Here is a 56,582-nt window from a genome sequence, read left to right as displayed (position 1 = left end):
CCTGGTGGCGGCCAACCGGCTGGCCAACGCGCTGGGCGACGCGGCGCCGACGTCGCGTTACGCGCCGGCTGGGTGGCAGCCTCACGTCGCCCTTGCCTCGCACCTGGGCCCGGCCACGTTGAGCGCCGCGTTCACCTGGCTGACGGCGCGGTTCACGCCGCTGACGCTGGTCGAACCACGGCTGGTGCTGATCGCTTGTGACCCGTACCAAGAGCTTGCCCGCTGGGCGATTCGCTAGGAGAGACGCACGAAAGCGCCGCGCAAATTGTTTGCGCGGCGCTTTTGTGGCGTTACTTGTCTTCGATCTTGCCGTCGTGGGTCCGGGCCACCTTCATCGCGGTGACGCGGATGTAGCCCATCTTCTTCACCAGGGTGTCTTGCACCTTGGCCGACTGAATGTAGTTGATGAACTTGGCGGTTGCGGCGTTCGGGGAGCCCTTGGTGTACATGTGCTCGTAGGCCCAGATCACCCACTTGTTGGTGGTCACGTTGGCGTCGGTTGGCTTGACGTTGTCCAGGGCAACCGGGGTGACGCCGTCTTGAATCGCGGAGAAGGCGAGGTAGGAGATCGCGCCTGGGGTCTGCTTGACCATCTTCATGACGGTGCCGCTGGAGTCTTGTTCCTGCGTGGTGACGACCTTGGTGGTCTTCAGGCCGAGGTTTTCGAAGGTCGCGCGGGTGCCGGAGCCTTGGGCGCGGTTGATCACCACAATTTTTTGGTCCTTGCCGCCAACTTGCTTCCAGTTGGTTGCCTTGCCGGTGAAAATGTCCAGCAGCTGCTGGTGGGTGAGGTTGGTCACGCCGGTACCGGGGTGAACCACCGGGGCGATGCCGACCACGGCGACCTGGTGATCGACCAGGGCGTTGGCGTTGACGCCGTCCTTTTCCTGGGCGAAAATGTCGGAGTTCCCGATGGTGACGGTGCCGCTGGCCACCTGGCTGAGGCCGGCGCCGGAGCCGCCACCTTGCACGGTGATGTCGGCGCCAGGCGTCGCCTGCTGGTAATTTTGGGCCGCGGCCTCGACCAGCGGCTGCAGGGCGGTGGAACCGACGGCGACGATCTTGGTCGCGGTGTTGGCGCTGCTCGAGGTCGACTTCTTGGCCTCGCCTTGCGCGTTTTGGCTGCCGCAGCCGGCCAGGACGAACAGTAGTGCTAAGGTAGTGAACAAACCAGTTTTCTTCATTATCTTTCCCCCATCAATTAGGATAGGCTCATTGTAGCGGCGGCGCGTAAAGATTGAGGCAACATCCTGTATCGATTGCGTATCGATTCGGTAAAGTGTGTAAAGAATGGCCGAATGCTCACTTGGCTTTTCAGAAAACATCGGCGTATACTAATCAGTAATCAATCTTGCGGGAGGCAATCATGCAAAGCTACGTCAACGACCCGGTCGTCCAGAAGAACCGCTGGTGGATCATCACCGCGGTGGGGATGTTCACCATCATGTCCACGCTGGACGGCTCCATTGTCAATATTGCGCTGCCGGTGATGGCCAAGGACCTCGGGGTGCCGATGAACCAAGCCGAGTGGGTGGTGTCCATTTACCTGATTGTGATCTGCGCCTTGCTGCTTTTGATGGGCAAGCTGGGGGACACGCTGGGCAAAATTCGCATCTTTCGGCTCGGGACGGTGCTGTTCACCATCGGCTCGCTTCTGGCCGGCTTCAACCACAGCTTCGGGCTGCTCTTAGCCGCCCGGGTGGTGCAGGCGCTAGGGGCGTCGATGACCATGGCCAACAACAACGGCATCATCACCGAGGTCTTCCCGATGAAGGAACGCGGCAATGCGTTGGGTCTGATCGGTTCGTTCGTCTCGGTCGGCTCGATCGCCGGGCCCGGCATCGGCGGCCTGATCCTGGGCCAGCTGCCCTGGGGCTACATTTTCTGGATCAACATTCCCATCGGGTTGCTCACCATGGCGGTCGGCCACTGGGTGCTGCCAAAAGACCTCGCGCCGTCTCACGCGCCGATCGACTGGGCCGGCTTTGCCAGCTTCGTGGCGGTGATCGTGCCGTTCTTCGTCGCCGTCAACTTGGGGCAGGTGGTCGGCTTCGGCGACTGGCGGGTGCTTGCGCTGTTCGTTGTCGCGCTGCTTGCGCTTGGGCTATTCATCCGCATCGAGCGGCGGCACAAGGCGCCGTTGGTGTCGTTCAAGCTGTTTCAAAACGCCGAGTTCACCATCAGCCTGCTGGCCGGGTTTTTGATTTTCGTCACCAACTTCTTCTTCAATGTCATCTCGCCGTTTTACCTTGAAAACGCGCGGGGGTTGTCGGCGACGACGGCCGGCTACATTCTGATGATTTTCCCGATCGTTCAGGTCATCGTCGCGCCGTTGGCCGGCAGTCTGTCGGATAAAATCGGGCCGTACAAAATCACGCTGGTCGGCCTCTTGGTCATCTTGGTCAGCCAGCTGGGCTACGCGTTCTTGAACCTGGTGACGCCGCTGGGCCTGGTCATCTTACTGATTGGGGTGATGGGCTTTGGCAACGGCAGCTTCCAGTCGCCGAACAACACGGTGGTGATGAGCGCCGTGGCGCCGCAGGACTTGGGCATCGCCGGCGGGTTGAACGCGCTGGCTCGCAACCTCGGCATGGTGGTCGGGATTTCGGCGGCCACCACCGTGTTGTTCGGGGCGATGAGCCACACCGCCGGCGGGAAGGTGACGACCTACCTGCCGCAGCACCCCGGCTACTTCATTCAGGGGATGCACGTGGCCTTCGCCGTTGCCGCAGCAATCTGCCTGGTGGCGGTGGCGCTGACGGCCTACCGGATGCGCCAGCAGACCAGAAACTAGGGCGGTCTTTGACTAAGCTCGCAAAGCGACTGTGCGGCTCCGGTGCCGCCGGGCCACGCAAAAAGGCGCATGTCCGCTCGCCGTTATCGGCAAGGGGGACATGCGCCTTTTGTGGTTGGTGCGGTCAGGCCTGCGGGGTGCCGCCGCCCATGCGCCCGGAGGTGTAATCGAGCAGGTGGTTCTTCAGGTCGTTTTCCATGTTGGAGAGCTCCGCTTCTGCGGCCTTGCGCTTGGCGCGGCCGTCCTGTTGAATCTGCAGGGTCTGCTTGAGCGTTTCGACCAAGTCGTTTTGGGTCTGGGTCAAGGTCTCGATGTCGACCACGCCGCGCTCGTTCTCCTTGGCGGTTTCGATGGCCGAAATCTTGAGCATCGACGCGTTCTTCTTCAGCAGGTCGTTGGTGGTTTCAGAGACCTGGCGCTGGGCGGTGACCGCGTCCTTTTGCCGCAGCAGGGTCAAAGCGATGGCCACCTGGTTCTTCCACAGCGGAATCGCGGTGTTAATGCTGGCCTGAATCTTTTCGGCCAGGGCCTGGTTGGTGTTTTGAATCAGGCGAATCTGCGGGGCCTGCTGCAGGGTGATCTGCCGGGCCAGCTGCAGGTCGTAGGCGCGTTTTTCAAGCCGGGCTTGGAACTGCTTGAGGTCGTTGACCTCCTGGACCTTCATCTGGTCACCAGAGTCCTGGGCCTCCTTGAGCGCCACCGGAATCGTGGTGGTCTCAAGCTCCTGTAGCTTCATCTTGGCCGCGGCGATGTAGATGTTCAAGGCGTCAAAGTACGCCTTGTTTTGGCCGTAGAGCTCCTCGAGCATCTTGTTGTCGGTCAAAAGGCCCTGCTGTTCTTTCTCCAGGCGGCTGGCAATCGCGTCGATTTGGGCGCCGATCTTTTGGTACTTGGCCGTGATTTCGAAAATTGAGCGTCGCACCTTGCCGAACATCTTCTTGAAAATGTTGCTGTTTTCGGCTCGCAGCTCGTCTGGGTTGGCCTCGTTGAGCCGGGCCATCAGGCTGGACAAGGCATCCCCGACGGCGCCGGTGTCTTGGCTTTGCACCTGATCCAGCATGGTTTGCGAGAAGTTACCCAGCTGTTTTTGGGCGGCGGCGCCGTAGCTCAGCACCGCGTCTTGGCTCTTGACGTCCAGCTGCTTGGCCAGCTCCTTGGCCTGGGCCTCCTGCTCGGGGGTCAAGGTCGGGGTCTCGGCCTGCGCCTCTTTTTTGGCCACCGGGTTGGCGGTGGCGGAAAATGGCTGGCTCAACAGGTCATTGACCAGGTTTTGCGTATCGGTTTGCGGCTGTTCTTCACTCATGCGATTTCTCCATTTCTTCTTTAGCCAGGTTGCCAGCGACTTGGTGCCCCGGTAGGACGGTTGATTCGTTCAGCCGCGGCTGCATCTGCCGCTTGGCCAGGGCCACCGAGGCCTCCAAGTCGTCCAGGTCGTTTTCGACGAAGGCGGCGTAGTCGGCCTTGACCGCCTCGGCCAGGTCGCCCAAGGCGTTGGCCGCGGTGGTCAACACGTCGTAGGTGTCTTGGGTCTTGACCTCGTGGTGGCTGATTTCCTCGTACTTCTGGGCGATGCTGACCAGGTTCGGCAGCTGCTCGTAGACGAAGTGGCCGGCGCTTGCCAGCTGCTTGGGCGTCTTGACCACGGCCTTGAAGTAGGCGTGCATCACGTTGTCCAGGTCGTGGTTGAGTGCGACGCTCTTGATTTTCGGGACGCGGTTTTCGATGGTTTCGAATTGGCGAATCTGTGCGGCCACCTGATCCATGGTCTCGCGAAACAGGTCGATTTCACTTTCACTGAGGCCGGAGTCGGCGTAATGCGCCGCCATCTTGTCGGTCATCGGCGGGGCCGCCACCGGGGCGGTCGGGCGCGGTCGGCTCAGCTCGCCGAGGATTCGGGCGAAGCCGAAGACCACGGCGACGAAAACGGCCAGCCACAGGCGGGTGCTGACGGCGCCGAGGACGAAGCCGCCGAGGGTCCACAGCCCCACGCGCAGCCAGCGAATCTGTTTGTCATTTTTTTTCACGGGCTCACTTCCTGAATTGTTATCGTGCCTTTAGTTTACCATACAACCGGAGGGGGAATATCGGCCCTAGGATTGACTTTCGTTTAGTTTTGGTTAAGGCGTTGGCGTTTGGCCCAGAGATTGGTAAGATACAGAAAAGGAGTCGACTCATGGAACAATTAATGCACACCACGCGCCTTACACCGGGCGCATTCTCAACTTGGACCGGCTGACCGTTCAACTGCCCGATGGCACCGCCGCCTCGCGCGAGGTGGTTCGCACCACCGGCGCTGCCGGGGTCTTGGCGCAATCCGGCGAGCGCGTCTTGTTCGTGCGGCAGTGGCGAACCCCGCTTGGGCAAGAGACGCTTGAGCTGCCGGCCGGGCGCATCGAACCCGGCGAGGCACCGCTGGCCACCGCCAAGCGCGAGCTCAACGAAGAGGCGCAGCTGGCCGCGACCAACTGGCAGTACCTCGCGCGGGTCGCCCAAAGCGCCGGCTTCTCGGATGCCACCATCACCTTGTATTCGGCGACGGGGTTGCACCGGCCGGCCAACCAGCGGCCGCAAGACGTCGGCGAGGCGGTGGCCGGTGAGTGGCTGACCTTGGCCGAGGCGCTTGCGGCCCAGGCCCAAGGCGTCATCTGCGACGCCAAAACGGTGATTGGCTTGCTGCACTGGCAGCTCAAGGAGGCGCAACATGTCTGACATTCCCACCAGAAAGGCCTACCGCGAGGCCCAGGCCAAGGCCGAAAGCGCGGCTTCGGAACGCGACGTCAAGCGCCGCGAAACCGAACGTGACTACGCGGCGGCCCAACGGGCGGCCAAAAAGCGCCAGGCCGAGCCGAACACGCGCTTTGACGCGGTGACCTACACCAAGGTCAACAGCCTCAAAAAGAAGCTGAACTGGGCCATCGGCATTGTGGTCGTGCTTTTGATCATCGTCGCCGTGGTCTTGTTCAAGCTCTAGCGGTTTGCGGCCGCCCGGCGGTTAAGGTAGAATAGTTCCTTGTAAATATGCGGGCCACCGGCCGGCGAGAATGGAGTAGTGAAGATGAAATTAGGCGTTATCTGTGCGATGGAAGAGGAAATCCGGACGCTTCGGGCCCAGCTGAACAACGAACAGGCTCAGCAGTTTGCCAGCCAGCAGTACTACCAAGGTACGATCGAAGGCATTGAGGTGGTGATGGTCGAATGCGGCATCGGCAAGGTGCAATCCGCGATGACCACGGCCGTTTTGATCAACCAGTACCACCCGGATGTGGTGATCAACACCGGCTCCGCCGGCGGCATCGGCGCCGGCCTGCACATCGGCGACGTCGTGATCGCCAACGCCGTGGCCTACCACGACGTCGACTCGACGGCCTTTGGCTACCTGCCGGGGCAGCTGCCGAACCAGCCGCAGAAGTTCGCCACCGACGCAAATCTGGTGGCAGCCATTGCCAAGGCGGCCGAAACCGTCGCTTTGACCACGCACGTCGGGCTGATCGTCTCCGGCGACCAGTTCATCAACAGCACCGCTTCGATCAAGCGCATCCACGGCATTTACCCGGATGCCTTGGCCTCCGAAATGGAAGGCGCCGCAATCGGGCAGGTGGCCACGCAGTTCCACGTGCCGTTCGTCGTGATTCGCGCGATGAGCGACGGCGGCAACGAAGAGGCCAGCGTCAACTTCGATGACTTCATCATCGAGGCCGGTAAGCAAAGCGCGGCGATGCTTCTGGCCTACATTCACCAGCTGGCCGCGTAAGATTTTTCTAGAAGAAGGCAGAACATGGCTCACATTTACCTCGATAATGCCGCCACGACGCCGATGGCTAAGCAGGTCATCGCGACGATGACGGCCCAAATGCAAGACGATTTCGGCAACGCCAGCTCCACCCACTGGTTCGGGCGCCAGGCCCACACCGTGCTGGACCAGGCGCGGCAGACCATGGCGGCCAGCATCCACGCCTTGCCCGACAACATTCAGTTCACCAGCGGTGCGACCGAGGCCAACAACACCGCGATCGTGCAGGTGGCCCACGCCAGGCAGGCGTTGGGCAACCACATCATCACGACCGCCATCGAGCACCCCAGCGTCTTGAAGCCGCTGGCGCAGCTTGAAAAGGAAGGTTTTGAGGTGACCTACCTGCCGGTTGACGACCACGGCCAGATCAGCCTGGCGGATTTTGACGCCGCGCTTGACGACCGCACCATCTTGGTGTCTGTGATGATGGGCAACAACGAGGTCGGCAGTCACCTGCCGATTGCCGCCATCGGGGCCCGGTTGGCCGCGCATCAGGCCTGGTTTCACACCGATGCGACCCAGGCCTACGGGTTGCTCGACATCGACGTCGATGCGCTGGGGGTCGACCTGCTGAGCGTGTCCGCCCACAAGATTAACGGGCCCAAGGGCATCGGCTTCTTGTACCGCCGCGCCGGCCTGAACTTCCCGTCCTTCATCAAGGGCGGCGAGCAGGAGGGCAAGCGCCGCGCCGGCACCGAAAACATCCCGGCCATCGCCGGGTTCGCGGCGGCGGTCAGCCTGATCACACCGCAGGAGAAGGCGGATCGCCAGGCCAAGTACCTCGGCTTCAAGCACCAGATTCAGGATTCGCTGCGCGGCGCCGACGTCGCGTTCGAAGTTAATGGCACCGTGCAGGCCGACGCCTTGAACCACGTGTTCAACCTCTGGTTCCCCGGGGTGTCGACCTACGCGCTGCAGACCAACCTCGACCTGGCCGGCTTTGCGGTGTCGGGCGGGTCGGCTTGCACCGCCGGCAGCCTCGAGCCGTCCCACGTCCTGACCGCGATGTACGGCGCCGACAGTCCCCGCATCGGTGAATCGATTCGCATCTCGTTTGGCAAGGCGACGACGACCCTTGACATCGCCCAGTTCATCACGGCGCTGATCAAAATCGTCACCCGCCTGCGGGCCAAGGCCGCCAAGTAAGCGCTTTGCGCCGCCGCGCGACCATGGTAGAATGAAGAAGACAGTGAGGGGGAGAGACAATGGCATTAGCAAGCACGGGATCGGCTCAAGGTGATCCCAAAACCTACAAAATCGGCGCCAACATCAAGCGCTACACGCTGATGGATCTGGGCTTCGTCCAGACCAAAAACGGCAACTTCCAGCTGGAACGCAGCCTGGATCCGAACTCGCCGTTCACCGCGGCCAACAAGCTGAAGGTGACGGTGGCCAAGGACCTGTCCGGCTTTCAGATGGGCGTGACCACCGGCAACGGGTTGAAGGCCTTGAACATTTTCAAGGACACCAAGACCGCAGACAACGTGGAGCAGTACCAGTACCTGATTGAGAACCTGATTGAGCGCGACGTCCTCGAAGAGGCCTGAGCGTCGGCCAGCCGCATGCGGCTGGTTTTTTTGTGGTTGTGGGCTTAAAACTTGACGGCTGAGATGGCAGGGCTTACATTATGATCAGATGATTGTCAACGGGCAGGGAAAACGCCGCGGCCGCAGCGCTTGCAACTCTTCTGCTTAGGGGGAAGGTCCGGGACATAAGCATTCCCAGTACCCCCACCCATGCCATGCCGAACCAGGCAACAACGTCGACGTTTTCGCGCAACGGCCTCCTCCGATTGGGGCCGACCACCAGGGTGTGGACCACCATCCACCTGCCGCACAGCCCGGCGCCTACTCGCCACGCGAGGTAGCTGCGGCACCGACTGACAGGTGGCTTGTCCCGACGTGCCGCGTAGCGATGCGATGACCGCGGGACGACAGCACAAGCACGCAACCAATCAGCAAGAAGACCGAGGCCGCCACGGGGTTAGACCCTGCGGTGGCTTCGGCCTGCCCGGCGCGGCCGTTACCCGCACCGGGCTTTTTGATGCGGTTGCTAACTTTTGGTTAGGATTGAAATCCTGGGTCGGACTGGTATAATTGTGACTACTGGAATTGTCGACCTTCAAATCGGAGAACTCCAGAATCTGATCGAAATGATGGTGATTTTTTTGGACAATAGCAACACGCGTGTCGTGGTGGGGATGTCCGGCGGGGTGGATTCGTCCGTCACCGCGCTTTTGCTCAAGCAGCAGGGTTACGACGTGGTCGGTGTCTTCATGAAAAACTGGGACGACACCGATGAAAACGGCGTCTGCACCGCCACGACCGACTACGAGGACGTCGCGAAGGTGGCCGCAGAAATTGGCATTCCGTACTACGCGATCAACTTCGAAAAGGAGTACTGGGACCGGGTGTTCCAGTACTTCTTGGACGAGTACAAGGCCGGCCGGACGCCGAACCCGGACGTGATGTGCAACAAGGAAATCAAGTTCAAGGCCTTCCTGGACTACGCCGAGGAACTCGATGCCGATTACATCGCGATGGGGCACTACGCCCAGACCACGACCGATGAGAACGGCGTGGTTCACATGCTCCGCGGCGCCGACGGCAACAAGGATCAGACCTACTTTCTCAGTCAGCTGTCGCAGGCGCAGCTGAAGAAGTCGCTGTTTCCCATCGGCCACTTACAAAAGCCCGAGGTGCGGGCAATCGCCAAGGAGTTCGGCCTGGCCACCGCGGCCAAGAAGGACAGCACCGGCATCTGCTTCATCGGCGAGCGCAACTTCAAGCAGTTTTTGAGCACCTACCTGCCGGCCCAGCCCGGCAAGATGATGACGGTGGACGGCGTTGAGATGGGGACCCACGACGGGCTGATGTACTACACAATCGGCCAGCGGTCCGGGCTTGGCATCGGGGGCAACAGCCAGAACTCCGAGCCGTGGTTCGTGGTTGGCAAGGACCTGGCGACCAACACGCTGTACGTCGGCCAGGGCTTCAACCACCCGGCCCTGATGGCCACCAGCCTGGATGCCAGCCAGATGAGCTTTTTCACCGGCCAGGCGCCGGCGACCAGCTTCCACTGCACCGCCAAGTTCCGCTACCGCCAAAAGGACACCGGCGTGACCGTCACGCTGGATGGGGACCGCGCCAAGATCGTCTTCGACGAGCCGGTTCGTGCCATCACCCCGGGCCAGGCCGTGGTGTTGTACGACGGCGCAGAGTGCCTGGGCGGTGGGACCATCGATTTGGCCTACAACGACGCCAAGGTTTTGCAGTACATCTAAGTTGTCGGACCGCCTCATGTCGAGGCGGTTTTTTTGTTGGCGGCGGGTGGTATAATGGATGCAAACATACGTACGGAGGCAGATTATGAATCGCATCGATTATCAGACACCACTTGGGCCGATGACGCTTGCGGCCGACGACCAGGGGCTGTGCGGCGCCTGGTTCAAAGATCAGGCGCATTACGGCCAAGGCGTGGCGCTGGCCCAGGCCACAGTCGCAACCACGCCGCTTTTGAACCGGGCCACGCGCTGGCTCGACCGCTACTTCGCCGGCGCCAGGCCGACCGTTGACGTGCCGCTGCACCCAAGCGGCACCGCCTTTCGTGAAGCGGTTTGGACGGCGCTGCAACAGGTCCCATACGGCACCACCGTCACCTACCGCGACTTGGGGCAGGCGCTGGGGGCATCGACTAGCCCCCGTGCCGTGGGCAACGCGGTGGAGCACAACCCGCTGTCGCTGTTCGTGCCGTGCCACCGCGTGGTTGCCGTCAGCGGCGACCTGACGGGCTACGCCGGGGGACTGACGCGCAAGGTTGCGCTTTTGACGCTTGAAGGCGTGGCGGTGAGCGGCCACGCGCTGGCCAAGGGGTGAGCCAAGACGCTTTCCGCGCTTGCAGGCCGGCGCCCCCCTTGAAATCCCGCGGTGAAATCGCGATAATTAAGGTTATCACTAAGGGGGTCACGGTTTGACGCGGTTATACTTTGTGCGACACGGAAAGACGGAATGGAACCTGGCGGGGCGCTACCAGGGGGCCAAGGGGGACTCACCCCTGCTGCCCGAAAGTTACGAGCAGATTCATCAGCTTGCCGGGGCCTTACAGGGCGTGGCTTTCGCCCACGCCTACGTGAGTCCCTTGCCTCGCGCCCAGGAAACCGCGCGGGTGCTGTTGGCCGATCTGGGCCAGACGATTCCGGTCACCACCACGGTGGGGATGCGCGAGTTCGACTTGGGAAAGATGGAGGGCATGACCTTCGCGGCGGTGAAGGCGCAGTACCCCAAGGAGCTTCAGGCCTTTCGCCACGCCCCGGCCGACTACGACCCGACGAGCATCGGCGGCGAGAGCTTTCCCGCCTTGATCAAGCGGATGCAGCCGGTGGTGTTTGATGCGGTGGCGGCCGATGCCACCGGCTCGGCCAACCTGCTGTTCGTCAGCCACGGGGCGGCCCTGGTGGCGCTGATTCAAAGCCTGCTGGGCACCCCGATTGCAGACATGCGTAAGGACGGCGGCCTGACCAATTCCAGCGTGACCATTCTGGAGGCGAAGCCCCGGCTGCCTTACCGGTTGATTCGCTGGAACGACACGGATTTTTTGACCAAGCGGCTTGACCCGACCGACACGATCTAGGAGGAATCATGGCAGACAAAATGATCGCACAGTTCAACCGCGGCGAGCACGACGCGGCGATTCAAGAGGCGGTGCGGCGCATCGATGAGAAGCCGACCGACCCCAAGCGCTACGCGACCTTGGCGACGATGCTGATCGGCATCAAGGCCTTCGATCAGGCCAGCCAGCTTTTGGTGAAGGCCCTGGGGCTGTTTCCAGGCGACGCCGATTTGACCTACGACGCGGGGCTGTTGGCGTATGCTCAGGAGAACGATCCGTTGGCGGTGCGCTACTTCCAGCAGCTGAACCAAGGGTCGTTGCAGGCCGACGCCCAGTACATGCTGGGGCTGGCCTACCAGCGCATGGGCCAGACGCAACGCGCGTTGGCCTTTGCGCTGACGGCACACGAGGCCGACTTGACGCGGGTGGATGCGGCGCTGCTTTGCGCCGAGCTGCTGCTGGGGCTGGGCGTTTTCGACCAGGCGGCGGCGCTGCTGCGCCCGTTCACCAAGGGTCAAGACGCCAAGGTCTTGTTCACCTACGGCATGGCCGAAACCGGTGCCGGTCGGGACGGCAGCGCCTGGCTGACGCAGGCCAAGGCACTCGATCCCAAGGGCTACCAGGAGCAGGCCGGGCGGGTGCGTGACATCGCCGGCTTCTTGAAGGTTCAAGACCATGACTGAGTGTCACCTGACCGGGCGGGTGAAGGCGATTTTCTTTGAAAACGCCAGCAACTTCTTCAAGATTCTGCTGGTCGGCATCACCCAAAAAGACTTCGACTGGCCGGAAAAAGAAATTGTGGTCACCGGCAGCTTCGGCGACATCAAGGAAGAAGAGAGCTACGGCTTCGTCGGCAGCCTGGTCAACCACCCCAAGTACGGTGGCCAGTTCGCCGCCACCAACTACTCGGTGGCCAAGCCGACCTCCAAGCAGGGGCTGATCAACTACCTGAGCTCCGATAAGTTCCCGGGTATCGGGGCCAAAACCGCCGAACGCATCGTTGATGCCCTGGGCATGGGCGCAATCGACAAGATTCTCAAGGACGCGAAGGTGCTGGCGCCGCTTGGGCTCAACGCCCAAAAGCAGGCGGTTTTGGTCGACAACCTGACCGCCAACCTCGGCATGGAGCAGGTGATCATCGGCCTCAACGACCTGGGCTTCACCAGCAACATGTCCGCCCGGATCTACCAGCTTTACGGCACCGACGCGATGCACGTGATTGAAGAGAACCCCTACCAGCTGATCGCCGACGTCGAAGGCATCGGCTTCAAACGCGCCGACGCGATTGCCGCCCATCTGAACGTGGCGGCCGACGCCCCGATGCGCTTGGCCGGGGCGGTCTTGGATGTGCTGGCCAGCCTGACGGAAGGCACCGGCGACACCTACGCGCTGTTGCCGACCTTGCTGAAAGACACCGTCACGATGCTTGAAGGCGCCAGAAACGTCGCCATCAACCCGGATCAGGTCGCAGACGCGATGCTGGCGCTGACGCAAAAAGGCGAGCTGTTCGTCGAGGACCAGCACGTGTTCCCCAAGCGCCTGTACGACGCCGAGCGGGTGATCGCCGACCGGCTGAAGCTACTGCTTCGCGCGAGCGACGACGATGCCCCCAAGCCCAAGGCGATCCAAAAGGCGATCAAGGCCGTGGCCAAGGCGGAAGGTATCCACTACGACGAGACGCAGACGCAGGCGATCCAAACGGCGATGCAAGACCAGCTTTTTCTTTTGACCGGCGGCCCAGGTACGGGCAAAACCACGGTGGTCAACGGCATCGTTCGCGTCTTTGCGGCGCTGCACGACCTGTCGCTTGACCCCAATTCGTACAAGGACGAGCCGTTCCCGTTCATGCTGGCCGCCCCGACCGGCCGCGCCGCCAAGCGGATGATGGAAACCACGGGGCTGCCGGCCAGCACGATTCACCGGCTGCTGGGGCTTGCCGTCGACAGCCAGGACTTTGAGCCCAAGGACCTGCCGGACGGGCTTTTGATTGTCGACGAGATGTCGATGGTCGACACGTACCTGTTCCGGACGCTTTTGACCTCGGTTCACCCGGGCATCCACCTGATTCTGGTGGGGGATAAGGACCAGCTGCCAAGCGTTGGGCCCGGCCAGGTCTTCGCCGACCTGCTGCGCAGCCGGACCCTGCCGAGCCTCGAGCTCAGCCACATCCACCGCCAAGACGCCGCCAGCTCAATCATCCCGCTGGCCCATGCGATCAACGCCGGCAAGTTGCCGGCCGACTGGCAGCAAAACCGGCCGGACCGCTCCTTCATTCTCTGCCCGCCCAACCAGCTGGCGCCGGCAGTGGGGCAGGTGGTCCAAAAGGCCTCGCGCAAGTTCGCCAAAAGCGAGCTGCAGGTGCTGGCGCCGATGTACCGCGGGGTGGCCGGCATCGACCAGCTCAACCCGCTGATTCAAGACATCCTGAACCCCCGGCGCGACGCCCGGACCAAGGAGGTCACCGGCCCGTTCGGCGTCTACCGCATCGGCGACAAGGTGCTGCAGTTGGTCAACAATCCGGAGGCCAACGTCTACAACGGCGAGCTCGGCGAGGTGGTCGGCATTACCGAGGCCAAGCAGGCCGACAGCAAAACCGACGAGCTGACGCTGGATTTTGACGGCAACGAGCTGTCCTACCAGCGCAGCGACTGGGGCAAGCTGACCCTGGCCTACGCGACTTCGATTCACAAGGCGCAGGGCAGTGAGTTTTCGGTGGTGATCTTGCCGCTGACGCTGGGCAGCCGCCGCATGCTGCGGCGCAACCTGCTGTACACGGCGATCACCCGGGCCAAGGACTTCCTGATCCTGATGGGCGACCCGCGGGCCTTCGAACTGGCGGTGTCCGAAGTCGCCGACAACCGCCAAACCGCACTGGTGGCGCGGCTTCAGGCGGTGCTTGCGGCCAATCCCGCCGCCGCGGCCCTGGCCGATCAACCCGCCGCGGCCACCCCGCAAGGCGAAGCGGCGTCGGCAACACCAGCGCCGGCTGCCACTGTGGCGGCGCCGGACCAGCCGGCCACGGCCGCCGAACCGGTCGCCGCCCCCGCGTCCTTTCGCTTGACGCCGGCGCTGGTCGCCGCCAACACCATTGACCCGATGATCGGCATGACCGGCATCACCCCTTACGCGCAAGCAAGTAGCAAGTAGAAAGAGGTTTTTATGGCAGACATACGTTCCGAACTTGAGATTCGCCAGGTCACCCCGGCGGATCTGGAGCAGTTCAACGACTTATTGGCCTATGTGTTTCAAGTCACCGCCAAGGACATGGAGGAAGGCGGCTACGAGGAAGGCGAGCTCGAACGGGCGAAGCGGCCGGTGCTGGAGAAGTCCGACGTGTTCGGCTGGTTCCACGACGGCGAGCTGATCTCACAGCTGGCCATTTACCCATGCCGGGTGAACATTCACGGCACCATCTACGACATGGCGGGGCTGACCGGGGTCGGTACCTACCCCGAATACGCCGGCCACGGCCTGATGCACGACCTGGTGAAGCTGGGGCTTAGGCACATGCGCGACCACCGGCAGTGGATCTCCTACCTATACCCCTACAGCATTCCCTTTTACCGCAAAAAGGGCTGGGAGATCATGTCCGACCACCTGACCTTCGACGTGCGAGACACCCAGCTGCCCAAGGCCGACGCGAACATGCCGGGACACGTCGAGCGGCTGGAAATCGACGACCCGGATGTGATCGAAACCTACAACCGCTTCGCTTTGCACAACCACGGCGCGATGATTCGCAACCAGCTGAACTGGGACGAGTACTGGCGCTGGGAGAACGAAGAGGAGCGCGTCGCCGGGGTCTACTACGACGAGCAAGACATTCCCCAGGGCTACGTGTTGTACTGGATTGCCGACGAGGTGTTTCACATCAAGGAGATGGTGTACAACACCCAGGAGGGCCGCATCGGCCTGTGGAACTTCGTCGCCGCCCACTTCTCGATGGTCGAGCACGTGCGAGGCGACATCTACAAGAACGAGCCGTTGCACTTTCTGCTGGACGACGGCGACATCAAGCAGACGATTCACCCGTACTTCATGGCGCGAATCGTCGACGTCGCCGAGTTCCTCAAGGTCTACCCGTTCGTCGAGCCTGGGGCGCCTTTACACTTCGTGGTGGCCGACCCCTTGGCCGAGTGGAACAACCGCACGTTTGGCCTGTGGTGGGACGCGACCGGTCGCATCCACGTCACCGACCGGCCGGTGGGTGAGCGCGTGGTGCTTGACATTCAGACGCTGACCACCATGCTGATGAGCTACCGGCGGCCGTCTTACCTGGCCAAAATCGAGCGGCTGACCGCGTCCAAGAAGGCGGTCAAGCAGCTGGAAAGCCTAATTCCGATGGATGAGCCGTACTTCTCCGATTACTTTTGACGCCAAAAACGCCTCGCCTTGCAAGTGCTTGCAAAGGCGAGGCGTTTTGGCGTCAGTCCAGCTTGATCCAAAAGGGTTGTTGCACGACGTGAAAGTCCAGATCGAAGGGCCGGGTTCCCATCTCCTCGCCGTCCATCTGCCCGAACTCCAGTGAACTGGTTTCGACCCGCAGGTGCTTGGCCTTGAAGTGGTGAACCGCCTTGTACTTCAGGTGCCGGCCGCGGATCAGCTCCAACAGCAGGAAGAGGAAGTAGGGGATGTTCAGGTTCTCGACGACGATCAGGTCAATTTCGCCATCCGTCGGCGTGGCGGTCGGCAGAATTCGTACCCCACCGCCGAAGTACGGGTGGTTGGTGGTGGTGCAAAGAAAGGCGCGGGGGATGATCTCGTAGCGGCCGTCGACGTGAACGGTGACCGGGAAGGGCTTGCGCGAGAAGAACACGTTGACGACGCCGAACATGTAGGCGAGGCTGCCGAGGTGCAGCTTGTTCAAGATGCGCTTGTAGTTGCTGCGGTTAGTGGCCGCCACCGCCGCGGCGTCGAAGCCGACGCCGATGTTGTTGACGAAGTAGCCGGCCTCGTGGCGCGTGGCCTCGCTGTACTGCCCAATGTCGAGCACCAGCGGCTTGGTCGCGGCCAGAATCTGGTCCAGCGCCTTCAGCGGCTCCTGGGCCATGCCGATGCCGCGGGCGAAGTCGTTGCCGGAGCCGGCGGGAATGTAGGCGACCGGCAAAAGCGGCTGATCGGTCTGGCGCAGACCGGTGATGGTCTGGTTCAGGGTGCCGTCACCACCGATCACCATCACCACCGCGTTGGTGTGCTTATTGAAGCTGCCGATCTGCTTGCCCAGCTGAACCGCGTGGCCGGAGTAGCGGCTGACGCGGATCTCGTAGGGGAGCTTGCGTGCGTCCAGCACCTTGCGAACCGCCTTGAAGGTGGCCACGGAGGTGCCGGAGCCCGCGGCGGGGTTAAAAATAATGTAATAAAAACAGTCGGCCATGCGGATCCCTCTTCCTCAATTTCACTAATGTTGATTATACCGGCTGGTTTTGGATAAGACAACCAAATCCCTGCGGCCCCGTGCGATTTCGCGCGGGTGAATACTGCATAATAATCAAAAACCGAGGCGCGAGTCGCGTCTCGGTTCACAATCACAGCGTGATCAGCATCGGTAAAATAACAGGGTGGCGTTCCGTCTTGTCGAACAGGAACTCCTGCAGGTTGGCGATGATCGCGTCCTTGAGCATGCCTTCGGTGACCTTCTCGTTTTGCTTGAAGGTGGTCTTGATGGTGCGGTAGACGCGACGCTGGGCGGCGTTGATCAGCTCGCCTGACTCGCGCATGTAGATGAAGCCGCGCGACAAGAGGTCCGGGCCGGCCAGCACGGCCTGCTTTTGCATGTTGATGGTGGCGACCACCACGACCAGGCCTTCCTCGGACAAAAGGCGCCGGTCGCGAATCACCGCGTTGCCGATGTCACCGATGCCGGAGCCGTCGATGTAGACGTCGGCGGCAGGGAAGTGCCCGGCCCGGCGAGCGGAATCCTTGCCTAGGGCCAGCACATCGCCGTTGTCCATGATGAAGCAGTGGTCTTCGGGGATGTGGCACTCCTGCGCGAGCTCGGTGTGAATCTTCAGCATCCGGTACTCACCGTGAATCGGCATGAAGAACTTCGGCTTCATCAGGCGCAGCATCAGCTTTTGCTCCTCTTGGCCACCGTGGCCGGAGGTGTGGATGTTGTTGACCTTGCCGTGAATGACCGTCGCTCCGGCCTCTTCCAGCTCGTTGATCACGTGGTTCACGCTGACCGTGTTGCCCGGAATCGGGTTGGACGAGAAGATTACGGTGTCGCCGGGCTGAATCGAGATCTGGCGGTGGGTGCCGTTAGCGATGCGCGACAGCGCCGCCATTGGTTCGCCTTGCGAGCCGGTGCAAAGAATCATGACCTCACCGGCCGGAATCTTGTTGAGCTCGTGGCTGTCGATCAGCACGTCGTCTGGAATGTCCAGGTAACCGAGCTCGCGGCCGTTGACCATCGCGGTTTCCATCGAGCGGCCGAACACCGCGATCTTGCGCCCGTGGTCCATCGCCGCTTGGGCGGCTTGGGCGATGCGTGAGATGTTGGAGGCGAAGGTGGCAAAAATGATGCGGCCTTCGATGCCATCGAACAAGTGGCGAATCGAGTGGCCGACGAAGCGCTCGGACTTGGTGAAGTTCGGGATCTCCGCGTTGGTCGAGTCGGACATCAAAAGCAAGACGCCTTCCTCGCCCAGCCGGGCCATTTTTTGTAGGTTCGGTGCCGGCTGATCGCCAACCGGGGTCAGGTCGAACTTGTAGTCCCCGGTTTCGACGATCACCCCTTGGGGCGTGTGGACGGCGACGCCCAAGGTGTCCGGAATGCTATGGGTGGTGCGGAAGAAGTCGACGGTGATCTTGCGGAACTTGAGCACCGCGTCTTCCTTGAGCTCGTGCAGCTCGGTGGTCCGCAGCAACCCGTGCTCCTCCAGCTTCCCGCGAATCAAGGCCGCGGCCAGCGGTGGGGCGTAAACCGGCACGTTCGGCACCTGCTTGAGGAAGTAGGGAATGCCGCCGATGTGGTCTTCGTGCCCGTGGGTGATGACCAGCGCCTGAATCTTGTCTTGGTTTTGCACTAAGTAGGAGTAATCGGAGATCACGTAATCAATTCCAAGCAGGTCGTCTTCCGGGAACTTGATCCCGGCGTCGATGACGATGATCTCGTCTTGGAATTGAACCCCGTACATGTTCTTGCCGATTTCACCTAGGCCGCCGATTGCAAAAACGGCGGTTTCGTTGTTTTTGACGTTAAGTTTCATTGAGGCTAAAACTCCGTCAGCTCAAAGCCGGGTTCTTGCTGCTCGAAGGCCAAGAACTTGCCGGAAAGCTCCTGCACGAATTCGATGTTGTAAGGCGTGTGGGCCTCCACCAGTGCTCGTGCTGCCGCGGCCGAATCCGCTTCGAGGTAAAGCGTTTCGGTGGTTTCCCGCTTGGGGTTGCGGACCATATCCTTTTGGTACAATACTTTGTAAATCATGGTAGACTCCTTTCGTGTACGCCAAAAAACTCCGCAACGTATGCGGCGTCTCTTGCGATTTACCGGTCAAATGTTGAATGGGCATCAACAGTTACGACTATCTTATCATAATTGCGGCACCGACGCCACGCCCGAAACGCCGGTGGCTAGTGTCGGCGGCGACCACTGCGGTATACTAAAGGAAAGGGGGGCTTAACATGTGGTGGTTGATTGCGGCGGTGGGCGTCGTGCTTCTTTCGGGCTTGTTGATCTGGTACCGCGCCGCTCGCAAGCGCCGGGCCCTGCGACTGTTTTTGACGCGCAGCCAGCAGGCCTGTGACGCGGCGGTGACGGCTGCACTGGCCGCGCTGGGCTGGCCGCACGAGCCCCTGGTGGCCAGCACCCCGGTGGCCGATGTGTGGGGTCACGGCATTGCGGCCTTCGAGTACGTGATGATTGCTGCCGACCAGACCCCGACCCGCCCGGCGCTGGAACAAGCACTGGCGCAGGCGGGAACGGCGGCGGGGTTGCAGGCCGCGACCCGCGGCCCGGCGCTTGTGGTGACCGATTTTTGGTTGCGCGACGGGCTGTTGCACGTCGATGTCGCCTACCTGGTCAACCAGGCGACGGCCGAGTACGTCGAAGACGTGCTGCGGGTGTGACGACACGCAAAATGGCGAGCCGCTTGCGGCTCGCCATTTTGGTGTGGGTTAATCGATCAGGATGCCCTCGGGTTTCATGTGGAAGGGTTGCTTCTTGTCGATGTGATCGTAGAACAAGATGCCGTTGAGGTGGTCAATCTCGTGTTGGCACACGATGGCCGGGTAGTTCTTGAGCCGCACCTTCTTGGTCTCACCGGCGAGGTTTTGGTAGCGAATGGTGATGCGGTCGTGCCGCACCACGTAGCCCGGGACGTCCTTGTCGACGCTCAGGCAGCCCTCGCCTTCCGACAGCGCCGCTTCCTGGACGCTGTGGCTGATGATCACGGGGTTGATCAGCACTTCTTTAAATAGGATCTCGTCGTCGGGGCCCGGCACTAGCACCGCGGCCATCGCCTCGCCCACCCCAACCTGAGGGGCGGCCAAGCCGACGCCTGGGCGCAGCTTGTACTTTTCGTTTTCCTTCTCGTCTTGGCTGATGACCAGGTAATCCATCATGTCCTTGGCGAGCTTTTTGTCCTCATCCGAAAGCGGGAAGGCCACCGGCTGCGCGTGTTCGCGCAGCACCCGGGCCCCGTCGCGGGTGATGTCTTTCATGAGATACACGATCAAGACCTCCAATTCATTATTCTTGATTACCTTACCACACCGCGCCGCAACAAAAAAGAAATTCCGCAAGGCCTGGCCTTGACACCGTGCCGCCAGTTGCGTATGATTAGTAAGTAGTTAAATCCGGTGCTTTCCGTTAGGTGAGGCTCCTATACGAACAATGCTGCTGCTCAGAAACATCCAGAGATGCCAATGAGTCAACTGCGCTTGTCTACAAAGGCTTGCGCTAACGTAGCTGAACTTTGTTCTAGGCGTATAGTGCTAAAACTAAACGATTGGGATGCAAATCGCGCGCATACCCAATTGGTGTGCGCTTTTTACGCACAGCGGACGGTGAATGAAAGGTGGTGGGTACATGAAACAAACAGCGATCGATGGTGGTAATCCCGACAATGCAGATCCCGGAAGGTTTGACATTGTGCCGCCACATCAATTAAATAGATAAAAGCGGCATCCAAACCTCCGATCGAAGAGAGGAGATTGACGATGTTGATGCAAGTACAAAGCGGCTTGACCCGCATCGAGGTCAAGCAAAAGCAAGTGTTGCAGCACGGCAGCCGCATTCAGGCGCCGGCCTTCGCACTTCGGCCACTCGTGTTGCTCGGGATCGGGCTTGGCCTGTTGCTGGCAGCCGCGGCTCACGGCCTGGCCGGTTTGGCCGTCGCCGGTTTGATCGCCGGCTTGGCCGGGCTCGGCCACCTGGGCTTCACCCGCTGGCTGGCTGCGCTTGACGCGCCGCGTCAGGTGCTGGTGATTCGCGACGGCTTGGCACGGCCAATCGCCGTGCAGGGCCTGGTGGTCGGCGACGTGGTGCAGGTTCAGGCCGGCACCCGGCTGGCCGTCGATGTCTGCGGGCCGGTGGCCGCCCAGCCGGCGACTTGGCTGCGCCTCCTGCTGACCGTGACCGGCCAGCAGGTTGGCGTTGACGTTGCGCTGGCCGGCAGCCGCGCGGTGGCAACCGCGCAGGCCCGGGTCCTGGCGGTCGGCGACGACCGCCTGGTGGCCCGCCTGGTCCAAGGCGACGCGGCTGCCGGACAGCTCGCGGTGCTGGTGGCCTGGCTTCAGGCCACGGTTTTGACCGTAGGCGCCGCGGTTCATGCGGCACTCAGTGGCCTGGCGACCCTGCCACAGGCGCTCATCGCCCGGCAGGCGGCGCTGTTGGCCCGTCGGTCGCAACGCGCAGTGTTCACGGCGTTTGGCCGTGAGCTCACCCTGGTTGGTACAACGCGGCACGCCGCCCAAGAGGCGGCCTTCCGCTACAACCAGGATCCAGTCTCGTGGCGCTTAGCCTAATTCAATGACCCTTTGGCGTCGGCTTAGCCCGGCGCCTTTTTTGTGGCTGCGGCTGGCCATTTGCCCCAAAAAGCGGTATCCTTCGGTTATCACAGGCGGCTTTTGGTGAGCCGGTAGGGGGCAAACATGCAAAAAGTGGTGGTGTGCGGGCAAAGCACCGCGACGATTCGAGTGTGCGAGCGGCTGATTCAAAGCCCGCTGGCGTTAGAGCTGGCGCTAGAGGCGCCCGATCCTTCGGCGCTGGAGTGGCCGCGGTTGGCCGCCCTGGCCGCCATCGGGGCCAACGCCTTTGGCAAGGCGACCAGCAAGAGCCTGGCCGGGGCAGACGTGCTGATTTTCACCGATTACGCGGCCGCGGCTGAAGGCGACCTGCGGCTTGAAAACATCGCGCGGATGCGGCGCGTTTTGAACGCCGCCATGGCCGCGGGATTCGGCGGGGTGGTGCTGGTCGCCACCGGCGAGGCGGCGGTCGGGACCTATTTTGCCCAGCGCATTTCGGGTCTGCCGAAGTCGGATGTGTTGGGCATCGGCACCTTGGCGTTGACGGCCTGCTTCGAGCGCTTCTTGGCGACGCGCTTTGCCGTACCGCGTGAGGCGGTCACCGCCTATGCCGTGGGTACGCAGCAGGATTACGCGCTGCTGTGGAGCCGTGCGTTCATCGGGACCACGCCGGTTTTGAGCCTGATGAAGGACCTGGACGCCGGCGCCATCATGCGCGACGCTTTGGGCGTCTGCGACGCCTTTGCGGCGGTGGCCGACGCCTCGGTGTGGGCGGCGGCCGTCGAACGATTGCTGGCGGCATTGACCGGCCAGGCCTTGCTGGCACCGGTGACCACGTTGGTCGAGCGGCCGGAAGGGGCGCTGGCCATCGCCCAGCCGATGCTGATCGATGCCCGCGGCGTGACGCTTTTGGCCCCGGTCACCGGTGACAATGCCGAGCAAGAGGCGTTGGTCGCCATCGAGGCGGCGGTGCGAGGCAAGCTCGCAAGCATTGAATGACAAAGGAGAACATCTTGAAACCTAACTACCAATACCCGCTCGACTTGGATTGGACCACCGACGAAATGGTTCGGGTCACGACCTTCTACTCATTAGTGGAAGACGCCTACGAGAAAGGTGCCGACCGCGCCAACTTGCTCGCCGCGTACGCGGGCTTCAAGCAGGTGGTGCCAGACAAGGGCACCGAGCGGCAGCTGGGGCGCGAGTTTGAGGCCAACTCCGGCTACTCCATTTACCTGACGATGAAGGCCGCACGGGAGACGGCGGCCAAGCGCGTCAAGCTGAGGGTCGACTGATGGACGTCGCCGCGCTTCACCAGCAGGTGGTCGGCTGGCTCGACCAAAGCCGCAAGCGAATTCTCGCCGCGATGGCCGCACCGCTCACCGTGACGACCAAAACCAACCGCAACGACTTGGTGACCAACGTTGACCGGGCCAACCAGGCCTTTTTGGTGGCGCAACTGCAGGCCGCCTACCCGCAGGCGGCCATCGTCGGCGAGGAGAGCCACCTGGCGCGGCCGCAGACGCTGGCCGGGCTGGTGTTCTTCCTGGATCCCATCGACGGCACCATGAACTTCGTCAAGCAACGCGCCAACTTCGCCGTGATGCTCGGCGCTTACGTCGATGGAATCGCCGTGTACGGCGCCATTCTTGACGTGATGGCTGACCGACTGATCACCGGCGGCCCGGCTTGGCCGGTTGCGGTTAACGGGGTGCCGCTGGCGGCGCCGGCCGACCTGCCGCTTGCGGCCGGCCTGCTCGGGGTCAACTCGCGCATGGCGATTCACAACCAGTCGCACCTCGGCGAGCTGGCCTTGGCCAGCGCCGGAGCGCGGATGATCGGCAGCGCCGGCATGACCTTTGCCGCCATCGCCACGGGTCAGCAGGTCGGCTACGTCTCGTACCTGCAGCCTTGGGACGTCGCGGCCGGGGCCGCAATCGGCGCCGGGTTCGGCCTGCGGGTCACCCGGCCTGACGGGGCGGCGCTTGACCTGTTGCAACCCGGTCTGGTGGTCGCGGCGATGCCGCAGGCCCACGCGGCGATTGTTGCCGCGATGGCGCGGCCGTAGCGGTCACCAAAAAGTTTTCAGAAAACCGTCACAGGCGCTTTGACCTGTGCTATAATGTTTTATCGAAGACTGTGTCGACTCGACACGTTTTTTTATGCCGTAATCAAACAGGCACGCTGAAAGGAAGTTAATACACGTGAAGACACGCGACGACATTCGGAACATTGCGATCATTGCCCACGTCGACCATGGTAAGACCACGCTGGTCAACGAGATGCTGAAGCAATCCGACACCCTGCCAGAGCACATGACCATCGGGGACCGCGCTTTGGACTCGAACGCTATTGAAAAGGAACGCGGGATCACCATCCTGTCCAAAAACACCGCCGTCAAGTACGGCGACACCACGATCAACATCGTGGACACCCCTGGGCACGCGGACTTCGGGGGCGAAGTGGAACGGATCATGAAGATGGTCGATGGGGTGTTACTCATCGTCGACGCCTTTGAAGGCACCATGCCTCAGACGCGCTTCGTGCTGAAGAAGGCCTTGGAGCAGCACCTGACGCCGATCGTGGTGATCAACAAGATCGACCGGCCAGGCGCCCGTCCGGAAGAGGTTGTGGATGAAGTGCTGGAACTGTTCATCGACCTTGGCGCCGATGAAAGTCAGCTTGAGTTCCCGATTGTTTACGCCAGTGCCTTGAACGGGACGTCCAGCTACTCCGACGACCCGGCCGACCAGGAACACACGATGCAGCCGCTGTTCGACACCATCGTGAAGACCATTCCGGCGCCAGTCGACAACACCGACGAGCCGCTTCAGTTCCAGGTTTCCATGCTGGACTACAACGACTATGTCGGCCGTATCGGGATCGGCCGCGTGTTCCGCGGCACCATTTCCGTCGGCGACAACGTGTCTGTGCTCAAGCTCGACGGCACCAAGAAGAACTTCCGGGTCACCAAGCTGTTCGGGTTCTTCGGGCTCAAGCGCGTTGAGGTCCAAACCGCCAAGGCCGGCGACCTGATCGCCGTGTCCGGGATGGACGACATCTACGTCGGTGAAACCGTCGCGGATGCCGCCACGCCAGAGGCCCTGCCGGTGCTGCGGATCGATCCGCCGACACTGCAGATGATGTTCCTCCAAAACGACAGCCCGTTCGCCGGTCGCGAAGGCGACAAGGTCACCGCTCGCAAGCTGGAAGACTACCTGCGCTCCAAGTTGCAAACCGACGTGTCCCTGCGCGTCGACGACACCGACCAGGCCGGTGCCTGGATGGTGTCCGGCCGTGGTGAGTTGCACTTGTCGATTCTGGTCGAGGAAATGCGCCGCGCCGGCTTCGAGCTTCAGCTCGGCCGCCCGGAAGTAATTTACCGCGACATCGACGGTGTGACCTGCGAACCGTTCGAAGAGGTTCAGATCGACACGCCCGAACAGTACACCGGCACCATCATCGACGCCATGTCCAAGCGCAAAGGCGAGATGCAAAACATGGAGAACGAAGGCAACGGCCAGACCCGCATGACCTTCCTCGCGCCGTCCCGTGGCCTGATCGGTTACTCCACCGAGTTCCTGTCCAGCACCGGTGGTTACGGCATCATGAACCACACCTTCGAAAAGTACCTGCCAGTCGTTAAGAACTGGGAGCCGGGCCGCACGACCGGCGCGTTGGTTTCGATCAACGCCGGGCAGGCGACGACCTACTCGCTGCAAAGCATCGAAGACCGCGGCCAGCTCTTCATCGACGCCGGCGTCGAGGTCTACGAAGGCATGATCGTCGGTGAAAACAGCCGCGACAACGACATCGCTGTTAACGCCACCAAGGGGAAGAACCTGACCAACACCCGTGCCGCCGGTAAGGACCACGCCGCGGCCATCAAGACTCCGAAGAACCTCAGCCTCGAGGAATCCATCGAGTTCCTGAACGAAGACGAGCTGTGCGAAGTCACCCCGACCTCTGTTCGCCTGCGCAAGAAGATTCTGAACACCGGCGAGCGGCAAAAGGCCGACAAGCGCCGCAAGATGTCCAAGGACCTGTAAGCCTGTTACACGAGAAGTCTCCCACGGGAGGCTTTTTTTGCGGCCGAGGGGGACCGGTCGCTCGCCGCGGTGCCGGGCGGCGAAACTGGCAACGCTGTGAGCTTATAAGTTGACGGCGGCAAGGTCAGGGCTTACGATACACTCAGATGATTGTCTTAGGACGGGGCGGCGGCTTTGCTCACAGCCGCAGCACGACCACCGTCTATGGGGAACGGTCCGGGACATAAGCATTCCCAGTACCCCACTAATGCCATGCCGAACCAGGCAACAACGCCGACGTTTTCGTGCAACGGCCTCCTCCGATTGAGGCCGACCACCAGGGTGTGGACCACCATCCACCGATTGCTTATTGTTCCGCCTACTCGCATTGCGAGGTAGCTGCGGTGGGGCATTGACCGGTGGCTTGTTTCAACAGGGGGTTGCGACTTGACCATCGCCGCCTCGCGATCACCTGAGACTTGCAACCAATCAGCACAGGGCCAAGGCCACCGGACGTTCAGCTGCCCGGTGGCTTCGGCGCGGCCGCCGCAGCCATCAAGCTACGGCGGCTTTTTGGTGGTCGGGTCGAGGCCACCGCGGCAAGCCCGGCCGCACGGCGGTGCAATCTGTGGTAGAATTATGGTACATTTTGCCGCGAAAGGGCGAGTGCTGTGCTTAAGAAGCTTCATTACCTGGATTACTACATCTTAGTGCCATACCTGCTCTTGTGTGCGACCGGGCTGGTGATGGTTTATTCCGCCAGCGCCTACTACATCCAGACCCACTACGGCCAGGCGCAAAACGCGGTGATGATCAAGCAGCTGGTGTTTGTGCTCATCGGCCTGGTGCTGGTCGGGCTGTTCTACTACCTGAAGCTGAGTGTGCTGCGCTGGCCTTCCTTTCAGTGGTTGGCTAACGTCGCGCTGTTCGGCAGCCTGGTGTACCTGATTGTGCATGGTCTGCTGCACCCGTCATCGGCCATCAACGGGGCCAGCGCCTGGATTCCGGTGGGCGGCTTTCACATTCAGCCGACCGAGTTCGCCAAGCTGATCATGATTATCTACCTGGCCCACATGTTCACCATGCGCCAAGACCAGATGCGCCGCATCGACTTTCAGGTGCGGGAGCTGCGCAAGCCGCTGCTGTTCGTCTTCGTCTTGATTGTGTTGGTGCTGGTCGAGCCGGACACCGGCGGCGCGATGATTCTGGCGGTGATCGCCGCGGTCATGCTGTTCGCCAGCGGTATCTCGCTGCGCTACGGGGTCGGCATCGGCGCCTTGGCGGGGGCATTGGCCGGCGGCGCCTACTTTGCAGCCAGTCGCGTCACCTTTTCCGCCACGCTTTTGCGCAAGCACTACCAGCTGCGGCGCATCGTCGCGGCCCTGCACCCGTTCCAAATGGCGAAGACTGATGGCAATCAGGTGGTCAACTCGCTTTTGGCCATCGACCACGGCGGCCTGTTCGGGGTGGGGCTTGGCATGAGTAGCCAAAAACTCGGCTTCTTGCCGGAACCTTACACGGACTTCATCCTCGCGGTGGTCGCCGAGGAGCTCGGGCTGATCGGCGCCACCTTGGTGCTGCTCGGAATTTTCTTTTTGATCATGCGCTTTTACCTGGTCGGCATCCGCAGCAAGAACAACTTCCACGCGCTGATCGCGTACGGGATTGCGACCATGATGCTGATTCAGACCGTTTTCAACGTCGGGGCGGTGACTGGCCTGTTGCCGGTGACCGGCGTCACGCTGCCCTTCATTTCTTATGGGGGCTCGTCGATGCTGGTGTTGTCCGCCTCGGTCGGCATCATGTTGAACATCAGTGCCAGTGAGCACAAAGCCAAAGAGAAAGCAGGGGCCTTGCATGCATAAAGTATTGGTTGCCAACCGCGGCGAGATTGCCGTTCGCATTTTTCGCGCCGCCGAGGAGCTGGGGCTCGCCACCGTCGGCATTTTTGCCAAGGAAGACGAGCTGGCCATTCACCGCTTCAAGGCCCAAGAGAGCTACCAAGTCGGCGCTGGCAAGGCGCCGATCGCCGCTTACCTCGACGCCGACGACATCATTCGCATCGCCAGACAAAGCGGGGCGGATGCGATCCATCCCGGCTACGGCCTGCTGTCCGAGAACGCCGCGTTCGCGCGGAAGGTGATCGCCGCCGGGCTGACCTTCGTCGGGCCGCGGCCCGAGCTGCTCGATATCTTCGGTGATAAGGTTGCGGCCAAAAAGGCGGCCCAGGCCGCGGGGCTTGCCACGATTCCCGGCACCCCGGAGCCGACCGAGGACTACCAGGAAATTCTGGCCTTCACCCGCCTGCACGGTTTTCCGGTGATGCTCAAGGCGGCCAGCGGCGGCGGCGGTAAGGGCATGCGCATCGTGCATTCGGAGGAAGAGCTTGAAGCCGTGTACCAAAACGCGGTCAACGAGGCGGTGGCAAGCTTCGGTGACGACCGCATGTACGTGGAGAAGTACATCCAAAGCGCCAAGCACATCGAGGTGCAGGTGCTCGGGGACTGGCACGGTCACCTGCTGCACCTGTTCGAGCGCGATTGCTCGGTGCAGCGGCGCAACCAAAAGGTGATTGAAATCGCCCCGGCGGTCGGCCTGGCCCCGGCACTGCGCCAGCGCATCTGTGACGCCGCGGTCGCCTTGATGCGCAGCGTCGACTACGAAAACGCCGGGACCGTCGAATTCCTGGTCGAAGGCGATCAGTTCTACTTCATCGAGGTCAACCCGCGCATCCAGGTCGAACACACCATCACCGAGCTGATCACGGATGTCGACTTGGTCCAAAGCCAGCTGCGGGTGGCGGCCGGCGCCGACCTGTTTGCGGATCTCAAGCTGCCCGAGCAAGCCGACCTGTCGGCTCGCGGGGCGGCGATTCAGTGCCGCATCACCACCGAGGACCCGGCCAACCACTTCATGCCGGACACCGGCACCATCAAGACCTACCGCAGCCCGGGCGGCTACGGGGTGCGGCTGGACGTCGGCAACGCCTACGCCGGGGCGGTGGTCAGCCCTTACTACGACTCGCTGCTGGTCAAGACCTCGGTGCATTCGGCGACCTTTGCCGGCGCGGTGGCCAAGATGCAACGGGCCCTGCGCGAGTTTCGCATCAGCGGCGTCAAGACCAACCTGCCGTTTTTGGTCAATGTGCTGGCCGCCCCGGTGTTCCAGCAAGGCCTAGCCGAAACCACCTTCATCGACAACACGCCGGCGCTGTTCAAGCTCAAGCCCCAGGCTTCCAAAACCGACCAGCTGATTGCCTACGTCGGTGAAATCACGGTCAACGGCTTCCCGGGTCTGGAGCGTCACGCCCAAAAGTACTACCCGGATTGGCAGTACCACCTGCAGTTCCCAAAGACCGCGCCCAAGACCAATCTGGTGCAGATGCTGGCCGCAGGCGGCCCAAAGGCGGTCACGACCTGGCTGCGCGACCAGCCGCGGGTGCTGTTGACGGACACGACCTTCCGCGACGCCCACCAAAGCCTGTTTGCCACGCGGATGCGAACCCGCGACATGCTGCGGGTCGCCCCGGACATGCAAAACGCGCTGCCCGACCTGTTTTCCGTCGAGGCCTGGGGCGGGGCGACCTTCGATGTCGCCTACCGCTTCTTGAACGAGGACCCGTGGCGGCGGCTGCAGGCGCTGCGCCAGGCGCTGCCCAACACGCTGTTGCAGATGCTGTTTCGCGGCAGCAACGCGGTGGGGTACAAGAACTACCCGGACAACGTGATTCGGCGCTTCATCGAAGTCGCGGCCAAGAACGGGATCGATGTGTTTCGCATCTTTGATTCGCTGAACTGGGTGCCGCAGCTCACCCACTCGATCGATGCCGTCAAGACCACCGGCAAGCTGGCGGAGGCCACCATGTGCTACACCGGGGACATTTTGAGCAGCACCCACCCCAAGTACGATCTGAGCTACTATGTCAACTTGGCCCGGGAGCTGGTGGCCGCCGGCGCCGACATGCTGGCGATCAAGGACATGGCGGGGTTGCTCAAGCCCCAGGCGGCCTACGCCTTGGTGGCGGCGCTCAAAGACGCCGTCGACGTGCCGCTGCACCTGCACACCCACGACACCACCGGCAATGGCGTGGCGACCTACGTGCAGGCCGTCGCCGCCGGGGTCGACGTGGTCGACGTCGCGCAGTCGGCGCTGTCGGGCACCACCAGCCAGCCGTCGCTTCAAAGCCTGTACTACGCGCTGGCCGGCACCCCGCGCCAGCCGGCGGTGGACATCGATCGCGCCGAGCATTTGAACCAGTACTTCCAGGCGATTCGGCCTTACTACGCCGATTTTGCCAGCAACGTGACCGGGCCACTGACCGACATCTACGCCGTGCAGATGCCGGGCGGCCAGTACTCCAACCTGCAGCAGCAGGCCAAGAGCATGGGGTTGTTGGACTTTGAGGCGGTCAAGCGCATGTACCAGCAGGTTAACGACTTGTTCGGCGATATCATCAAGGTGACGCCGTCGTCCAAGGTGGTCGGCGACATGGCCCTTTACCTGCTGCAAAACGAGCTGACGCCAGAAGATGTGCTAAAGCGCGGGGAGACCCTCGATTTTCCGGAATCGGTGGTGGCCTTTTTCAAGGGCGACCTCGGCCAACCGGTCGGCGGCTTCCCCCAGGCGCTGCAGGCCAAAATCCTCAAGGGCCAGGCCCCGCTGACGGTGCGGCCGGGCAGCCTGGCTGCACCCGTCGACTTTGCCGCGGTGCGTGAGGGCCTTAAGCGAAGCGGCCTGGCGCATCCAACCGAAGAGCAGGTGCTGTCGGCGATTTTGTACCCCGACGTCTTCAAGCAGTACCTGAAGAACCAGGCGGTGTACGGTCCGGTGACCATGCTCGACAGCCCGACCTACTTTCAGGGGATGCGCATCGGCGAGCGGATTCGCGTCGCCGTGGCGCCTGGCATCATGTACATCATGCAGCTGGACGCGATCGGCGAACCCGATGCCGCCGGGTTGCGAACCCTGTACTTCACGGTCAACGGCCAAAAGCGCGAGGTGCAGGTCAAAGACGCCAGCGCCAAGCAAAGCACGGTTGGCCACCAGCTGGCCGAGCCGACGGATGCCAACCAGATTCCGGCCCCGATGGGTGGCCGCATCCTGAACGTCGCGGTGGCGGTGGGTCAGCAAGTTGAGGCCGGCGACGCCATGTTTGTCACCGAGGCGATGAAGATGGAAACCACGGTGCATGCGCCGTTTGCCGGCACCGTCACGCACCTGTACGTGGCGGCCGGCGACCTGGTTCAAAGCCAGGAGCTGCTGGCGACGCTCAAGCCGATCAGCCAGGGTTAGACCAACCGCAGTGAGAGTGAAAGGAGTGACCCGTCATGCTTGAAGTGACAGCGCGGCAGGGCCTGGTGGTTTGGGTGTACTCACTCAAGCAAATCAAGGCGCTGCGGCACTACGGCACGGTTTTGTACGTGTCCAAGCGCATGAAATACGTGTATTTGTACCTCGATGAAGACAAGGTGGCCGACACCATCGCCAAGGTAGAGAAGCTGCGCTTCGTCAAAAGCGCGGTGCCATCGCCTCAGGCCGCGCTGCGAACCGAATACGCCGGTGATTCCAGCCTCGCGGCGGTGGAAGACGACGAAGACGACGACGCACCTAAGGGGGAAGCCCATGCGCATCATTAGTGGCGAGTTTCGCGGTCGGCGGCTGAACGCCGTCCCAGGCGACAAGACCCGGCCGACCGCTGACAAGGTCAAGGAATCCATGTTCAACATGTTGGGCCAGCAGTTCTCAGGCGGCGCGGCGCTGGATCTTTACGCCGGCACCGGGGCCCTGGGCATCGAGGCGGTGTCTCGCGGCATGGCGCATGCGACGCTGGTCGACAAGCAGTTTGCGGCGATCAAGACGATCCGCGAGAACGTCGCCTTGACCCACGCGCCGGAGCGGTTCACCGTCCTCAAGGCCCCGGTCGACCGTGCGTTGGCGCAGTTCGGCGCGGCTGAGGCGCAGTTCGACCTGATCTTGGCCGATCCCCCGTATGCCCAACAGGAGGTGCTGGCCCAGCTGGCTACCATCCGGGAGCGGGGCCTGCTCGCCCCAGGCGGCCGGGTGCTGCTTGAAACCGGGCTTGACGTGACGTACCCGGCGACCATCCCAGGCTACGAGCAGCTGCGCCTGCAAAAATACGGCGTGGCGCAGGTTTTGATTCTAAAGCGAAGCGAGTGAGGCAAAATGGCAAGAATCGCATTGTTCCCGGGCAGCTTTGATCCGTTCACCAACGGCCACCTCGACACGGTGCAACGGGCGAGCCGCCTGTTCGACCGCGTGGTGATTGCGGCGATGACCAACACCAGCAAAAAGCCGCTGTTTTCGGCGGCCGAGAAGCTCGCGTTGATTCAGGCCGCGACTGCGGCGCTGCCCAACGTCCAGGTGGTGGCCCAACCGGCGATGCTGACCGTCGCCTACGCGCAGTCGATCGGCGCCACCGCGCTGATCCGCGGGGTTCGCAACACCGCCGATTACAACTACGAAAGCGGCATCGCCGACATGAACGCCAACCTGGCGCCGGACATCGAAACGGTGCTTTTGTTCGGCGACAAGCGCTACCGCTTCATCTCGTCCAGCCTGATCAAGGAGGTCGCGGCCTTTGGCGGCGACGTCTCCGCGCTGGTGCCGGCGAATGTCGACCGGGCCTTGAAGGCGAAGTTTGGAAGTGAGCCGCATGCGTAAGCGAACCCGGCGGTTTTGGGCGTTCGGCCTCGCCGCGTTGGCGGTCTTGGCCTTCCTGTTCGCGCCGACCGGCAAGTACGTCGAGGTGCCGGGCTCGGCCGAGTCGCTCAAGCCCTACGTCAAAGTGCAGGGCATCAAGGACCAAGAGGCCGGCAGCTACATGCTGACCACCGTCGGCATCATCGGCCCGGCCACCCCGGCGGTGTTGGTGTGGAGCAAGTTCCAGCCCTACTCAGAGATTTTGTCCAAAACCGAGCTGATGGGGGCGGACTCAAGCGCCGAATACGAGCTGCTGCAGCGCTACGACATCCAAAGCGCGGCCAACAACGCGATTCAAGCGGCCTTCAAGCAGGCCAAGCGCAAGGTGGTGGTCAACCACCTTGGCATCTACGTGATGTCCTTGCTCAAGGATTCGCCGTTTCGCAACCAGCTGAAGCTGGGTGACACGATTACCGCCCTTGACGGCAAGCACTACCAGACGGCCGCCGATTACGTCGCCGCTATCAAGACGCGCAAGGTCGGCACCGCGCTGACCTTGACCTACCTGCGCGACGGCAAGTCACACCAGGCGACGGCCAAGCTGATGCAGCTGCCCAACACCAAGCAGGCCGGCATCGGCATCACGCTGACCGAGCACACGACGGTCAGCACGAAGCCCAAGGTGACCATCGACGCCGGCTCGATCGGCGGCCCCAGCGCTGGGCTGATGTTCGCCCTTGAGACCTACACGCTGATCACGCACCAAAGGCTGCGTCAGGGTCAAAACGTAGCCGGCACCGGCACCATCGAGGCTGATGGTACGGTCGGGCAGATCGGCGGCATCGACAAGAAGGTCGTGATTGCCAACAAGGAAGGGGCCAAGGTCTTTTTCGTCCCGAATCAGCCGGCGACCAAGGCGATTCTCAAGGCCGACCCCAGCTACCAAAACAACTATGCGGTGGCCAAGAAGGCGGCCAAGGCGATCGGCAGCCACATGGTGGTGGTGCCGGTCAAGCACCTGCAAGACGCGGTGGACTACCTGACCACCCGCGATTAGATCGAAATCTGTGTCCGAAGCTTCCCCCCAACGGCGGAAGCTTTTTTGCTGGCGCGGGGCGGCGACCGTCTTGCGCGTAATCTCTTGAATAGGAGGTGAGCGCGATGATGCAAGTCAAGCAATGGGCCAAAGATTACTGGTACCTGCCGCTGTTGGTGCTGGCCGGCGCGGCCTTTTGGTGGTGGCAAAATCGCCAGCCGCAACCGGCCCCGGAAGCGGCGCCGGCAGCCAGCGCAAGCGTGGCGAGCAGCAGCCAGCCGGCGGCCGCGGCCGCAAGCGCCAGCAGCCAGCCCGGCCCCGGGTTCGTCTACCTCAAAGGCGCGGTGGTTCACCCCGGCCTGTACCCGATCACCGGCACCACGCGCTGGGACGCGGTGGTCAAGGCGGCCGGCGGGTTGACGGCCAAGGCCGACGTGACGCAGGTCAACCTGGCTAAGATTGCGGTAGATGAGGAGAGCCTCTACATCCCAACGGTGGGGGAGACGCCGCCGGTTGCGGCGGCACAAGGCGCCACCCCGGGCGCCACCCCGGGCGCCACCGCGGCGGCTTCAAGCAGCGGCCAGGCCCTGGTCAACCTGAACACGGCGACGGCGGCCGAGCTTGAGACGCTCAGCGGCATCGGTCCCAAGAAGGCGGCCGACATCATCGCCTACCGCGAAAGCAGCGGCGGCTTCAAGACCATCGAAGATATCAAGAACGTCAGCGGCATCGGCGATAAGACCTTCGAGGCGCTGGCGCCGTCGATCACCGTCGGCCCATGAATCGGCAGGGGGTGTTTTGGCTGGCGGCCTTTCTCGGTGGTCTGCTCGTGTTCCTGCAGCCCTGGTGGCTGGGGCTTTTGCTGATTGGCTGGGCGGGGCTTAAGGCCTGGCGCTTCGCGAAAGGCGCCTTGCTGGTGTTGGCGGGGCTAGGGATTTGGCTTGGCGCCTGGCAGCGGCAGCAGACGCTGGCCCCACCGGTGCCGGCAGGGGCGGTGCGGGTGCTGCCGACCGGCTGGACGCTTCAGGGGGACACCGCGCGGTACGTGGGTACGGCGCAAAATGGGGTGCCGATGAGCGGCCTGGTCACGGTGACGCCGGCGCAAGCAGCGGCGCTTGAAGCGCTGACCACGCCGGCGCTTGTGACTTGGACCAAGGCGCCGGTGCGGCTGAGCGGGGCGCGCAACCAATACGAATTCGACTACGCGCAATACGCCTGGCGCCAGTCGGCCTTGGCCTACCAAAGCGAGACCCAGCCGCTTGTTTGGCGGCCGCTGCCGGTGGTCACGGTGGTCGATTGGCTGGCCGGGCTGCAGGCGCAGTTCGTGCAGCGGCTCAACCGGCTGCCAGACCGCGTCGCGGCCTACGCCAAGGGGCTGCTTTTGGGCCAGCTCGACGCGGATTTTGCCGCTCAGCGGCAGACCTTCTCTGATTTGGGGATTTTCCACCTGTTTTCGGTGTCCGGGCTACACCTGTTCGTTCTGATCGGGGCCTTGTACGCGCTGAGCGACCGCCTGCGGCTCCCCAAGGAAGGCGTCGACTGGGCCCTGATCGGCCTGCTGCCAAGCCTCTTGATTCTGATTCCGCCCGGCGCCGGCATCACCCGGGCGGTCGGGCTGCGGGTGGTGGCGCTGCTCAACGCCAGGCTGCACTGGCGGCTGACGCAGTTGGACTGCTTCAGCCTGGTGCTGATGCTGAACTTGCTGTGGCGGCCCTGGGTGCTTCACACCTTCGGCGGCCAGCTGACCTACCTGCTGTGTGGGGTGCTGCTTTTGACCGCCGGCGGCCGGTTGGCGACCGCCTGGCACATGGCGCTGGCTTCAACGCCGGTGGTGATTGCGCAGACCTTTCGCTTGCACCTGTTGATGGTCGGGTTCAACTGGCTGTTGATGCCAGTGTTTGAGCTGGGGCTGATGCCGGCCCTGGTGCTGGTGGCCATCTGGCCGCAGCCGCAGCTGACCGCGGTGTTGGAGCAGGTGATTGAGGCCGGTGAGGCGGCCTTGATGCAGGTCGGCACGCTGCCGGGTCAGGTGATCTTCGGCGCCGTGCCGGCCGTGCTGACCGTGCTCGGCGTGGCGGCGGTCCTAGTCGGGCTGGGGCGAAGGCGGTGGGGGCCCTTGGTGGTGTGGGTGGTGCTGGCTTGGCTGGTCGCCAACGTCCATCCGGCCTGGCGGGTGACCGTGTTTGACGTCGGCCAGGGCGACGCGATTCTAATTGAGGCACCGTTCAAGGGCGGCACCGTCCTGATCGACACCGGGGGCCGCGGCTTTGGCACCAGCAGCAACCCGCCGGCCCAACGCGCCATCGTCAACTACCTTCACGCTCGCGGGGTGGCGCGGCTCGACGCCTTAATCTTGACCCATCCGGATGCCGATCACGTCGGGGATGCACCGCTATTGGCCAGCCTGATTCCGGTGACCACGCTTTACACCACGCCGGCGGCGACGGCCGACCCCACGATTCAGGCGGTAGCCGCTGAGGTGCGTCAGACCAAGCAGGTGCTGGCCGGGGCAACGCTTACGGTGGGGGCGATTCACCTGCGGGTGGTGTCGCCGCAGACCGCCAGCCTGACGGACAAAAACGCCGACTCGCTGGTGATCTATGGTACGATAGATAACGAGAATTGGCTGTTGACCGGCGACGCCGACGAAACCGTCGAACGCACCGTGCTGATGCCCCAAGCGCTGGCCGTCGATTTTTTGAAGGCTGGCCACCACGGCTCCAAGACCTCGACCAGCGCCGAGTTCCTGGCTCAAATTCAGCCACAGGCGGCCCTGATCTCCGCAGGGGTCGCGAACCGCTACGGCCACCCGGCGCCCGAGACCCTGGCCCGGCTGACGGCCGCTCACGTTCCCTGGCTCAGCACCGCGGAGTCGGGCATGATCTGGCGCGAGAACCACCGCTTCTACACTTTTTTGGAAGGACCAAGCCATGCAAGTCGATGAACTGATTCAACAACTCAAAACCGGGCCGCGACCGCCGCTGGTGCTGGTGCTCGGCACCGAGCAGGCGTTACTCGACCGCACCCTGCAGGCGCTGCGGCAGCTGGTGCCACCGGATCAGCAGACCATGAACTACGCGGCCTACGATATGCGCCAGACCCCGGTGGCCGTGGCGCTGGACGACGCGTCGTCGCAGCCGTTTTTCGGCGACTTTCGCGAGGTGGTCATCACCGACCCGTACTTTTTGACCGGTGAGGCGGCCAAGGGCGGACCGGTCCACGACCTCGACGGCCTGACCGCTTACTGCCAAAAGCCGGTTGCCTCCACCACCATGGTGCTGGTTGCACCTTACCCGAAGCTGGACGAGCGCAAGCGCCTGGTCAAGGCGATCAAGAAGCAGGCGCTAGTGGTCGACGTGGCACCTTTGAACCAGCGCGAGGCGCAGGCCGCGATTCAGCGCGCCTTGCGCAGCCAGCACATCACCATCACCCCGGAAGCCTCCCAGGCGCTGGTGCAGCGAGCCGGCGGGGACTACTCGGCGATGGTGCGGGAGCTGCCCAAGCTGGCGGTCTTTGCGTCCGGCGGCAAGCCGCTGGACGCGGCGGCCATCGACGCGCTGGTGCCCAAGCAGCTGACGGATCGCGTCTTTGACCTGGTGTCTGCGGTGGTGGCGCGTAACGCGACGCAGGCGATTGCGCTGTACCGCGACCTGCTGCTGCAAAAAGAGGAACCGATTCGCCTCAACAGCCTGCTGGTCGGGCAGTTTCGCCTGCTGGTGCAAGTTGCCATTCTGGCGCAAAAAGGCTACAGCCAAGGCAGCCTGGCCAGCACCCTCAAGGTTCACCCGTACCGCGTCAAGCTGGCGCTGCAGGCGGTGCAACACACCCGCCTCGCCGCGCTGCAACGCGCTTACAGCGGCCTGGTCGACACGGAGGCGGCGATGAAAACCGGTCGCATGGATAAGGCCTTGGCCTTCGAGCTGTTCGTGTTGCGCTACTGCGGCCAGGCGCGGCGTTAGGGGGCGGGGCATGACGCGAATTGACTTCATTCGCCACGGCCAGCCCGATGTGCGTGAGCAAGACGATGCCAAGCGGCCGCTGACGCCGCTTGGGTTGGCCCAGGCCGAACGCCTGGCCACGGGGCTGGCGGCGACGCCTTACACGGCCATCTATGCCAGCCCGTCGCGCCGCGCGGTGCAAACCGTCACTCCCTTAGCGACGCGGTGCGGCTTGCCGGTGAGCCAGGACCTGCGGCTGAGCGAGCGGCGGATGCCGGGCTGGCTGGCGGACTTTCAAGGCTACGCCCGGCGGCAGTGGGCCGACTTTGATTTTGCCGGTTCCGGTGGGGAAACGCTGCGCGAGACTCAGGCGCGGTACCGTGCCTTCGCGGTGGCGCTTGCGCCTTCGGCCGTGGTTGCGGCCGGGGCCCACGGCACGGCGATGGCGACGCTACTTGAGGCGGCCTGGCCCGGCCGCGGCGCCGCGTTTTGGGCGGCGCTGCCCAACGCCGCCTTGCTGCGGGTGGTGACGCAGGGCAGGCGGCTGGTGGCCGCGGTGCTGCCCCAGGCGCTTGGCCCGTTGGGGCAGCGCGTCACCGTGGCGGTCGACCGGCCGCTGGGCAGCGTCCATCCGCGCTGGCCGGCCCTGCGCTACCCGGTGAATTACGGCTATGTCGCCGGCACCTTGGGCGGCGATGGCCAGCCGCAAGACGCTTATGTGCTGGGGCCGACGCGGCCGCTTGAGCGCTACTGCGGCCGGGTGCAGGCCGTGATCTGTCGGCACGATGATCGCGAGGAGAAGTGGGTGGTGGCGGCCCGGCCGCTGACACCGGCCGCGGTGCTTGCGGCCGTGGCCTTTCAGGAGCGGTACTTCGACCCGACCGTCATCTGCTATCAAGGGTCTGACCTTGACAACTTTTAGTTGCAATGGCGGGGGGGCTTCGCTATAATAGCTTCTGTGTTGTGTAAACAACCGATCAATCCCCGGAGGTGACATCTATGCCACAAATCAAATCTGCGATCAAGCGCGTCAAGACGCAGGCCGCAAACCGCGAACGTAACGCGGCTCAGGTCAGCGCATTGCGCACGACGGTCAAGAAGTTCAAGGTTGCTGCTGCGGCAGGTGCTGACAACAAGCAGGACCTGTACAAGGAAGCAGCTCGTGCGATCGATATGGCCACTAGCAAGGGCCTGATCCACAAGAACAAGGCCGGCCGTGATAAGAGCCGCCTGTCTGCACTTTTGACCAAGTAATCACCCGGGGTCGTGATTTTTGTTGCGACCTCGGATGACCAGGCTTTGCGCCTGGGACGTGGTCAAGTTTTGAACCCGCTACTTCGCTGACGGTTCACCGTCGTCTGCCGCAGTTTCGGGCAATTTAAGGAAAGGTGGAAATAAGCTCATGGCTGTTTCTCAAACTGAAAAGAACGAAATCATCGCAAAGTTTGCGCGTCACGAAGGCGACACTGGCTCACCTGAGGTCCAAATCGCCGTTTTGACCGCCGACATCAAGAACCTGAACGCGCACTTGGGCGTTCACAAGAAGGACCACCACTCATACGTTGGTCTGATGAAGAAGATCGGTCAGCGTCGTAACTTGCTTCGCTACCTGCGTAACAAGGACATCACGCGTTACCGCGACCTGATCAAGGCTCTTGGCCTGCGTCGTTAAAAACCAGAAACCGCCGTTGCAATTCCTGCAGCGGCGGTTTTTTGCATGTTCGCGGAATTGACCGGTCCAACCGGGTGGTCAAGGCTTTGGTGAAAGCGTATCCTAGACGGTGACCGCAACGCGGTGAGTAAGCTGAAACGAGGGACAGACATGAGATTCATGACGTACAACATTCGTTACGACAACCCAGAGGACGAAGGCGGCCAGTGGCGCTGGGCCCAGCGCCGACCACACATCATTGCCAACATCAAGGCCCAGGCGCCGGATATCTTGGCGGTGCAGGAGGTGTTGGCCGAGCCGCTTGCGGCCCTGAAGCAGGCACTGGCCGCCTACCGCTTCGTCGGCGTCGCCCGAGACGACGGGATTGCCGCCGGCGAGTTCAACGGGCTGTTTTACCTGCCCGAGAAGTTCGCGCTGATCGCGCAGGGCCACCAGTGGCTGGGGGCGACGCCGGATCGACCGACCAAGTTCCCGGGGGCCGGCAGCATCCGGCTGTTTCAGTGGGCCCGGTTGCGGGAACGCGCGACCGACCGGGTGTTCACCGCGGTGGTGACACACCTGGACGATCAGTCGCAGCCGGCGCGTGAGGCCGGCATGGCACAGCTTCTGACCTACTTCAAGCCGCAGCTGGCGGCCGGTGAGGCGCTGCTTTTGGCCGGCGACTTCAACTCCGAGCCCGTGGACCTGGCATACCAAAAGGCCACGGCGGTGCTTGAGGACGCGCAGCTGGTGGCCAAGCACCAAGACATGCCGTACCCCGGGACCTTCCAGGACAACGGGCAGTTCCGGGCGCGGCCGGATCTGGTGACCAAGCGCATCGATTATTGGTTCGTCACCCCGGCGGTGGCGGTTGACCACTACACCATCGACGCGACGGCGACGCCGGACGGCCATTACGCCTCGGATCACTTCCCGGTGGTGATCGATGTCACCCTCAAGGAGGCACACCATGTTGCTTGAAGGCGCGACGCTGTACGGATTTGGTGACTCACTGATTCGCGGTCACGAGCTGGATTACGGGATGCTCGACGACCTGGCGGCCAAGCACCACATGCACTACACCAAGTTTGCCGAAAACGGCGCGACCGTGGTGCCGACGCGGCCGACGGATCACACCTGGCCCAGTGACAATGACGTGGCCGACGTCGCCCGGCAGCTGCGATCAGCACCGGCGTTGGCCCCGGACCTGATCGTGTTCGACGGGCTGACCAACGACGGGGCCAGCTACGTGCCAAAGCTCCGGCAGGTGGGGACGCTGGCGGCCGGCTTTGACCCCGCCGCCTTCGATGCCAACACTTACCTGGGCGCCTTTCAACTGGTGCTTGCGACCCTGCGCGACAAGTATCCGGGTACCCCGGCCTTTTTCGTCGCCCCGCACCGGATGCCGACGGTGGCTGCGTCGGTGCAAGACCAGCTGCACCAAGCGGCCCGGGCGGCCTGTGCCAAATGGGCGATCCCGGTGGTCGATGTCTACCGCGAGGGGCAGATCAACACGTGTCTGGGGCCCATGGCCAAGCGTTACTCGTACAATAGCGCCAAGACCCCGCACGATGGCGACGGCACCCACCTGAATCAGGCGGGGTACCAGCGCTTTTACACGCCGCTTCTGGAATGGAAGCTGGCTCAGGCTTGATTGGCCAGTGAACCGCAGCCACCACGGCCGGTGCGAGCCCTAGGTTGGGGGTTGCACCGGCCGTTGGCATCCGCTGGCTGGGTGCAAGACCGGGCGGGGTGTGGTACACTGGTAAAAGGATTTATTCGTGCCAAGACTTGGCGAAAAACCTAAATATCAACCAGAGGTGAACCCATGAGTAAAATCAAGGTGGTCGCCCTCGGTGGTGTACGTGAGAACGGCAAGAACATGTACGCAATCGAAGTGGACGACCGAATTTTTGTATGTGATTTCGGGCTGAAGTATCCCGACAACGAGCTGCTGGGGATCGACATCGTGATTCCCGATCTGACCTACCTGGCGGAGAACGCGGATCGCATCGAGGGGATTTTCCTGTCGCACGGCCACGCCGACGCGGTAGGGGCCCTGCCGTACTTCCTCGTCGACCACCCGGTGCCGGTTTTTGGCTCCGAGCTGACCATCGCCTTGGCCAAGCTCAACATGACCACGCCGGCCGCCAAGAAGTTCAAGGACTTCCACGAGGTGACGGCCAAGTCCGTCGTCCAGTTCGGCAAAATCAAGGTATCGTTCTTCCCGACGACCCACAGCATTCCCGGGGCCTTGGGCATCGTGATCGAAACGCCGAGCGGGGCAATTGTCTACACCGGCGACTTCAAGTTCGACCAAAGCGCGGCGCCGCAGTACGCATCCGATCTGTCGCGCCTGGCCAAGATTGGCGATCGCAAGGTGCTGGCGCTTTTGTCCGACTCCGCCAACGCGGAATCGCCGTACCAAAACGCCAGTGAACACGAGATCTACAACTACATTCAAGAGGCCTTCAAGTACCACACCGGCCGCATCGTGGTGGCCAGCGTGGCCTCCAACATCGAGCGCATCCAGCAGGTGCTGAACGCCGCGGCCGCCACCAACCGGCGCGTGGTTTTGACCGGCCGCGAGGTGGAACGCGTGGTCAAAACGGCGATTCGCCTGAACGACATCGTGCTGCCGAACCCGGACATCCTGGCGACCACTAAGGAGCTGCGGTCCCTGGACGACAGCCAGGTGGTGATTCTCGAAACCGGTCGCATGGGCGAGCCGCTGAAGTCGCTGCAGCGCATGGCCACCAACAAGCACCGCTTGGTTCACATTCACGAAGGCGACTTGGTGTTCATCACCACCTCGATTTCCCACGCGATGGAAACCATGGCGGCCAAGACCCGCGACATGATCTACCGCGCAGGCGGCGAGGTCAAGGCGGTGTCCGACGACCTGCACGCCTCGGGTCACGCCAACAAGGCGGATCTGCAGCTGATGCTGAACCTGCTGCGGCCGCGCTTCGTGATTCCGGTGCAAGGCGAGTACCGCCTGCTGGCCGCCCACGCCGAAATCGCGCATGAAACCGGGATTCCCAGCGAGAACATCCTGATTCCCAACATCGGCGACATTTTGAGCTACGAGAAGGGCAAGATGCACAACGCCGGGCACGTCGACGCCGGCAACACCATGATCGATGGCATCGGGGTCGGCGACATCGGCAACATCGTCCTGCGCGACCGCAAGATGCTGGCCGAGGACGGCATTTTCATCGCGGTGGTCACCATCGACCGCAAGAAAAAGCGCATCGTGGCCAAGCCGAAGATTCAAAGCCGCGGCTTCGTCTACATGAAAACCGCCAAGGACCTGATGACCGAGTCCGCCGACTTGGTGGCCGGCACGGTTCAAAAGAGCCTGGACAACAAGGAATTCGACTGGAGCACCCTCAAGCAAAGCGTCAGAGACGATCTGAGTCGCTTCCTGTTCGAGCAGACCAAGCGGCGGCCGGTGATTTTGCCGGTCATCATGGAAGTCAATCAAAACAGCGCCAAGCGGCAATAATCGCCCACAACGACACCGCAGGGTGCCGTTTTTTGGGTCTTTTTGGAGGACATGATGGGAAAAGTAGTCACAATGCCAAATAACAGCGATCGCCACCTCACCTTAGGCCTGACCGCACTGAAGAAGCAAAACTTCGCAAGCGCCGTGCCGCACCTGGACAAGGCGTTCAAGAAAACCCCGGTGTTCGAGGTGGCCAAGCCCTTGACCCAAGCGCTTTTGGGCCTGGGGGATGCCAAGGGTGCGGTGCCTTACGCCAGCCAGTTCATGGAGGATTTTTTGGCCACGCCTGACGACACGGACCTGCTGTACGACATTCTGCTGGCCCTGCCGGATTACCGCTTCGCCTGGGCGGTGCTGCACCACGTCGCGGCCGGCCAGGATGCCCTGAAGCAGCGCATCGAAGCCGCCGAGCAGGCCGACTTGGCGCAAAACGGCCCGGCCATCGAAGCGCTGGCTAAGAAGCTGCGCCACCTCGGCGGGTTCGCCCCGCACGAGCAGGAGCTGGCCATCGCCGACCTCGGCCGGCTGCCGCGCTCGGTGATGATTGAGGCCGCCCAGCCCAACTTGACCGACCCCGATGTTCACCCGGCGATTCGCATCAGCCTGCTCGACGCGCTGACGGCGGTGGGGGATGCGACGCCGGTGACCGTCACCGGCTATCAGACCCAAGGTGTGGTGGTGCCAAGCCAGCTGCCCGGCGTGTTGAACGACCAGACGCTGCTGCAGGTGCTCAATCACATTCAACTTGAGATCGGGCTGAACGATCCGGAGCTGATGCGGGCGACCGTAGAGGTGCTGCGCTTTGAGCTGGGGTACTTGTACCCGTTCGTCGACCGCGCGATTCCCGATCCCAAGCACTTTGCCCAAAGCTACCTGAACAAGGGCGGGGATGCGGTGACCGAGGCGGAGCATGCGTTATTCAACTGGCTGCAGGCGCAGACCGCAGAACTCGTGAATATGGCGAAATGACGGGATTTTGGTGTAAAGGGAAAAAAGTTGACGTTCCCGGTTTACAAAGCCCAGGATTCTCGATATAATCATTTTCGGAATTCATTTCCAGCCAAAATATTCCTTTGGTATTTCGGCTTAAATGTAGTACACTAGAACGTAAAGGATTGCAGGGTTTAGACTTTGCGTCTTTACGAAAATATACAGGAGGTTCGTTTTTTCATGGCTGAAAAAGAACACTATGAACGCACTAAGCCCCACGTAAACATTGGTACGATCGGGCACGTTGACCACGGTAAGACCACTCTGACCGCGGCTATCACCAAGGTACTTTCCGAAAAGGGCCTTGCCAAGGCGCAAGACTACGCATCCATCGATGCTGCCCCTGAAGAAAAGGAACGTGGTATCACCATCAACACCGCCCACGTTGAATACGAGACCGAAAAGCGCCACTACGCTCACATCGATGCGCCAGGGCACGCGGACTACGTTAAGAACATGATCACCGGTGCGGCTCAGATGGATGGTGCGATCTTGGTTGTTGCGGCCACTGATGGCCCAATGCCACAGACCCGCGAACACATCCTCTTGGCTCGCCAGGTTGGTGTTGACTACCTGATCGTCTTCCTCAACAAGACCGACCTGGTTGACGACGAAGAACTGACCGACCTCGTGGAGATGGAAGTTCGTGAACTTCTGTCCGAATACGATTTCCCTGGTGACGATATTCCTGTTATCCGCGGTTCTGCCCTCAAGGCCCTTGAAGGCGACCCAGAACAGGAAAAGGTTATCATGGAACTCATGGACACGGTTGATGAATACATCCCAACCCCAGTTCGTGACACCGACAAGCCTTTCTTGATGCCTGTTGAAGACGTCTTCACCATCACCGGTCGTGGTACCGTTGCTTCCGGTCGTATCGACCGTGGGACGGTTAAGATCGGCGACGAAGTTTCCATCGTTGGTCTGAAGGAAGAAGTTATCAAGTCCACCGTTACCGGCCTTGAAATGTTCCGCAAGACCCTTGACCTGGGCGAAGCCGGCGATAACGTCGGTGTCCTGCTTCGTGGCGTTGGCCGCGACCAGGTTGAGCGTGGCCAGGTCTTGGCTAAGCCGGGTTCGATCCAGACCCACTCCAAGTTCAAGGGCGAAGTTTATGTCCTGAGCAAGGAAGAAGGCGGCCGTCACACGCCGTTCTTCTCCAACTACCGTCCTCAGTTCTACTTCCACACGACGGACGTTACCGGCGTTATCGAACTGCCAGAAGGCGTAGAAATGGTTATGCCTGGCGATAACGTGACCTTCGAAGTCGACATGATCAGCCCTGTCGCGATCGAAAAGGGTACCAAGTTCACCGTTCGTGAAGGTGGCCGTACCGTCGGCGCCGGCGTTGTTTCCGAAATCCTCGACTAATAACGCAGTGCCACAAGAACACTCCCATACGGGGGTGTTTTTTTGCGTGAGCGTCAAAGTTGACGGCTCGCGTGGCAGGGCTTACACTAGCCTCAGATGATTGTCAACGGGCAGGGAAAGCGCTGCGGCCGCAGCGATTGCAACTCTACTGCTTAGGGGGAAGGTCCGGGACATAAGCATTCCCAGTACCCCCACCCATGCCATGTCGAACCAGGCAACAACGTCGACGTTTTCGTGCAACGGCCTCCTCCGATTGGGGCCGACCACCAGGGTGTGGACCACCACCCACCGGCCGCAATTTTGGCCCGCCTACTCGCAATGCGAGGTAGCTGCGGCGGGCCACTGACCGGTGGCTTGCACCAGGCTGATTCAAGAAGGCGCGGTTGCCGCAACAAGGCCACCGCCACCGGCGCAATCTAGCAGAATAAGGCCAGGGCCACCGCGCAATCGCTGCGCGGTGGCTTCGGCGCGGCCGTCGCGAGTCATGCGGCGGCTTTTTGAGTGGCCAGGCGTCGTCGCTTGCGTTTGGTCAGCACCCTTTGTACAATAGTAAGCGAACGTTTGTTTTGAGAGGAGGGGCATTGTGGCCTCAGAACACATTGAACACAAGCTGGCGCTGTTGCCCGACCTGCCCGGCTGCTACCAGATGAAGGACGTGATGGGCAAGATCATCTACGTCGGCAAGGCCAAGAACCTGAAGAACCGGGTGCGGTCTTACTTCAAGTCCAGCCACGACGGTAAAACCGCCCGGCTGGTGGCGGAAATTGCCGATTTTGATTACATCGTCACGAGTTCCGACAAGGAGGCCTTCCTCCTTGAAATCACGCTGATTCAAAAGTGGCAGCCCTACTACAACATCAAGCTGAAGAAGGGCACCGGCTACCCGTACATCAAGATCACCAACGAGCGCGACCCCAAGCTCGAGATCACCGGCGACATCAAGAAGGACGGGGCCTACTACTTCGGCCCTTACCCCAATGTCTACGCCGCCCAGGAGACCATGCATTTTCTGGAGAAGGTCTACCCGCTGCGCCGCTGCAACGGCTTTCAGGGCCGGCCGTGCCTGTATTACCACATGGGTCAGTGCCTCGGGGCCTGCTGGCGAACGGTGCCGGAGGCCGAATACGCCGCGCAGATCACCAAGATCAAGAGCTTCCTAGACGGCAACACCGGTAAGGTTACGCAGCACCTGACCCAGGCGATGAACAAGGCCGCCGCCGGCCTGGAGTTCGAACGGGCCGCCGAGCTGCGCGACCAGCTGCACTACATCGACGTGACGGTCGAGAAGCAAAAAATCATCTCGACGGACAAGACCCAGCGCGACATCTTCAATTTCTACATGGACAAGGGCTGGATCTCGATTCAGATCTTCTTCATCCGCCAGGCCCGGCTGATGAAGCGCGAGTCGCGGCTGTTTCCTATCGTCAACTCCGCCGAAGAGGAGTTTGAGTCCTTCATCCTGCAGTTTTACGACCGCAAGAACAACGTGCGGCCCAAGGAGGTGCTGGTGCCGGCCGGGGTGAACAACGCGGTGCTGGAGTCGGTGATCGAGGTGCCGGTGCGAACCCCGCAGCGCGGCGAAAAACGGTCCTTAATGGCGCTGGCCCACAAGAACGCACGCATCAAGCTGGACGAGAAGTTCCGCCTGATGGAGCTGGACAACCGCACGACCATCGGGGCCCAGCGCGAGATTTTTGAGGCGCTGGGGTTGCCGTTCGGCCACGTGATGGAGGCCTTCGACCACAGCCACATCCAAGGGGCGGAGCCGGTGTCGGCGATGGTGCAGTTCGTCGACGGCCAGGCGGAAAAAACCAACTACCGCAAGTACAAGCTCGCCCAGGACCAAGGCGACCACTCCGCCAACGAGGATCAAAACACCCGCGAGGTGATTCGTCGCCGCTACACCCGTTTGCTCAAGGAACACGCGCCGCTGCCGGATTTGATTTTGATGGACGGCGGGGCGATTGAGATGAACGCGGCCAAGGACGTGCTGGAAAACGAGCTGAACCTGGACATTCCGGTCGCCGGCATGGTCAAAAACAACAAGCACAAGACGGCGGCGCTGCTGTTCGGCGACCGCGACGAGCCGCTGGACCTCGACCCGCAGTCGCAGGGCTTCTACTTGCTCGAGCGCATCCAGGAAGAGGTTCACCGCTTCGCCATCACCTTCCACCGCCAGCTGCGCAACAAGAACTCGCTGGCCAGCCGCCTGGAGACGATCAAGGGGGTGGGGCCACGGACCCGCACCAAGCTGCTGCGCGAGTTCAAGACCGTCAACCACATCAAGGACGCATCGGTTGAGGACATCCAGGCGCTGGGCATTGCCAAGCCGGTGGCCCAGGCAATCAAGGTGTCGCTTGCGGCGCAATGACCGCCCCACACCAAAAAGCACCGTCTGGCCGCAAGGTCGGACGGTGCTTTTTTGGTGTGGCTCAGTTCTCGGGCTGGGCCGGGGCTTCCGTTCGCGGCAGCACCAGGCGCTTGGCCATCAGCACCTCGTCGTGCAGCGGGATGTCGTTGCTGCCGAGGCTTGGAATCTCGGGCTTGCGCTGCCGAGCGATGTCGACGGAGCCGCGGAGGATCTTGTTGAGGCGGTAGCCCTGGCGCTGGAAGAACCCCAGCGCCTGCAGGTTGTCGTTCATGACGGAGACGTCCATCACGGTCAGCCCCAGCATCTTGGCGCGGTTTTCGGCCATGTGGAGCAGGTGCTTGCCGACGCCGCGACCGTTTCTGACGCTGTTGAGGCTGACCACCGCCATCGCGTTGCCGTGAACGGCGTAGGTGATCAGCCCGACGACGGTGTCGCCTTCCAGGGCAATCAGGCCGTTCAGGTCGTCGAAGTGGTAGTCGCCGGCCGAGACGATCAGGGTGTCTGACAGCCAGTGTTCAATGAAGTACTTGCGGCCGGCCTCGGTGTGGTCGGCCAGCTTTTCGTAACGAATCGGATCCAAGAGGCGATGCTCCCTTCAGTGAGTTTCCATACCAGTATACCCGCTTTGCGGGGAATGTGAACAGTAAAATGGCTCGCGGTCATGCCGGGGTGGTCGCTTGCGGTGACCCGGCCGGCCAAGGCGGCGGTGCCACCAAAAAATCCCGGCGAGCCGCCGGGATTGTCAGTTGGTCAGTCTTCCTTGGCAACCGGCCGCCAGAGGCCGAGGATCACCCCGGCGATGACGGCGCCGACCACCAAGCTGACGATGAAGCCGAGCTTTTGGTCGGTCAGGGCCAAGGCGACGATGCCGCCGTGCGGGGCCGGCACGTTAACCTTGAACAGCTGAGTCAGGCCGCCGGCAATCGCCGAGCCGATGACGGAGCTGCCGATGACGTGCAGGGGATCGGTGGCGGCGAAGGGAATCGCGCCTTCCGTGATGAAGGTCAGACCCAGCACGTAGTTAGACAGGCCGGAGTTGCGTTCGGTCTTGGTGAACTTTTGCGGGAAGAAGGTCGAGGCCAACGCGATGGCCAAAGGCGGAATCATGCCGCCGATCATGACCGCGGCCATCCAGCGGCCGTCAGTGAAGTTGCTGGCTTGGTAAATGCCGATGGCGAAGGTGTAGGCCGCCTTGTTGAAGGGGCCGCCCATGTCGATGCTCATCATGGCCGCAAGAATCACGCCGACCAGGATGGCGTTGCCGGTGCCCATGTTCTCCAAGAAGCTGATCAAGGCGCCGTTAATCGCGGCGAAGATCGGGTTGACGACGAAGAACATAATCAATCCCATCAGGGCCAGGCCGATCACCGGGTAGACCAGAATGGTCTTGAGGCCGTCCAGCGAGTGCGGCATGCCGGCAAACAGGCGCTTGAGCCCGACAATCAGCCAGCCGGCGATGAAGCCGGCGGCCAGCCCGCCGATGAAGCCGGCCGGGTTTTGGGCGTGAACTACCGACGCGCTGGCGATGGTGGCCATGTAGCCGGCGACGAAGCCGGGCATCAGCGCCGGGCGATCACCGATCGACACCGCGATGTAGGCGGCCAGAACCGGTACCAGGAAGCTGAAGGCATAGTTGCCCAGGTTGTTGGTGAAGGTGAAGGCCATCGACTTGGCGCCGAACACGTTCTCGAAGATGAACGACAGCGCCATGATGATCCCGCCGCCGACCACGAAGGGCAGCATGTTGGAGACCCCGTTCATCAGGTCTTGGTAGATCCGGCTCCAGAGGCTCTTTTGGTCGGCCTCTTCGGCGGCCGGGGCGGCGCTGGCCGCGGCGTGGTAAATCGGCGCGTCGGCCGCCACGGCCTTTGAGATCAGCTCTTCGGGCTTTTTGATGCCGTCGATCACCGGACGGTTCAAAAGCGGCTTGCCGTCAAAGCGCGGCATGTCGACCTTCTTATCGGCGGCGATGATGACCCCTGACGCCTGGGCGATGTCTTGGGCGGTCAGCTTGTGCTTGACGCCTTCGGAGCCGTTGGTTTCGACCTTGATGTCGACGCCCATTTTTTCGGCCTGCTCCTTCAGGGCCGCCTCGGCCATGTAGGTGTGGGCGATGCCGGTCGGGCAGGCGGTGACGGCGACGACGAACGGCCGGGCCGCTTGAGTGGCCGCCGCGTTGCGGGCGGCTTCCTTAGCCGCCTGGGCCGCTTCGTCGGCCTTGTCTTTGGCCTCCTTGGCCGCCTGGGCCTCCCCGAACAGTTGCAGCACGTCATCCGGCGTCTTCGCACCCTTCAAGGCGGTGACGAGCTTTGGGTCGATCAACAGCGAGGATAAGGCGGCCAGGGCCGCCAAATGCGTGTTGTTGGCGCCTTCTGGGGCGGCGATCATGAAGAACAGGTTGACCGGCTGGCCGTCCAGTGAGGCGAAGTCGACGCCGGCTTCGCTCTTGGCGAACAGCACGGTGGCCCGGGTCACGGCGCTGTCCTTGGCGTGGGGCATCGCGATGCCTTCCCCGATGCCGGTGGTGGATTCCGCCTCGCGCTTGAGAATATCGCCGCGGTACAGATCGGCGTCGGTGATGATGCCTTCCTTGGCGTACTTGGCGACCATTTCGTCGATCGCCGCTTCTTTGGTCGTGGCCTTGAGGTCCATGATCATGACGTTTTTGAGCAGTAGGTCCTTAATGTCCATGCTTAGACTTCCTCCATTTCAATCGTGTGATAAACCTGATCGATGGTCGCCCGGTCGGCCAAGTCCTTGGAAAAGGCGGTGGCGCTGCCGCAGGCGAGGCCCCACTTGAAGGCCTCCAGGGCGTCGCCGCCGGTGGCCAGCGTCCCGGTGAAGCCGGCCAGCATCGAGTCGCCGGCACCGACCGAGTTGACCACGGGGGCCTTGGCGACGTTGCCGTGGTAGGCCGTGGTCGGTGTGATCATCAGCGCTCCCTGACCGGCCATGGAGACCAGCACGTGCTGGGCCCCTAAATCTAGCAGCCGGCGGCCGGCGGTGACGATGTCTTGCAGGCTAGTGTACTCGGCGTCGCCGAACAGCGCGGCCAGCTCGTGGTGGTTGGGCTTGACCACCAGCGGGTGATCCGCCAGCGTGTCCAAAAGCGCTTGGCCGGTGGTGTCGATGACGAACTCGGCTTTGGCGGCCTGAATCATGGGAATCAGGTCGCGGTAGAACGTCTCGGGCAGGTCGTTGGGGAGGCTGCCGGCCATCACCACCACGTCGCCTGGCTTCAGGCTGGCCTGCAGGTTGGCGCGAAAGGCTGCGACTTCCTCGGGGGCAATCGTCGGCCCGGGGGCGTTGAGCTCGGTTTCCTGCTGGGCCTTGAGCTTCACGTTGATGCGGGTGTCTGCCGCGATGGGGGTGAAGGCGCAGGCCAGTTCGCGGTGTTTGAGCTGGGCCTGAATGAACTGACCGGTGAAGCCGCCGACAAAGCCCAGCGCCGTGGTCGGCTGGTTCAGTTCCTTGAGGATGCGGCTGACGTTGATGCCTTTGCCGCCGGGCAGCTTGGTGGCCGAGCTCAGGCGGTTCACCAGGCCGAGGTCAAGCGTATCCAGCGTGACGACATAGTCGATAGAGGGATTCAAAGTGATCGTGTAGATCAAAGGGGGACCTCCTTAATGTTGGGGTAATCTGCGTAATAAGGGGCAAGGGCCGATAGCCGCGTGGTCAGGATGCGATTGTCGCTCAGCTTCGCGAACTTGGCGAAGCTCACCTGACCGAACTTGGCGGGGTCGGCCAAGATGATGGTGCTTTTGGCTTGGGCGATGGCGGTTTGCTTGACCTTCGCCTCCTCGGCGTCCGGGGTGGTGAGCCCGTACTTGGGGTGAACGCCATTGGTGCCGAGGAAGGCGAGGTCGAAGTGCATGTCGGCCAACGCCGCCACGGTGCCGGCGCCGACGGTGGCCTTGGTGGCCGCCTTGATGCGGCCGCCGGGCATCAGGGCCGAGACCCCGAAGTCGGCCAGCTGACTGGCGTTGTCGACGCCCGAGGTGACCACGGTCACCTCCAGCGGCGGCAGCAAGGGAATCAGCTGCGCCGTGGTGGTGCCGGCGTCCAGGAAAATGGTGCTGTGTGGCGCAATCAGCGCAACCGCCGCCTGGGCGATCAGGCGCTTTTCAATCAGCGCCTGGCCGGCCTTCTCCTGGACGCTGGCCTCCGTCACGTTCTCGGCCAGCCGCTCGGCGCCGCCGTGAATCCGGCGCAAGGCACCGGCGGCCTCGAGCTCCGCCAGGTCGCGGCGAATGGTTGATTCGGAGGCCTGAAGCGCGGTCATCAGTTCCTTGGATTTGACCACCGCCTGCTGCGTCAGGCAGTCTTTGATGAAGCGTTGCCGCTCTTCTGTAAGCATTTCCATCACCTCGCAAGGCTCATTATACGCCACAACCCGTCACGTGCAAGCAAAATCGTTCAAAAACGTTCAAAAAATTACGTGGCTGGTCAGAACCCGTCATCGCCGCGCAGCCGTCCGGTCGCGGTGCGACCACGCAAAAAGGCAGCCACGGGGGCTGCCTCGGTCGTGCGTCAGGGTTTGGCCGGCTGCTTGGCCGCCTGAATCAGGGTCGTGTTCACCAGCTGGGCGTAAAGGATGTCGCCTTGGCGCCGCCCGGCGAAGTGAACGCCATCGGTGCCGGCGAACAGCTCCGGGTGCTTGCCGGCGACCTGCTCCCAGTCGGCGATGGTGATCCAGTCGTACTTGGCCGGCAGCTTGCGCTCGAGCTCGCCGACCTTGGTGGAATTCCAGGTCGGGCCGGCCTCGCGGTTGTACGGCGTCATGAAAATCAGCTTGTGCCCCGGGGCGAGGTCCTTGATCACCTTGGCAATCTGGGTGGCGTAATCGTCCAAGGCGTTGGTGCCGATGCAGATCACGACGAACTCGCGCAGCGCATTGGCCTTTTGTTGCGCCATCATCACCGCGTAGGCCAGGTTCATCGTGCGATCGCCGGCCGCGTCGATGCTGGCCCCTGCGACATGGGCCCCGAGGTACTCGCGGGTCCCCAAGGTCACCGAGTCTCCGATGATCGAGACGCCTGCCGGGATGTTGTTTTGGGCGGCCTGGCTGTGGTGGTTGTAGGCGCGGTAGTCGGTGACGGTCGGCTTGACCGGCGTCGCCGGCGCCGCCTTGGGCTTGGGGGCGCTGACGGCCAGAATCTGGGCCTTGGCGTCGGCCAGCTGATCGCGGTCCTGGTACAGACTACCCACCCACAGGCTTTGCTCAAGCTGGGAGCGAACCGGCGCCAACCGCACGGTGGTCACGGCCACACCAGCTAGCGCCAGGGCCAACGCCCCGATCGGCAGGCCCAAGTAGCGACCGGGAAGTCGAATCGGGCCGAGCTTGGCCGGGCGGCCGGCGAGCACGGGCTCGACCACGTAATAGGAAAGGCTAGAAAACACCAGCCCCAAGCCGACGGTCAAAAGCGCGGCTTGCCAGGTCGGCAGCAGGCGGGAGAAGACCACGAAGAGCGGCCAGTGGTAGAGGTACATGCTGTACGAGGTGTCAGCCAAAAACGTGACTAGCCAAGGCTCGCGGTGGCCGGCGAGCGCCTCGTGCAAGAGCCTGGCGCCGACGATCATCAAGACCGCCAGCCCGGCGGCCAAGAGCATGCCGTATTGGTAGGTGCCAAGCGCGTCAAAGCGCAGCCAAAGCCCAAGCGCAAGCAGGCCTAAGGCGCCGACCAGCATCATGAAGGCGGCCGGCACGGCGTGAATGCGCCGCCCCCAGGCCTCGAACCAGTAGGGGCGGTTGGCGATGCCGGTCAGGGTGGCAAGCATCGCCCCGACGAAGAACGGAAAGGCGTGGGTCAGGCTTGAGAAATAGACCGGCGAGTACTCGCTCAGCCCCTGGGCCCGAAGGTTCATCAGCACCGCGCTGGCGCCACCGAAGGCCAGGGCGAACAGCGCCAGGCCCATGCGCAGCGACACGGTCATCGCGCTGGGCCGGCCGCCGATGCGGCGAATGAAGCGGGTGAGCAGGAAGACGAAGGCGCCCCACACCAGGTAAAAATGCATCTCGACGGCCAACGACCAGGTGTGGATGAACAGGTGGGGAATGAACTTGGTCTCGTAGCTGCCGCCGGTCGCAATTTCAAAGTAATTGGTGACAAAACCTAAGGCGGCGGCCACCTGCCGACCCAGGCCCGTGATGACGTCCGGGCTGACCAAGGCGGTGAAGGGAATCACCACCAGCACCGCAAGCACCAGGGGCGGCACAATCCGGTAGAAGCGGCGTCGGTAAAAGCCCAGCAGGTCGAAGGCCTGGCTGCTGGCGAATTCGTCGATCATCAGGCTGGTGATCAGAAAACCCGAGAAGGTGAAGAACACGTCAACGCCGATGAAGCCGCCGGCCAGGGCGTGGGGGAAGAAATGGTAGGTGAGCACCAGCAGCAGCCCGGTGATGCGAACCAGGCTGAACCAGTTAATCCGAAGGTGCTTGTGTGCGTGTGAATTGACCATTCTTGAACGTCCCCCGATAGGTGTGTTGTGCGGTTGTCAGGCTGCCGGTGCCGGTCACCTGACCGGCCTTGAAGTGGCCGACGAAGCGCCAGCCGGCGTGTGAGGTGAAGCGGCCGCGACCGTCGAAGCGCCCGGCCTTGAAGTGGCCGACGTAGCGGTCGCCGTTTTGAAAGCGCAGGGTGCCTCGGCCCGAGAACTGCCCCTTCAAGACGCGGCCGTCGTAGGTGATGCGCCCGGCGTCGAGGCGGTAGTGGGCGGTCGTTGCGGTTTGCGGCGAAAGCGCCAGCCAAGCAAAGACGCAGATGGTTAGCATGGTGATGATTTCCCAAAAATAGCGCAGGCGGTGATTGCTCATGGTGTCTCCTTCGGTGGCTCAAACAAAGCGTCATGCTAAATCATAAGCTAATCCCGCGGCGAGCAAAAGGGCAAAATGACATTGCACCGGATTAAAACGCTTTCTAGAGCGAACGCTACGACCGGAGCCGATTCCGCGGCACGGCCGGGCAAAAATTGTTATAATGAGAGCGGCGTTTGCATTGCGGTTTTCAGCGCAAATCAATATAATAGGTAGATTACGTTACAAAGGCAGGAGGACATTATGTTTGTCGATCAAGTCACAGTAGAGGTGCAAGCCGGCAAGGGCGGCGACGGAATGGTCGCGTTCCGGCATGAAAAATTCGTTCCGTTCGGCGGCCCGGCCGGTGGCGACGGCGGCAAGGGCGGCTCCATCATTTTTTACGTCGACCCGGGGCTTCGGACCCTGATGGACTTTCGCTACCAGCGCCACTTCAAGGCCAAGGCCGGCGGCAACGGGCAGGGCAAGCAGATGTACGGCCGCGGTGCCGAAGACGTGCGACTCGCGGTGCCAGCCGGGACCACCGTGTTTGACGCCGACACCCACGAGCAGGTCGGCGACCTGACCGAACCCGGTGCCACCCTGGTGGTGGCTCGTGGCGGCCGCGGCGGTCGCGGCAACATGCACTTCGTCTCCCCGAAAAACACCGCGCCTGAAATCGCGGAGAACGGCGAGCCAGGTCAGCACCGCTTCGTCACGCTGGAGCTCAAGGTGCTGGCCGACGTCGGCCTGGTTGGCTTCCCGTCTGTCGGCAAGTCGACGCTGTTGTCGGTGGTCACCAAGGCCAAGCCCAAAATTGCGGCCTATCAGTTCACAACCCTGGTCCCGAACCTCGGCATGGTGCAGCTGCCAGACGGCTCGGACTTCGTCATGGCGGATCTGCCCGGGCTGATTGAAGGCGCCAGCACCGGCGTGGGGCTTGGGTTCCAGTTCCTGCGCCACGTCGAACGCACCCGCGTGATTTTGCACCTGGTCGAGATGGATCCGGACAACGGGCGCGACCCGCTGACCGATTACCACCAGATCAGAAGCGAGCTTGAGACCTACGACGACACCATTTTGAGCCGGCCGCAGCTGGTGGTCGCCACCAAGATGGACGTGCCGGGCGCCGCCGAGCGCTTCGCCGCATTCAAGGCGGCGCTGATCGCAGAAGGGGTGCAACCGGCGCAGATTTACGCGATTTCAAGCATCACCCACGACGGCGTGGCCGCCTTGATGCAAGACACCGCGGCGGCCTTGGCCACCGCGCCGGTCTTCACCCCGAAGTCCCGGGCCCTGGCCAACGCGACTTACCAGTTCGCCCCTAAGTCAACCGAGCTTGAGGTCACCCGCGATGCGGATGGCACCTTCATCCTCAGCGGCGAGAAGGTCGAGCGGCTGTTCAAGATGGCCAACCTGGACCACGACGACGGCGCGATTCGCTTCGCCCGTCAGCTGCGCAGCATCGGCGTCGACGACGCGCTGCGGGAGGCCGGCGCCCAAACCGGCGACCTGGTGGCCATCGACGACTTCACCTTCGAATTCGTCGAATAGTTGGGACAAGGAGTGGGAGGCGACCACATGGCGAAGGCAAAACATCGCTACATTGGGGGATTCGACGGGCTGCGGACGATCGGGGTGATCGGCGTCATCTTGTATCACCTGCGGCCCGAGCTGTTTCGCGGTGGGTACCTGGGGGTGCTCATCTTCCTGGCGATTTCCGGTTACCTGATCACCGACGGCTTCATTCGCCACAACGACGCTGGTGAGGGGCTGGCGCTGCCGAGTTTTTGGGCCCGTCGCGCCAAGCGGCTGTACCCGGCGCTGGTCGCGGTGCTGTTCGGCACCGGGGCGTGGATGGTGCTGTTTTCCCGGGATCTGCTGCTGAATTTTCACAAAATCGTGCTGGCCAACCTGACCTTCACCTACAACTGGTGGCAGATTTTCAACGGCCAGTCGTACTTCGCGCGGTTCGCCAACAACGAGTCGCCGTTCACGCACCTGTGGACGCTGTCGATCGAGGGCCAGTTCTACCTGCTGTGGCCACTGGCGTTTCTGCTTTTGATCAAGCTGGTGAAAAAGCCCGAGCGGCGCTTCCAGATCACGCTGGGCATCGCGGCCTTGAGCGGGGTGTGGATGGCCATTCTGGCGCTGCTGCACCCGACTGGCGATCCCAGCCGGCTGTATTACGGCTCCGACACCCGGCTGTTCGGCCTGATGCTCGGCGCGGCCCTGGCCTTCGTTTGGCCCTCGACCCGCCTGGCGCGGCACCTCAACCGCCGCGCCGCGCTGGCGCTTGACCTGATCGGGACCGCGGCGGCGGCCGTAATGGTCTGGGGGATGCTCAGCCTGGACGCGGATGGCCGCACGCTTTACCTCGGCGGGATGTTCGGCTTCACCTTGGCGACGGTGCTGTTAATCGCGGTGGTCGCCTCGCCGGCCACCCTCTGGGGGCGGCTGTTGAGCAACCCGGTGTTTCACTGGGTCGGCTCGCGCAGCTACGGCATCTACCTGTACCAGTTTCCCGTGATGATTTTTTGGGAAAATGGCTTCAGGAACATCGCCGACCACCCGGTGCTGTACCCGGTGCTTGAGGTGCTGCTGATTCTGGTCATCTCGGAGCTCTCGTACCGCTTCATCGAGCAGCCGCTGGCGCATCTGGACTACCGCCACCTGTGGGGCAGCATCAAGGCGCTGGTCAACCCCAAGGTGGCGCTGCGCCGCACCCGCATTGTTTGCGGCGTGGCCGCGCTGATTCTGGCGCTTGGCACCGTCGGGTTGATCATGGCGCCTGGGGTCAAGGACACGGCCAACGAATCGGCGGTGGCCAAGAAGCTGCGGGCCAACGCAACCGACAAGGCCCAACAGCAAAAGGAGCTGGCCGAGGCCCGCAAGCGCGTGGCAGCCGCGAAAAAGGCGGCCAGCGACAAAAAAGCCTCAAGCAGCAGCAAGGCCTCAAGCAGCAGTCAGTCCACCAGCAGCAAGGCTTCAAGCAGCAGCAAGGCTTCAAGCAACCAGGCGCCGGCCAAGCCCGGCGTCAACGGCGACTTCGTCAAGTACGGCATCAGCCAAGATGCG

Annotated in this window: 52 protein-coding genes and 1 riboswitch (2 of these 53 only partly in view); of the genes, 39 read left to right on the top strand and 13 right to left on the bottom strand. The window is 62.4% G+C overall.

Annotated features, from left to right (window positions below):
* Positions 1–238: the 3' portion of a 2'-5' RNA ligase family protein gene (locus ACYVRZ_RS01540; RefSeq protein WP_461224200.1), read on the top strand. The gene continues 269 nt to the left of window position 1, outside the view; the window shows 238 of its 507 coding nt (coding positions 270–507); the start codon falls outside the window, past its left edge; the stop codon is at positions 236–238.
* 52 nt (positions 239–290) lie between these two features.
* On the opposite strand, the gene ACYVRZ_RS01535 is transcribed toward ACYVRZ_RS01540, so the two are convergent.
* Positions 291–1,184 (bottom strand): phosphate ABC transporter substrate-binding protein PstS family protein, encoded by an 894-nt coding sequence (locus ACYVRZ_RS01535; protein WP_461224198.1) that lies wholly within the window; start codon positions 1,182–1,184, stop codon positions 291–293.
* A gap of 182 nt (positions 1,185–1,366) precedes the next feature.
* On the opposite strand from ACYVRZ_RS01535, the gene ACYVRZ_RS01530 reads away from it, so the two are divergent.
* A complete protein-coding gene (locus tag ACYVRZ_RS01530) occupies positions 1,367–2,794 on the top strand; it encodes an MFS transporter (protein WP_461224196.1) in 1,428 nt (475 codons plus the stop codon).
* Between the two features lie 124 nt (positions 2,795–2,918).
* Here the strand turns inward: ACYVRZ_RS01530 and ACYVRZ_RS01525 are convergent, their stop codons facing one another.
* Both ACYVRZ_RS01525 and ACYVRZ_RS01520 read right to left on the bottom strand, forming a co-directional pair.
* Positions 2,919–4,097: a toxic anion resistance protein gene (locus tag ACYVRZ_RS01525; RefSeq protein WP_262316778.1), complete on the bottom strand. Its 1,179-nt coding sequence runs from the start codon at positions 4,095–4,097 to the stop codon at positions 2,919–2,921.
* Entirely contained in the window at positions 4,090–4,818 is a 729-nt protein-coding gene (locus ACYVRZ_RS01520) for a 5-bromo-4-chloroindolyl phosphate hydrolysis family protein (RefSeq protein WP_461224194.1), read from the bottom strand. The genes ACYVRZ_RS01525 and ACYVRZ_RS01520 overlap by 8 nt, the downstream gene beginning before the upstream one ends.
* 199 nt (positions 4,819–5,017) lie before the next feature.
* On the opposite strand from ACYVRZ_RS01520, the gene ACYVRZ_RS01515 reads away from it, so the two are divergent.
* The 11 genes from ACYVRZ_RS01515 to ACYVRZ_RS01465 all read left to right on the top strand — a co-directional run bounded on the left by ACYVRZ_RS01515 (position 5,018) and on the right by ACYVRZ_RS01465 (position 15,566).
* Complete coding sequence (locus ACYVRZ_RS01515) at positions 5,018–5,503, top strand: NUDIX hydrolase (protein WP_461224192.1); 486 nt, start codon at positions 5,018–5,020, stop codon at positions 5,501–5,503.
* A complete protein-coding gene (locus tag ACYVRZ_RS01510; RefSeq protein ID WP_461224190.1) occupies positions 5,496–5,765 on the top strand; it encodes a hypothetical protein in 270 nt (89 codons plus the stop codon). The genes ACYVRZ_RS01515 and ACYVRZ_RS01510 overlap by 8 nt, the downstream gene beginning before the upstream one ends.
* 84 nt (positions 5,766–5,849) lie before the next feature.
* Positions 5,850–6,545, top strand: coding sequence for a 5'-methylthioadenosine/adenosylhomocysteine nucleosidase (locus ACYVRZ_RS01505; RefSeq protein WP_461224188.1), 696 nt, complete (start codon positions 5,850–5,852; stop codon positions 6,543–6,545).
* A 24-nt stretch (positions 6,546–6,569) separates the two neighbouring features.
* Positions 6,570–7,730: a cysteine desulfurase family protein gene (locus tag ACYVRZ_RS01500; protein ID WP_461224186.1), complete on the top strand. Its 1,161-nt coding sequence runs from the start codon at positions 6,570–6,572 to the stop codon at positions 7,728–7,730.
* Positions 7,731–7,789: 59 nt separating this feature from the next.
* Complete coding sequence (locus tag ACYVRZ_RS01495) at positions 7,790–8,131, top strand: DUF1831 domain-containing protein (RefSeq protein ID WP_461224184.1); 342 nt, start codon at positions 7,790–7,792, stop codon at positions 8,129–8,131.
* A gap of 605 nt (positions 8,132–8,736) precedes the next feature.
* Positions 8,737–9,867: a tRNA 2-thiouridine(34) synthase MnmA gene (gene mnmA, locus ACYVRZ_RS01490; RefSeq protein ID WP_461224536.1), complete on the top strand. Its 1,131-nt coding sequence runs from the start codon at positions 8,737–8,739 to the stop codon at positions 9,865–9,867.
* An 85-nt stretch (positions 9,868–9,952) separates the two neighbouring features.
* The gene (locus tag ACYVRZ_RS01485; protein WP_461224182.1) at positions 9,953–10,459 is read left to right on the top strand and encodes a methylated-DNA--[protein]-cysteine S-methyltransferase; all 507 of its coding nucleotides are present in this window, start codon (positions 9,953–9,955) and stop codon (positions 10,457–10,459) included.
* A gap of 94 nt (positions 10,460–10,553) precedes the next feature.
* A complete protein-coding gene (locus ACYVRZ_RS01480; protein ID WP_461224180.1) occupies positions 10,554–11,213 on the top strand; it encodes a histidine phosphatase family protein in 660 nt (219 codons plus the stop codon).
* A gap of 8 nt (positions 11,214–11,221) precedes the next feature.
* Positions 11,222–11,875: a tetratricopeptide repeat protein gene (locus ACYVRZ_RS01475; protein WP_461224178.1), complete on the top strand. Its 654-nt coding sequence runs from the start codon at positions 11,222–11,224 to the stop codon at positions 11,873–11,875.
* Positions 11,868–14,339 carry an SF1B family DNA helicase RecD2 gene (gene recD2 / locus ACYVRZ_RS01470; RefSeq protein WP_461224176.1) on the top strand — a complete coding sequence of 824 codons (2,472 nt, stop codon included), beginning with the start codon at positions 11,868–11,870 and terminating at the stop codon, positions 14,337–14,339. The genes ACYVRZ_RS01475 and recD2 overlap by 8 nt, the downstream gene beginning before the upstream one ends.
* A 12-nt stretch (positions 14,340–14,351) precedes the next feature.
* Positions 14,352–15,566, top strand: coding sequence for a GNAT family N-acetyltransferase (locus ACYVRZ_RS01465; RefSeq protein WP_461224174.1), 1,215 nt, complete (start codon positions 14,352–14,354; stop codon positions 15,564–15,566).
* A 52-nt stretch (positions 15,567–15,618) separates the two neighbouring features.
* Here ACYVRZ_RS01465 and ACYVRZ_RS01460 read toward each other — a convergent pair whose 3' ends face one another.
* From ACYVRZ_RS01460 to ACYVRZ_RS01450, 3 genes are all read right to left on the bottom strand, one after another.
* Positions 15,619–16,566 carry a diacylglycerol/lipid kinase family protein gene (locus ACYVRZ_RS01460; RefSeq protein ID WP_461224172.1) on the bottom strand — a complete coding sequence of 316 codons (948 nt, stop codon included), beginning with the start codon at positions 16,564–16,566 and terminating at the stop codon, positions 15,619–15,621.
* 151 nt (positions 16,567–16,717) lie between these two features.
* Complete coding sequence (gene rnjA / locus ACYVRZ_RS01455) at positions 16,718–18,400, bottom strand: ribonuclease J1 (protein WP_461224170.1); 1,683 nt, start codon at positions 18,398–18,400, stop codon at positions 16,718–16,720.
* A gap of 5 nt (positions 18,401–18,405) precedes the next feature.
* The gene (locus ACYVRZ_RS01450) at positions 18,406–18,618 is read right to left on the bottom strand and encodes a DNA-directed RNA polymerase subunit epsilon (protein WP_262314519.1); all 213 of its coding nucleotides are present in this window, start codon (positions 18,616–18,618) and stop codon (positions 18,406–18,408) included.
* A 197-nt stretch (positions 18,619–18,815) separates the two neighbouring features.
* Between ACYVRZ_RS01450 and ACYVRZ_RS01445 the strand changes: the two genes are divergently transcribed.
* The gene (locus ACYVRZ_RS01445; RefSeq protein ID WP_461224168.1) at positions 18,816–19,259 is read left to right on the top strand and encodes a hypothetical protein; all 444 of its coding nucleotides are present in this window, start codon (positions 18,816–18,818) and stop codon (positions 19,257–19,259) included.
* Positions 19,260–19,307: 48 nt separating this feature from the next.
* Here ACYVRZ_RS01445 and def read toward each other — a convergent pair whose 3' ends face one another.
* Positions 19,308–19,862: a peptide deformylase gene (gene def / locus ACYVRZ_RS01440; RefSeq protein WP_461224166.1), complete on the bottom strand. Its 555-nt coding sequence runs from the start codon at positions 19,860–19,862 to the stop codon at positions 19,308–19,310.
* A gap of 128 nt (positions 19,863–19,990) precedes the next feature.
* Positions 19,991–20,152: riboswitch (M-box (ykoK) riboswitch) on the top strand.
* 199 nt (positions 20,153–20,351) lie between these two features.
* On the opposite strand from def, the gene ACYVRZ_RS01435 reads away from it, so the two are divergent.
* The 23 genes from ACYVRZ_RS01435 (at position 20,352) to uvrC (ending at position 46,711) form a co-directional block, all read left to right on the top strand.
* A complete protein-coding gene (locus tag ACYVRZ_RS01435) occupies positions 20,352–21,158 on the top strand; it encodes a hypothetical protein (protein ID WP_461224164.1) in 807 nt (268 codons plus the stop codon).
* A 126-nt stretch (positions 21,159–21,284) separates the two neighbouring features.
* Positions 21,285–22,157, top strand: a complete 873-nt coding sequence (locus ACYVRZ_RS01430) for a Rossmann-fold NAD(P)-binding domain-containing protein (protein ID WP_461224162.1) — start codon at positions 21,285–21,287, stop codon at positions 22,155–22,157.
* Positions 22,158–22,171: 14 nt separating this feature from the next.
* Positions 22,172–22,453, top strand: a complete 282-nt coding sequence (locus ACYVRZ_RS01425) for a UPF0223 family protein (protein WP_461224160.1) — start codon at positions 22,172–22,174, stop codon at positions 22,451–22,453.
* On the top strand, positions 22,453–23,226 hold the full coding sequence (locus tag ACYVRZ_RS01420; protein ID WP_461224158.1) for an inositol monophosphatase family protein: 774 nt from the start codon (positions 22,453–22,455) through the stop codon (positions 23,224–23,226). Before ACYVRZ_RS01425 ends, ACYVRZ_RS01420 begins: the two co-directional genes overlap by 1 nt.
* Before the next feature lie 136 nt (positions 23,227–23,362).
* The gene (gene typA, locus ACYVRZ_RS01415; protein ID WP_262314525.1) at positions 23,363–25,207 is read left to right on the top strand and encodes a translational GTPase TypA; all 1,845 of its coding nucleotides are present in this window, start codon (positions 23,363–23,365) and stop codon (positions 25,205–25,207) included.
* Positions 25,208–25,857: 650 nt separating this feature from the next.
* Positions 25,858–27,051: an FtsW/RodA/SpoVE family cell cycle protein gene (locus ACYVRZ_RS01410; protein WP_461224156.1), complete on the top strand. Its 1,194-nt coding sequence runs from the start codon at positions 25,858–25,860 to the stop codon at positions 27,049–27,051.
* Positions 27,044–30,478 (top strand): pyruvate carboxylase, encoded by a 3,435-nt coding sequence (locus tag ACYVRZ_RS01405; RefSeq protein WP_461224154.1) that lies wholly within the window; start codon positions 27,044–27,046, stop codon positions 30,476–30,478. The genes ACYVRZ_RS01410 and ACYVRZ_RS01405 overlap by 8 nt, the downstream gene beginning before the upstream one ends.
* Before the next feature lie 35 nt (positions 30,479–30,513).
* Complete coding sequence (locus ACYVRZ_RS01400; RefSeq protein WP_461224152.1) at positions 30,514–30,822, top strand: YlbG family protein; 309 nt, start codon at positions 30,514–30,516, stop codon at positions 30,820–30,822.
* Positions 30,809–31,363 (top strand): 16S rRNA (guanine(966)-N(2))-methyltransferase RsmD, encoded by a 555-nt coding sequence (gene rsmD, locus ACYVRZ_RS01395; protein WP_461224150.1) that lies wholly within the window; start codon positions 30,809–30,811, stop codon positions 31,361–31,363. The genes ACYVRZ_RS01400 and rsmD overlap by 14 nt, the downstream gene beginning before the upstream one ends.
* Positions 31,364–31,369: 6 nt before the next feature.
* A complete protein-coding gene (gene coaD, locus ACYVRZ_RS01390; protein WP_461224148.1) occupies positions 31,370–31,867 on the top strand; it encodes a pantetheine-phosphate adenylyltransferase in 498 nt (165 codons plus the stop codon).
* Complete coding sequence (locus tag ACYVRZ_RS01385; RefSeq protein ID WP_461224146.1) at positions 31,860–32,903, top strand: SepM family pheromone-processing serine protease; 1,044 nt, start codon at positions 31,860–31,862, stop codon at positions 32,901–32,903. The genes coaD and ACYVRZ_RS01385 overlap by 8 nt, the downstream gene beginning before the upstream one ends.
* A gap of 104 nt (positions 32,904–33,007) precedes the next feature.
* Positions 33,008–33,664 (top strand): helix-hairpin-helix domain-containing protein, encoded by a 657-nt coding sequence (locus ACYVRZ_RS01380; RefSeq protein WP_461224144.1) that lies wholly within the window; start codon positions 33,008–33,010, stop codon positions 33,662–33,664.
* Complete coding sequence (locus ACYVRZ_RS01375) at positions 33,661–35,826, top strand: ComEC/Rec2 family competence protein (RefSeq protein ID WP_461224142.1); 2,166 nt, start codon at positions 33,661–33,663, stop codon at positions 35,824–35,826. The genes ACYVRZ_RS01380 and ACYVRZ_RS01375 overlap by 4 nt, the downstream gene beginning before the upstream one ends.
* Positions 35,813–36,841: a DNA polymerase III subunit delta gene (gene holA / locus ACYVRZ_RS01370; RefSeq protein WP_461224140.1), complete on the top strand. Its 1,029-nt coding sequence runs from the start codon at positions 35,813–35,815 to the stop codon at positions 36,839–36,841. Before ACYVRZ_RS01375 ends, holA begins: the two co-directional genes overlap by 14 nt.
* Positions 36,842–36,851: 10 nt before the next feature.
* On the top strand, positions 36,852–37,742 hold the full coding sequence (locus ACYVRZ_RS01365; protein ID WP_461224138.1) for a histidine phosphatase family protein: 891 nt from the start codon (positions 36,852–36,854) through the stop codon (positions 37,740–37,742).
* Positions 37,743–37,819: 77 nt separating this feature from the next.
* Positions 37,820–38,074 carry a 30S ribosomal protein S20 gene (rpsT, locus tag ACYVRZ_RS01360; RefSeq protein WP_262314535.1) on the top strand — a complete coding sequence of 85 codons (255 nt, stop codon included), beginning with the start codon at positions 37,820–37,822 and terminating at the stop codon, positions 38,072–38,074.
* 148 nt (positions 38,075–38,222) lie between these two features.
* On the top strand, positions 38,223–38,492 hold the full coding sequence (gene rpsO / locus ACYVRZ_RS01355; RefSeq protein ID WP_262314536.1) for a 30S ribosomal protein S15: 270 nt from the start codon (positions 38,223–38,225) through the stop codon (positions 38,490–38,492).
* A gap of 150 nt (positions 38,493–38,642) precedes the next feature.
* Positions 38,643–39,452 (top strand): endonuclease/exonuclease/phosphatase family protein, encoded by an 810-nt coding sequence (locus ACYVRZ_RS01350; protein ID WP_461224136.1) that lies wholly within the window; start codon positions 38,643–38,645, stop codon positions 39,450–39,452.
* On the top strand, positions 39,442–40,125 hold the full coding sequence (locus ACYVRZ_RS01345) for an SGNH/GDSL hydrolase family protein (RefSeq protein ID WP_461224134.1): 684 nt from the start codon (positions 39,442–39,444) through the stop codon (positions 40,123–40,125). The genes ACYVRZ_RS01350 and ACYVRZ_RS01345 overlap by 11 nt, the downstream gene beginning before the upstream one ends.
* A gap of 174 nt (positions 40,126–40,299) precedes the next feature.
* Positions 40,300–41,979 (top strand): ribonuclease J, encoded by a 1,680-nt coding sequence (locus ACYVRZ_RS01340; RefSeq protein WP_461224132.1) that lies wholly within the window; start codon positions 40,300–40,302, stop codon positions 41,977–41,979.
* Positions 41,980–42,033: 54 nt separating this feature from the next.
* Entirely contained in the window at positions 42,034–42,948 is a 915-nt protein-coding gene (locus ACYVRZ_RS01335; protein WP_461224130.1) for a hypothetical protein, read from the top strand.
* 201 nt (positions 42,949–43,149) lie between these two features.
* Positions 43,150–44,340, top strand: coding sequence for an elongation factor Tu (gene tuf / locus ACYVRZ_RS01330; RefSeq protein WP_262314541.1), 1,191 nt, complete (start codon positions 43,150–43,152; stop codon positions 44,338–44,340).
* A 583-nt stretch (positions 44,341–44,923) separates the two neighbouring features.
* Positions 44,924–46,711 carry an excinuclease ABC subunit UvrC gene (gene uvrC, locus ACYVRZ_RS01325; RefSeq protein WP_461224128.1) on the top strand — a complete coding sequence of 596 codons (1,788 nt, stop codon included), beginning with the start codon at positions 44,924–44,926 and terminating at the stop codon, positions 46,709–46,711.
* A gap of 61 nt (positions 46,712–46,772) precedes the next feature.
* Here the strand turns inward: uvrC and ACYVRZ_RS01320 are convergent, their stop codons facing one another.
* The 6 genes from ACYVRZ_RS01320 to ACYVRZ_RS01295 form a co-directional block, all read right to left on the bottom strand.
* The gene (locus ACYVRZ_RS01320; RefSeq protein WP_461224126.1) at positions 46,773–47,291 is read right to left on the bottom strand and encodes a GNAT family N-acetyltransferase; all 519 of its coding nucleotides are present in this window, start codon (positions 47,289–47,291) and stop codon (positions 46,773–46,775) included.
* A 170-nt stretch (positions 47,292–47,461) separates the two neighbouring features.
* The gene (locus ACYVRZ_RS01315; RefSeq protein WP_461224124.1) at positions 47,462–49,402 is read right to left on the bottom strand and encodes a PTS fructose transporter subunit IIABC; all 1,941 of its coding nucleotides are present in this window, start codon (positions 49,400–49,402) and stop codon (positions 47,462–47,464) included.
* Between the two features lie 2 nt (positions 49,403–49,404).
* Positions 49,405–50,322 carry a 1-phosphofructokinase gene (gene pfkB / locus ACYVRZ_RS01310; protein ID WP_461224123.1) on the bottom strand — a complete coding sequence of 306 codons (918 nt, stop codon included), beginning with the start codon at positions 50,320–50,322 and terminating at the stop codon, positions 49,405–49,407.
* A complete protein-coding gene (locus ACYVRZ_RS01305) occupies positions 50,319–51,068 on the bottom strand; it encodes a DeoR/GlpR family DNA-binding transcription regulator (RefSeq protein ID WP_461224121.1) in 750 nt (249 codons plus the stop codon). Before ACYVRZ_RS01305 ends, pfkB begins: the two co-directional genes overlap by 4 nt.
* A gap of 173 nt (positions 51,069–51,241) precedes the next feature.
* Positions 51,242–53,170, bottom strand: a complete 1,929-nt coding sequence (locus tag ACYVRZ_RS01300) for an acyltransferase family protein (protein ID WP_461224120.1) — start codon at positions 53,168–53,170, stop codon at positions 51,242–51,244.
* Entirely contained in the window at positions 53,133–53,525 is a 393-nt protein-coding gene (locus ACYVRZ_RS01295) for a hypothetical protein (protein WP_461224118.1), read from the bottom strand. The genes ACYVRZ_RS01300 and ACYVRZ_RS01295 overlap by 38 nt, the downstream gene beginning before the upstream one ends.
* A gap of 243 nt (positions 53,526–53,768) precedes the next feature.
* On the opposite strand from ACYVRZ_RS01295, the gene obgE reads away from it, so the two are divergent.
* Positions 53,769–55,058 carry a GTPase ObgE gene (gene obgE / locus ACYVRZ_RS01290; protein WP_461224116.1) on the top strand — a complete coding sequence of 430 codons (1,290 nt, stop codon included), beginning with the start codon at positions 53,769–53,771 and terminating at the stop codon, positions 55,056–55,058.
* Positions 55,059–55,085: 27 nt separating this feature from the next.
* Positions 55,086–56,582, top strand: the 5' portion of a protein-coding gene (locus ACYVRZ_RS01285) for an acyltransferase family protein (protein ID WP_461224114.1). 501 nt of this gene lie beyond the right edge of the window; only the first 1,497 of its 1,998 coding nucleotides appear in the window; the start codon lies at positions 55,086–55,088; its stop codon lies beyond the right edge, outside the window.

This window comes from Lacticaseibacillus suihuaensis, from assembly GCF_054785075.1.
This window is presented reverse-complemented; position numbering and strand designations above follow the sequence as displayed.

What these genes read in the sequence shown, in the direction of transcription:
- ACYVRZ_RS01535 (WP_461224198.1), bottom strand. Translation starts at nt 1,184, where the DNA reads ATGAAGAAAACTGGTTTGTTCACTACCTTAGCACTACTGTTCGTCCTG.
- ACYVRZ_RS01530 (WP_461224196.1), top strand. Translation starts at nt 1,367, where the DNA reads ATGCAAAGCTACGTCAACGACCCGGTCGTCCAGAAGAACCGCTGGTGG.
- ACYVRZ_RS01525 (WP_262316778.1), bottom strand. Translation starts at nt 4,097, where the DNA reads ATGAGTGAAGAACAGCCGCAAACCGATACGCAAAACCTGGTCAATGAC.
- ACYVRZ_RS01510 (WP_461224190.1), top strand. Translation starts at nt 5,496, where the DNA reads ATGTCTGACATTCCCACCAGAAAGGCCTACCGCGAGGCCCAGGCCAAG.
- ACYVRZ_RS01505 (WP_461224188.1), top strand. Translation starts at nt 5,850, where the DNA reads ATGAAATTAGGCGTTATCTGTGCGATGGAAGAGGAAATCCGGACGCTT.
- ACYVRZ_RS01500 (WP_461224186.1), top strand. Translation starts at nt 6,570, where the DNA reads ATGGCTCACATTTACCTCGATAATGCCGCCACGACGCCGATGGCTAAG.
- ACYVRZ_RS01495 (WP_461224184.1), top strand. Translation starts at nt 7,790, where the DNA reads ATGGCATTAGCAAGCACGGGATCGGCTCAAGGTGATCCCAAAACCTAC.
- mnmA (WP_461224536.1), top strand. Translation starts at nt 8,737, where the DNA reads ATGATGGTGATTTTTTTGGACAATAGCAACACGCGTGTCGTGGTGGGG.
- ACYVRZ_RS01485 (WP_461224182.1), top strand. Translation starts at nt 9,953, where the DNA reads ATGAATCGCATCGATTATCAGACACCACTTGGGCCGATGACGCTTGCG.
- ACYVRZ_RS01475 (WP_461224178.1), top strand. Translation starts at nt 11,222, where the DNA reads ATGGCAGACAAAATGATCGCACAGTTCAACCGCGGCGAGCACGACGCG.
- recD2 (WP_461224176.1), top strand. Translation starts at nt 11,868, where the DNA reads ATGACTGAGTGTCACCTGACCGGGCGGGTGAAGGCGATTTTCTTTGAA.
- ACYVRZ_RS01465 (WP_461224174.1), top strand. Translation starts at nt 14,352, where the DNA reads ATGGCAGACATACGTTCCGAACTTGAGATTCGCCAGGTCACCCCGGCG.
- ACYVRZ_RS01460 (WP_461224172.1), bottom strand. Translation starts at nt 16,566, where the DNA reads ATGGCCGACTGTTTTTATTACATTATTTTTAACCCCGCCGCGGGCTCC.
- rnjA (WP_461224170.1), bottom strand. Translation starts at nt 18,400, where the DNA reads ATGAAACTTAACGTCAAAAACAACGAAACCGCCGTTTTTGCAATCGGC.
- ACYVRZ_RS01450 (WP_262314519.1), bottom strand. Translation starts at nt 18,618, where the DNA reads ATGATTTACAAAGTATTGTACCAAAAGGATATGGTCCGCAACCCCAAG.
- ACYVRZ_RS01445 (WP_461224168.1), top strand. Translation starts at nt 18,816, where the DNA reads ATGTGGTGGTTGATTGCGGCGGTGGGCGTCGTGCTTCTTTCGGGCTTG.
- ACYVRZ_RS01435 (WP_461224164.1), top strand. Translation starts at nt 20,352, where the DNA reads ATGTTGATGCAAGTACAAAGCGGCTTGACCCGCATCGAGGTCAAGCAA.
- ACYVRZ_RS01430 (WP_461224162.1), top strand. Translation starts at nt 21,285, where the DNA reads ATGCAAAAAGTGGTGGTGTGCGGGCAAAGCACCGCGACGATTCGAGTG.
- ACYVRZ_RS01420 (WP_461224158.1), top strand. Translation starts at nt 22,453, where the DNA reads ATGGACGTCGCCGCGCTTCACCAGCAGGTGGTCGGCTGGCTCGACCAA.
- ACYVRZ_RS01405 (WP_461224154.1), top strand. Translation starts at nt 27,044, where the DNA reads ATGCATAAAGTATTGGTTGCCAACCGCGGCGAGATTGCCGTTCGCATT.
- ACYVRZ_RS01400 (WP_461224152.1), top strand. Translation starts at nt 30,514, where the DNA reads ATGCTTGAAGTGACAGCGCGGCAGGGCCTGGTGGTTTGGGTGTACTCA.
- rsmD (WP_461224150.1), top strand. Translation starts at nt 30,809, where the DNA reads ATGCGCATCATTAGTGGCGAGTTTCGCGGTCGGCGGCTGAACGCCGTC.
- coaD (WP_461224148.1), top strand. Translation starts at nt 31,370, where the DNA reads ATGGCAAGAATCGCATTGTTCCCGGGCAGCTTTGATCCGTTCACCAAC.
- ACYVRZ_RS01385 (WP_461224146.1), top strand. Translation starts at nt 31,860, where the DNA reads ATGCGTAAGCGAACCCGGCGGTTTTGGGCGTTCGGCCTCGCCGCGTTG.
- ACYVRZ_RS01380 (WP_461224144.1), top strand. Translation starts at nt 33,008, where the DNA reads ATGATGCAAGTCAAGCAATGGGCCAAAGATTACTGGTACCTGCCGCTG.
- ACYVRZ_RS01375 (WP_461224142.1), top strand. Translation starts at nt 33,661, where the DNA reads ATGAATCGGCAGGGGGTGTTTTGGCTGGCGGCCTTTCTCGGTGGTCTG.
- holA (WP_461224140.1), top strand. Translation starts at nt 35,813, where the DNA reads ATGCAAGTCGATGAACTGATTCAACAACTCAAAACCGGGCCGCGACCG.
- ACYVRZ_RS01365 (WP_461224138.1), top strand. Translation starts at nt 36,852, where the DNA reads ATGACGCGAATTGACTTCATTCGCCACGGCCAGCCCGATGTGCGTGAG.
- rpsT (WP_262314535.1), top strand. Translation starts at nt 37,820, where the DNA reads ATGCCACAAATCAAATCTGCGATCAAGCGCGTCAAGACGCAGGCCGCA.
- rpsO (WP_262314536.1), top strand. Translation starts at nt 38,223, where the DNA reads ATGGCTGTTTCTCAAACTGAAAAGAACGAAATCATCGCAAAGTTTGCG.
- ACYVRZ_RS01350 (WP_461224136.1), top strand. Translation starts at nt 38,643, where the DNA reads ATGAGATTCATGACGTACAACATTCGTTACGACAACCCAGAGGACGAA.
- ACYVRZ_RS01345 (WP_461224134.1), top strand. Translation starts at nt 39,442, where the DNA reads ATGTTGCTTGAAGGCGCGACGCTGTACGGATTTGGTGACTCACTGATT.
- ACYVRZ_RS01340 (WP_461224132.1), top strand. Translation starts at nt 40,300, where the DNA reads ATGAGTAAAATCAAGGTGGTCGCCCTCGGTGGTGTACGTGAGAACGGC.
- ACYVRZ_RS01335 (WP_461224130.1), top strand. Translation starts at nt 42,034, where the DNA reads ATGGGAAAAGTAGTCACAATGCCAAATAACAGCGATCGCCACCTCACC.
- tuf (WP_262314541.1), top strand. Translation starts at nt 43,150, where the DNA reads ATGGCTGAAAAAGAACACTATGAACGCACTAAGCCCCACGTAAACATT.
- ACYVRZ_RS01315 (WP_461224124.1), bottom strand. Translation starts at nt 49,402, where the DNA reads ATGGACATTAAGGACCTACTGCTCAAAAACGTCATGATCATGGACCTC.
- ACYVRZ_RS01305 (WP_461224121.1), bottom strand. Translation starts at nt 51,068, where the DNA reads ATGCTTACAGAAGAGCGGCAACGCTTCATCAAAGACTGCCTGACGCAG.
- ACYVRZ_RS01300 (WP_461224120.1), bottom strand. Translation starts at nt 53,170, where the DNA reads ATGGTCAATTCACACGCACACAAGCACCTTCGGATTAACTGGTTCAGC.
- ACYVRZ_RS01295 (WP_461224118.1), bottom strand. Translation starts at nt 53,525, where the DNA reads ATGAGCAATCACCGCCTGCGCTATTTTTGGGAAATCATCACCATGCTA.
- obgE (WP_461224116.1), top strand. Translation starts at nt 53,769, where the DNA reads ATGTTTGTCGATCAAGTCACAGTAGAGGTGCAAGCCGGCAAGGGCGGC.